This is a genomic window from Micromonospora phaseoli (assembly GCF_900109115.1).
Classification (GTDB): Bacteria; Actinomycetota; Actinomycetes; order Mycobacteriales; family Micromonosporaceae; genus Micromonospora; species Micromonospora phaseoli.
This window is the reverse complement of the sequence record NZ_FNYV01000007.1, coordinates 169874-226037: the sequence shown is the minus strand read 5'-3', so window position 1 is coordinate 226037 and position 56164 is coordinate 169874. Positions and strand designations below refer to the sequence as shown.

Annotated in this window: 50 protein-coding genes, 2 tRNA genes and 4 pseudogenes (1 of these 56 only partly in view); 19 read left to right on the top strand and 37 right to left on the bottom strand. The window is 71.1% G+C overall.

The genetic code is table 11. The annotated features are described in order from the left end of the window. On the bottom strand, window positions 1-571 hold the 5' portion of the coding sequence (locus BMY89_RS19260) for a helix-turn-helix domain-containing protein (RefSeq protein ID WP_092381396.1). 305 nt of this gene lie to the left of the window's left edge; only the first 571 of its 876 coding nucleotides appear in the window; the start codon lies at window positions 569-571; its stop codon lies beyond the left edge, outside the window. A 568-nt stretch (window positions 572-1139) separates the two neighbouring features. Here BMY89_RS19260 and BMY89_RS19255 point away from each other — a divergent pair. Both BMY89_RS19255 and BMY89_RS19250 read left to right on the top strand, forming a co-directional pair. Next, window positions 1140-1427, top strand: a complete 288-nt coding sequence (locus tag BMY89_RS19255; RefSeq protein ID WP_092381395.1) for a hypothetical protein — start codon at window positions 1140-1142, stop codon at window positions 1425-1427. A 193-nt stretch (window positions 1428-1620) separates the two neighbouring features. Then, on the top strand, window positions 1621-2073 hold the full coding sequence (locus tag BMY89_RS19250) for a hypothetical protein (RefSeq protein ID WP_372433327.1): 453 nt from the start codon (window positions 1621-1623) through the stop codon (window positions 2071-2073). 9 nt (window positions 2074-2082) lie between these two features. Here BMY89_RS19250 and BMY89_RS19245 read toward each other — a convergent pair whose 3' ends face one another. Together BMY89_RS19245 and BMY89_RS19240 are read right to left on the bottom strand one after the other, a co-directional pair. Beyond that, window positions 2083-2889, bottom strand: a complete 807-nt coding sequence (locus tag BMY89_RS19245; protein ID WP_092381394.1) for a PASTA domain-containing protein — start codon at window positions 2887-2889, stop codon at window positions 2083-2085. Window positions 2890-2988: 99 nt separating this feature from the next. Further along, window positions 2989-3603, bottom strand: a complete 615-nt coding sequence (locus tag BMY89_RS19240; RefSeq protein WP_170147723.1) for a PASTA domain-containing protein — start codon at window positions 3601-3603, stop codon at window positions 2989-2991. Between the two features lie 184 nt (window positions 3604-3787). Between BMY89_RS19240 and BMY89_RS19235 the strand changes: the two genes are divergently transcribed. Continuing rightward, a complete protein-coding gene (locus BMY89_RS19235; protein WP_092381393.1) occupies window positions 3788-5149 on the top strand; it encodes a hypothetical protein in 1362 nt (453 codons plus the stop codon). Between the two features lie 35 nt (window positions 5150-5184). Here the strand turns inward: BMY89_RS19235 and BMY89_RS19230 are convergent, their stop codons facing one another. Together BMY89_RS19230 and BMY89_RS19225 are read right to left on the bottom strand one after the other, a co-directional pair. After that, on the bottom strand, window positions 5185-6663 hold the full coding sequence (locus tag BMY89_RS19230; protein ID WP_092381392.1) for a glutamate-cysteine ligase family protein: 1479 nt from the start codon (window positions 6661-6663) through the stop codon (window positions 5185-5187). A gap of 372 nt (window positions 6664-7035) precedes the next feature. Continuing rightward, window positions 7036-7617: a YceI family protein gene (locus tag BMY89_RS19225; RefSeq protein WP_092381391.1), complete on the bottom strand. Its 582-nt coding sequence runs from the start codon at window positions 7615-7617 to the stop codon at window positions 7036-7038. Window positions 7618-7719: 102 nt separating this feature from the next. On the opposite strand from BMY89_RS19225, the pseudogene BMY89_RS19220 reads away from it, so the two are divergent. Beyond that, window positions 7720-8184 (top strand): annotated as a pseudogene (locus BMY89_RS19220) (MarR family winged helix-turn-helix transcriptional regulator); the annotation flags it as partial. Window positions 8185-8657: 473 nt separating this feature from the next. Here the strand turns inward: BMY89_RS19220 and BMY89_RS19215 are convergent. Next, a pseudogene (locus BMY89_RS19215) lies at window positions 8658-11102 on the bottom strand (ATP-binding protein); the annotation flags it as partial. A gap of 243 nt (window positions 11103-11345) precedes the next feature. On the opposite strand from BMY89_RS19215, the gene BMY89_RS19210 reads away from it, so the two are divergent. Further along, window positions 11346-12659 (top strand): hypothetical protein, encoded by a 1314-nt coding sequence (locus BMY89_RS19210; RefSeq protein ID WP_139217973.1) that lies wholly within the window; start codon window positions 11346-11348, stop codon window positions 12657-12659. A 10-nt stretch (window positions 12660-12669) separates the two neighbouring features. Here BMY89_RS19210 and BMY89_RS19205 read toward each other — a convergent pair whose 3' ends face one another. Continuing rightward, entirely contained in the window at window positions 12670-13824 is a 1155-nt protein-coding gene (locus BMY89_RS19205; protein ID WP_092381388.1) for an acyl-CoA dehydrogenase family protein, read from the bottom strand. 101 nt (window positions 13825-13925) lie between these two features. After that, a complete protein-coding gene (locus BMY89_RS19200) occupies window positions 13926-15458 on the bottom strand; it encodes an acyl-CoA carboxylase subunit beta (RefSeq protein WP_092381387.1) in 1533 nt (510 codons plus the stop codon). A gap of 222 nt (window positions 15459-15680) precedes the next feature. Between BMY89_RS19200 and BMY89_RS19195 the strand changes: the two genes are divergently transcribed. Then, window positions 15681-16037, top strand: coding sequence for a hypothetical protein (locus BMY89_RS19195; RefSeq protein ID WP_092381386.1), 357 nt, complete (start codon window positions 15681-15683; stop codon window positions 16035-16037). Between the two features lie 28 nt (window positions 16038-16065). Here the strand turns inward: BMY89_RS19195 and BMY89_RS19190 are convergent, their stop codons facing one another. From BMY89_RS19190 to BMY89_RS19175, 4 genes are all read right to left on the bottom strand, one after another. Further along, on the bottom strand, window positions 16066-16986 hold the full coding sequence (locus BMY89_RS19190; RefSeq protein ID WP_092381385.1) for a hydroxymethylglutaryl-CoA lyase: 921 nt from the start codon (window positions 16984-16986) through the stop codon (window positions 16066-16068). A gap of 143 nt (window positions 16987-17129) precedes the next feature. Beyond that, on the bottom strand, window positions 17130-18485 hold the full coding sequence (locus tag BMY89_RS19185; protein WP_092381384.1) for an acetyl-CoA carboxylase biotin carboxylase subunit: 1356 nt from the start codon (window positions 18483-18485) through the stop codon (window positions 17130-17132). A 164-nt stretch (window positions 18486-18649) separates the two neighbouring features. Then, a complete protein-coding gene (locus BMY89_RS19180; protein WP_092381383.1) occupies window positions 18650-19276 on the bottom strand; it encodes a TetR/AcrR family transcriptional regulator in 627 nt (208 codons plus the stop codon). Between the two features lie 148 nt (window positions 19277-19424). Continuing rightward, the gene (locus BMY89_RS19175; RefSeq protein ID WP_092381382.1) at window positions 19425-20603 is read right to left on the bottom strand and encodes an FAD-dependent oxidoreductase; all 1179 of its coding nucleotides are present in this window, start codon (window positions 20601-20603) and stop codon (window positions 19425-19427) included. A gap of 107 nt (window positions 20604-20710) precedes the next feature. Here BMY89_RS19175 and BMY89_RS19170 point away from each other — a divergent pair, with 107 nt between their 5' ends. Next, window positions 20711-21331: a TetR/AcrR family transcriptional regulator gene (locus BMY89_RS19170; protein ID WP_092381381.1), complete on the top strand. Its 621-nt coding sequence runs from the start codon at window positions 20711-20713 to the stop codon at window positions 21329-21331. A gap of 10 nt (window positions 21332-21341) precedes the next feature. Here the strand turns inward: BMY89_RS19170 and BMY89_RS19165 are convergent, their stop codons facing one another. Continuing rightward, on the bottom strand, window positions 21342-22232 hold the full coding sequence (locus tag BMY89_RS19165; RefSeq protein WP_092381544.1) for a sulfurtransferase: 891 nt from the start codon (window positions 22230-22232) through the stop codon (window positions 21342-21344). A 107-nt stretch (window positions 22233-22339) separates the two neighbouring features. Here BMY89_RS19165 and BMY89_RS19160 point away from each other — a divergent pair, with 107 nt between their 5' ends. Both BMY89_RS19160 and BMY89_RS19155 read left to right on the top strand, forming a co-directional pair. Continuing rightward, the gene (locus BMY89_RS19160; RefSeq protein WP_092381380.1) at window positions 22340-22855 is read left to right on the top strand and encodes a SigE family RNA polymerase sigma factor; all 516 of its coding nucleotides are present in this window, start codon (window positions 22340-22342) and stop codon (window positions 22853-22855) included. Then, window positions 22848-24104 carry a WD40/YVTN/BNR-like repeat-containing protein gene (locus tag BMY89_RS19155; RefSeq protein ID WP_092381379.1) on the top strand — a complete coding sequence of 419 codons (1257 nt, stop codon included), beginning with the start codon at window positions 22848-22850 and terminating at the stop codon, window positions 24102-24104. The genes BMY89_RS19160 and BMY89_RS19155 overlap by 8 nt, the downstream gene beginning before the upstream one ends. Before the next feature lie 72 nt (window positions 24105-24176). Here BMY89_RS19155 and BMY89_RS19150 read toward each other — a convergent pair whose 3' ends face one another. Further along, complete coding sequence (locus tag BMY89_RS19150) at window positions 24177-24956, bottom strand: SGNH/GDSL hydrolase family protein (RefSeq protein ID WP_092381378.1); 780 nt, start codon at window positions 24954-24956, stop codon at window positions 24177-24179. 152 nt (window positions 24957-25108) lie between these two features. Between BMY89_RS19150 and BMY89_RS19145 the strand changes: the two genes are divergently transcribed. Together BMY89_RS19145 and BMY89_RS19140 are read left to right on the top strand one after the other, a co-directional pair. Beyond that, window positions 25109-25765 (top strand): formylglycine-generating enzyme family protein, encoded by a 657-nt coding sequence (locus BMY89_RS19145; RefSeq protein WP_092381543.1) that lies wholly within the window; start codon window positions 25109-25111, stop codon window positions 25763-25765. Between the two features lie 73 nt (window positions 25766-25838). Next, entirely contained in the window at window positions 25839-27059 is a 1221-nt protein-coding gene (locus tag BMY89_RS19140; protein ID WP_139217972.1) for a hypothetical protein, read from the top strand. Window positions 27060-27114: 55 nt separating this feature from the next. Here the strand turns inward: BMY89_RS19140 and BMY89_RS19135 are convergent, their stop codons facing one another. Then, complete coding sequence (locus BMY89_RS19135; RefSeq protein WP_092381376.1) at window positions 27115-27465, bottom strand: hypothetical protein; 351 nt, start codon at window positions 27463-27465, stop codon at window positions 27115-27117. A 301-nt stretch (window positions 27466-27766) separates the two neighbouring features. On the opposite strand from BMY89_RS19135, the gene BMY89_RS19130 reads away from it, so the two are divergent. Further along, on the top strand, window positions 27767-28579 hold the full coding sequence (locus BMY89_RS19130) for a helix-turn-helix domain-containing protein (protein ID WP_092381375.1): 813 nt from the start codon (window positions 27767-27769) through the stop codon (window positions 28577-28579). Further along, window positions 28564-28752 carry a DUF397 domain-containing protein gene (locus tag BMY89_RS19125; protein ID WP_092381374.1) on the top strand — a complete coding sequence of 63 codons (189 nt, stop codon included), beginning with the start codon at window positions 28564-28566 and terminating at the stop codon, window positions 28750-28752. Before BMY89_RS19130 ends, BMY89_RS19125 begins: the two co-directional genes overlap by 16 nt. A gap of 21 nt (window positions 28753-28773) precedes the next feature. On the opposite strand, the gene BMY89_RS19120 is transcribed toward BMY89_RS19125, so the two are convergent. Together BMY89_RS19120 and BMY89_RS19115 are read right to left on the bottom strand one after the other, a co-directional pair. Further along, complete coding sequence (locus BMY89_RS19120) at window positions 28774-29670, bottom strand: alpha/beta fold hydrolase (RefSeq protein WP_092381373.1); 897 nt, start codon at window positions 29668-29670, stop codon at window positions 28774-28776. Between the two features lie 118 nt (window positions 29671-29788). After that, window positions 29789-30556, bottom strand: coding sequence for an HAD family hydrolase (locus BMY89_RS19115; protein WP_092381372.1), 768 nt, complete (start codon window positions 30554-30556; stop codon window positions 29789-29791). A gap of 145 nt (window positions 30557-30701) precedes the next feature. On the opposite strand from BMY89_RS19115, the gene BMY89_RS19110 reads away from it, so the two are divergent. The 4 genes from BMY89_RS19110 (at window position 30702) to BMY89_RS19095 (ending at window position 34109) form a co-directional block, all read left to right on the top strand. Then, window positions 30702-32462, top strand: coding sequence for a proline--tRNA ligase (locus BMY89_RS19110; RefSeq protein ID WP_092381371.1), 1761 nt, complete (start codon window positions 30702-30704; stop codon window positions 32460-32462). Window positions 32463-32520: 58 nt separating this feature from the next. Beyond that, window positions 32521-32934 (top strand): CBS domain-containing protein, encoded by a 414-nt coding sequence (locus tag BMY89_RS19105; protein ID WP_092381370.1) that lies wholly within the window; start codon window positions 32521-32523, stop codon window positions 32932-32934. Window positions 32935-33027: 93 nt separating this feature from the next. Then, entirely contained in the window at window positions 33028-33456 is a 429-nt protein-coding gene (locus BMY89_RS19100; RefSeq protein WP_092381369.1) for a SufE family protein, read from the top strand. A 20-nt stretch (window positions 33457-33476) separates the two neighbouring features. After that, the gene (locus BMY89_RS19095; RefSeq protein ID WP_092381368.1) at window positions 33477-34109 is read left to right on the top strand and encodes a DsbA family oxidoreductase; all 633 of its coding nucleotides are present in this window, start codon (window positions 33477-33479) and stop codon (window positions 34107-34109) included. Between the two features lie 62 nt (window positions 34110-34171). Here BMY89_RS19095 and BMY89_RS19090 read toward each other — a convergent pair whose 3' ends face one another. The 6 genes from BMY89_RS19090 to BMY89_RS19065 all read right to left on the bottom strand — a co-directional run bounded on the left by BMY89_RS19090 (window position 34172) and on the right by BMY89_RS19065 (window position 38297). Then, window positions 34172-34720, bottom strand: a complete 549-nt coding sequence (locus BMY89_RS19090) for a YbaK/EbsC family protein (protein ID WP_092381367.1) — start codon at window positions 34718-34720, stop codon at window positions 34172-34174. 90 nt (window positions 34721-34810) lie between these two features. Beyond that, on the bottom strand, window positions 34811-35005 hold the full coding sequence (locus tag BMY89_RS19085) for a hypothetical protein (protein ID WP_092381366.1): 195 nt from the start codon (window positions 35003-35005) through the stop codon (window positions 34811-34813). 37 nt (window positions 35006-35042) lie between these two features. After that, entirely contained in the window at window positions 35043-35822 is a 780-nt protein-coding gene (locus BMY89_RS19080; protein WP_092381365.1) for an SDR family oxidoreductase, read from the bottom strand. A gap of 69 nt (window positions 35823-35891) precedes the next feature. Then, a complete protein-coding gene (locus BMY89_RS19075; protein WP_092381364.1) occupies window positions 35892-36527 on the bottom strand; it encodes a GAP family protein in 636 nt (211 codons plus the stop codon). Window positions 36528-36610: 83 nt separating this feature from the next. Continuing rightward, window positions 36611-37981, bottom strand: a complete 1371-nt coding sequence (locus BMY89_RS19070; RefSeq protein ID WP_092381363.1) for an MFS transporter — start codon at window positions 37979-37981, stop codon at window positions 36611-36613. Window positions 37982-38036: 55 nt separating this feature from the next. Then, window positions 38037-38297 carry a hypothetical protein gene (locus tag BMY89_RS19065; RefSeq protein ID WP_092381362.1) on the bottom strand — a complete coding sequence of 87 codons (261 nt, stop codon included), beginning with the start codon at window positions 38295-38297 and terminating at the stop codon, window positions 38037-38039. 152 nt (window positions 38298-38449) lie between these two features. Here BMY89_RS19065 and BMY89_RS19060 point away from each other — a divergent pair, with 152 nt between their 5' ends. Then, on the top strand, window positions 38450-42913 hold the full coding sequence (locus BMY89_RS19060) for a cation-translocating P-type ATPase (protein ID WP_170147724.1): 4464 nt from the start codon (window positions 38450-38452) through the stop codon (window positions 42911-42913). 7 nt (window positions 42914-42920) lie between these two features. On the opposite strand, the gene BMY89_RS19055 is transcribed toward BMY89_RS19060, so the two are convergent. From BMY89_RS19055 to gyrB, 10 genes and pseudogenes are all read right to left on the bottom strand, one after another. After that, window positions 42921-43898, bottom strand: a complete 978-nt coding sequence (locus BMY89_RS19055) for an L-threonylcarbamoyladenylate synthase (RefSeq protein WP_092381542.1) — start codon at window positions 43896-43898, stop codon at window positions 42921-42923. Between the two features lie 148 nt (window positions 43899-44046). Continuing rightward, window positions 44047-44358, bottom strand: a complete 312-nt coding sequence (locus BMY89_RS19050) for a type II toxin-antitoxin system RelE family toxin (protein WP_092381360.1) — start codon at window positions 44356-44358, stop codon at window positions 44047-44049. Next, window positions 44358-44642, bottom strand: coding sequence for a type II toxin-antitoxin system Phd/YefM family antitoxin (locus BMY89_RS19045; protein ID WP_092381541.1), 285 nt, complete (start codon window positions 44640-44642; stop codon window positions 44358-44360). The genes BMY89_RS19050 and BMY89_RS19045 overlap by 1 nt, the downstream gene beginning before the upstream one ends. Before the next feature lie 196 nt (window positions 44643-44838). Further along, a tRNA-Ala gene (locus tag BMY89_RS19040) sits at window positions 44839-44911 on the bottom strand. Between the two features lie 34 nt (window positions 44912-44945). Further along, window positions 44946-45074, bottom strand: a complete 129-nt coding sequence (locus BMY89_RS31000) for a DLW-39 family protein (RefSeq protein WP_217705935.1) — start codon at window positions 45072-45074, stop codon at window positions 44946-44948. Window positions 45075-45118: 44 nt separating this feature from the next. Next, window positions 45119-45192, bottom strand: a tRNA-Ile gene (locus BMY89_RS19035). Between the two features lie 183 nt (window positions 45193-45375). Continuing rightward, window positions 45376-45936 (bottom strand): annotated as a pseudogene (locus tag BMY89_RS31555) (DUF3566 domain-containing protein); the annotation flags it as partial. A 174-nt stretch (window positions 45937-46110) separates the two neighbouring features. After that, a pseudogene (locus BMY89_RS31550) lies at window positions 46111-46311 on the bottom strand (DUF3566 domain-containing protein); the annotation flags it as partial. Window positions 46312-46315: 4 nt separating this feature from the next. Continuing rightward, the gene (gene gyrA / locus BMY89_RS19025; protein WP_092381358.1) at window positions 46316-48835 is read right to left on the bottom strand and encodes a DNA gyrase subunit A; all 2520 of its coding nucleotides are present in this window, start codon (window positions 48833-48835) and stop codon (window positions 46316-46318) included. 129 nt (window positions 48836-48964) lie between these two features. Then, window positions 48965-50911: a DNA topoisomerase (ATP-hydrolyzing) subunit B gene (gyrB, locus tag BMY89_RS19020; protein ID WP_092381357.1), complete on the bottom strand. Its 1947-nt coding sequence runs from the start codon at window positions 50909-50911 to the stop codon at window positions 48965-48967. Window positions 50912-51453: 542 nt separating this feature from the next. On the opposite strand from gyrB, the gene BMY89_RS19015 reads away from it, so the two are divergent. Then, window positions 51454-52035 carry a hypothetical protein gene (locus BMY89_RS19015; protein WP_092381356.1) on the top strand — a complete coding sequence of 194 codons (582 nt, stop codon included), beginning with the start codon at window positions 51454-51456 and terminating at the stop codon, window positions 52033-52035. Window positions 52036-52058: 23 nt separating this feature from the next. Here BMY89_RS19015 and BMY89_RS19010 read toward each other — a convergent pair whose 3' ends face one another. From BMY89_RS19010 to dnaN, 4 genes are read right to left on the bottom strand one after another with little or no spacing between them, the layout of a single operon-like run. Continuing rightward, window positions 52059-52667 carry a DciA family protein gene (locus BMY89_RS19010; RefSeq protein ID WP_092381355.1) on the bottom strand — a complete coding sequence of 203 codons (609 nt, stop codon included), beginning with the start codon at window positions 52665-52667 and terminating at the stop codon, window positions 52059-52061. After that, window positions 52657-53790, bottom strand: a complete 1134-nt coding sequence (gene recF, locus BMY89_RS19005; protein ID WP_092381354.1) for a DNA replication/repair protein RecF — start codon at window positions 53788-53790, stop codon at window positions 52657-52659. The genes BMY89_RS19010 and recF overlap by 11 nt, the downstream gene beginning before the upstream one ends. A 16-nt stretch (window positions 53791-53806) precedes the next feature. Beyond that, window positions 53807-54679, bottom strand: coding sequence for a phosphogluconate dehydrogenase (NAD(+)-dependent, decarboxylating) (gnd, locus tag BMY89_RS19000; RefSeq protein ID WP_092381540.1), 873 nt, complete (start codon window positions 54677-54679; stop codon window positions 53807-53809). 41 nt (window positions 54680-54720) lie between these two features. Beyond that, window positions 54721-55854: a DNA polymerase III subunit beta gene (gene dnaN, locus BMY89_RS18995; RefSeq protein WP_092381353.1), complete on the bottom strand. Its 1134-nt coding sequence runs from the start codon at window positions 55852-55854 to the stop codon at window positions 54721-54723. Window positions 55855-56164: the final 310 nt, after the last annotated feature.

The following is a 56164-nucleotide window of genomic DNA, read 5'->3' as shown; positions in this document are numbered from 1 at the left end:
ACCGTCTGAGCTGGTCACGCATGACCGTGTCCCCACCCACCGGACGGCTCAACACCGCCTCATCGAGCACCACCCACAGATCGACCGGATCATCCTGGGTCAACAACGACTGACGGCCGAGTCGGACACGCACTCTTTGCTGTACCTGATCGGGGTTGAAATCCGGACGGGCCGCTCGGATCATCGCGCTGGCGTAGTCCTCGGTCTCCAGCAGCCCGGGCACCACCTGCTGCTCGTACGCGCGAATCGAACTGGCCGCCGCCTCCAGGCCCACGTACGCCCCCACCAGCACCGTGCTGTAGGGGTGCCACCAGCCCTTCTGCCGCGCCTCACGGGCGATCTGCACCAGCTCGTCGCTCTCGGCGCCCACCACCCCGTAGATCCGCAGCATGTCCCGCACATCCCGGGGAGTCGCGGTGGTGTGGCCGGTCTCGATTCGCGAGATCTTGGACGCCGAACACTCCAGCTGCTCCGCCACCGCCTCTATGGTGATCCCGGCGGTCTCGCGCTGGCGGCGCAGTTCCGCGCCGAGCCGGCGCCGCCGGATGGTCGGGCTGCGCCGCTCACTCACGGTGTCACCTCTTCGCCTCGGTGCGCCGCTGTCGCCACCCGCCTGCGGCGCGACCCAACTCCGGCGGACGTTTCGCGGCATGGGGTGGAGCCGATCTCCGGCCGGCCGCGGCGGGCGAAGACCGGCCCTCAGTGTGCCGTCCGGGTGTGGCACGTTCAAGCGCCGTTTCGCGCGAGCCGCTCATGTATCGGCAAAAGTCGACGTGCAACTTGCATCGAGCACGACCCTGATGCACTCTGTCCGTATGGCCCGGGTCACGGAAAGTCTCCGACTCGTCTCCGCACGTGATCAAAACCGTGGAGGCGGAGGTGGTGAGCAGACCCGGTCGTCAGTCGTCGGCGCAGCCCCCCGAAGCGGAGGCCGCTCACCCACGCCCGACGGCGGCGATTCCAGCGACACCTCCTGAGCAGCCCCTACGGCCAGTGCGGATTCGCCACCAGCGGACCGGCACCGACCAGGCCAGCGCCACGAACCGGCCCACGAGACACGAACCTCGCCGCCGGAGCCCCCAAAACCCCCCGATCACCATTGCCGGCCTTCCCCGCCGGCCGACCTTCCAGGAGCCCATGTGCTTCCCCGCTCCGGTGACGTACTGCACGTGACACGCGCGGCGAGTGTCCAGTTCCTCAAACCCATCCTGTTCCGGGTGATCCGGGTGCTCGACCGGCCCACCTACGACGGCTGGCTCTGGCTCGAAGGCTACGAGTTGAACGCGGCGGGGGACGCGGTCAACCGGCGCTCGATCTTCGTTCAACGGGCCGGGCTGCAGCAGGTACAGGCCGCTCCGCAGCCCCGTCCGCACACCGTGCGCTCGGCCCGCCGGCCGACCACCCGGACTCCGGTGCGGGTGGGCTGAAATCACGAACCGTCGTCCGGGTCAACCCTTCTCAACCCTCACTTGCCGACCGACGGAGAGCGAGGTCCCACGTGGTGTGCAAGCACCGCGCGGTTCAGGTTGAAAAGGGTTCACCGGGCATGCCGGCACCATAGAATCGGTATGCCCACCCCGGCATTTCTCCACCCCGCGCGTCCCGGACCCCGAACCTGGGATGGCCATGGTCACTCTGTCCGCGCGGGAGTCCTATCGGTCCCGTATCACCTACGCCTTCGGACTTCTGGCGCTTCTCGGCGCCATCACCACCCTGGCGGTGCTGATCCGCGATCCCGCCTTGTCGTCCTCCCGGCTTGCCGAGCCGGTTCCGGCCCCGGAAATCACCGTGGTGGAGAGCGAACGCGTCGAACCGGACGGCCTACCCGGCACCTGGGACTACTTCACCCCCGGCGACCAGTTCGATCAGCCGGCCGACGAACCGGCGAGCAGGTACGGCGGCTCGGCTCACTCGGGCGAACCACCGCACCGGGAGCCGGAGACAGCCGCGCGGGCCAGCGGTGGAGACACGCGAGAGGAACTCATCCGGTCGCTTTTCTGGTCGGGCGTGTTCGGGTTGGCGATCTCCCTCGCCGGGCTGGGGCTGGTCGGCACCAGACGCCGCATGTGGTGAACGCGCCGGTCAGTCGTTGGGGCTCGCCGTGGTGGTCGGCTCGCTGGTCGGCTCGGCGGTCGTCACCGACGGGCTCGGACTGGCCGAGGCGATCACCAGCCTGATCTCGTCGCCCGCCTCGACCAACTCGCCCGCCTCGGGGTCGGTGGCGATGACGGTTCCCGGCGGCTGGTCCGACGGACGGTACTCCACCTGGTGGTCGAGGTCGAGCTGATCCAGCAGCGCCCGCGCCGCGGCCTCCGACAGTCCGACCAGCGGCGGCACCGGCAACTGGACCGGAGCGGCGCTCGTCGGTGACGGCGAAGGTGAAGGCGAAGGTGTGGTCGGCGACGGCGACGCGGAGGTCGCGGCCGGCGTCGTCGGCTGCGGTGACTCCGACGTCGACCCGCCCTCGTCCAGAGCCTGCCGGGCCAGCCAGATCCCGACACCCAGCAGACCAAGCAGGATCAGCACCACGATGCCCCAGAGGATGGGCAGCCACCATGGTCGATCGGCCTGCTCCTCGGGGTACCACTCGCCGCTGGTCTGCTCGGGGTCGGCACCCGGCCGGACGGACGGCACCTCCGCGCGCCCCGCCCACGCCGTCGGCCCGGATCGCTGCGTCGGCGGCAACGGGGCGGTCGCGTCCGCCGGCGCGGTCTCGTCCGGGGTACGGCCCAGCGGCGCGGTCTCGTCCGGGGTACGGCCCAGCGGCGCGGTCTCGTCCGGGGTACGGCCCAGCGGCGCGGTCTCGTCCGAGGTTCCGCCGGCCGGTGAGATCGGACGGGTCTGATCGTCGGGTTGTCGCTCGGCCGGTTCCTGGCGGTCGTCGCTCATCGCACGTCCTCTCCGCCGGCCGGGCGGGCATCGTGGCCCTCGACGGTCAACCTAGCGCTTCTGTCCACCATCGGCCGGCATCAGCGTGTCGGCTGCGCGTCACCGAGCAGAAGTGCTCTCGTCGCCACTCGGGGCCGTGCCGCACCAGATCTGGACGACGTCGTTCCACTTTCCGACGGTGTCGCCGGCCGGCTGCTGGGCGGTGACCACCCCGGAACGACCGGTGGGATAGCGAGGCGAGAAGCCATCCTCGACGAGTTCGTCCTTCGCGTCGTTGCACGACTCACCGACCAGGTCCGGCACCTCGCTCGGTGGCGCGGCGCCGGCCACGGTGATCACCACCGTGATGCCACGCCTCACCGGCGTACCCGGAGCCGGTTTGGTGCTCCGCACGCTGGAACTGCTCCCACTACCGAAGACGAACTGCCAGCCCAGCCCCAGGTCCCGTAGCTCCTCGCGGGCTTCCTCGAAGTCCATGCCGACCAACTCCGGCACGGTCAGCCCGGTCGGCCGCGACTGGCTGGGACTGCTGCTCGGCCTGGTCGGGGTCGGCCGGCCGGGCGGCGAAGATGTCTCGGCGACTGGGGTCCGGCTGCCGGTCGCAGCAGGTGGCGGGGTGGCGACCGATCCCTGCTGGTCGCCGGCGAGCACCCAGCCCCCGGCCGCACCGATGACCGCGAGCAGCACCGCAGCGACACCGCCACCGATGAGCATCGTGCTCCGATTAGGTGCCGCGTCGCCGCTTGCCGGCTGCCCGCCCCTGGTCCCGTCCGTCATCCCGCCCACCGCCTCATCACCGGCGACCCTAGCCGCCGGAGCCAAGCACTTTCCGTAACCGTCGACTGCCGATGCCACGCACGACTCGCCGCACCGACCACAGGACGTTACGCTGCCCGGCATGGCCAGACAGGGCTGGGGAGGATCGATCGCCACCGCGGCCGGTGTGGCAGCCGGCGCCGGGGCCGCCCAATTGGGCTTCGGGTACGGCCTGGGCATTCTCAACTGGGCACCGACCGAGACGACCGTCGGCACGGCGGCCTGGGTGGCCAGCCTGATCTGGGCCACCTGGATCGCCGCGACCTCGACCATCTTCGGTGCGGTCTGCGCCCAGCGACTACACGACCGCCGCCAGGCCGCGTCACCGTCCGACACCGCAGCGGCGGCCAGCGGGTCGGCGGCGTCCGGTGGCCCCGTTTCGCCCGTCGATGAAGCGCCGTCCACCACCACCACCAGGCAGGCCGGCGGCGGGCTGTGGGGAGTCGCGCTGGCCGTGGCCGCCGGCCTGGGCGCGCTGATCACGGTGTTGCTGGTCGCCGTTCCGGCGCGGGTCGCGGTGGTGCCGGACACTCCGTCCCCCCGGAACATGGCCGCCGGGTACGCGGCGGTCGGCGTACTGGTCGGGACGCTCGTGGCGGTCTGGGCGCTGCGCTGCCGCGCCGCGGCCACCAACGTCGTCGCCACCGCAGGCTGGCTCTGGCTGCTCGCGGTCATCGCGGTGGTCGACTCGGTGCTCGCCGGTCGCGGGCTGACCACCGCGCAGCTCGGCATCTGGCAACTCAGCTCGGACAGCGAACAGTTCTGGATCCGGGACTACTTCTACTGGCCCGGAGCGGTCCTGTCGCTCGGTTCGGCACTGGTGATCGGCGCGCTGGCCGCCCGCAGCGGCGTCCGCGCGACGGACCGGCGGGTCGGCGCCACCGCCTCGGGCGCCGCCGGACCGCTGCTGGTGGCCATCGCGTACTTCCTCGCCGTGCCGAGGCTCACCGCGATCAGTCCGGAACAGGTGTCCGCTCACCTCACCGCCCCGTACGCGGTGATCGTCGGAATCGGCGGCTCCGTCCTGGTGGCGGCGCTCGCCCAGCGATCGGCCCGGCTCGCGGAGAGCCGGTCGAGCAACCCCGGCCCCAGCACGGTGGTACCCCGACAGCGCGTCGGGGACGACGACCGACTCGCGCACGAATCGGAGCCGGACACCGACCGGCTCGACGGAACAGCAGCCGGCGAGTCGACGGTGGCCCGTAGCGGGACCACACCGCGATCCACCGCACCGCGATCCACCGCATCGAAGCAGGCAGCACCGAAGCAGGCAGCACCGGGCTCGGCCGCACCGGAGACCGCAGCGAAGCCGGAGGGATCGGCGGAAGGATCGACGGCCGCGGGAGAGGACGCCGGCACCTCGCTCTCGGTGGAGTCGTCCGGCGGCGACGAGACGCCGGAGGGCGGGAGCCGTCGCGTCCGGCAACAGCGGCGGGGCCGCTAGACCCACCCGCTGACCTGACCCGGGATCCTGGTACCTCAGTCGACCGGCCAGGTGTGTACCGGCTCGTTGGTGAACTGCAACTCGGCGTAGCGCTGCAACATGTGGTGCAGGGCAGCGCGCCGGTCCAGGCCCAGGTGCCGCTCGGCGGCCCACACCGTGGCGGTCTGCCACACCGCGCCGTTGCGTCCGGTGCGGCAGCGCTGCTCGATGATGCCGAGCAGGCGGTCGCGCTCGGCCGGGGCGACCCCGAAGCCGTCCAGACCGGCTGCGGCGAGCGGCAGCAGCACGTCGAGCACGAGGGTGGTCACCGGCACCTCACCGAGCCGTGGCCAGTGCAGGACGGCGTCCATGCCACGTCGGGCCGCCGCGTGGAAGTTCTCCTCGGCGGAGCTGAAGGTGAGTTGGCTCCAGACCGGCCGGTCGGCTTCGGCCAGGCCACGGACCAACCCGAAGTAGAAGGCGGCGTTGGCCAGCATGTCGACCACGGTGGGCCCGGCCGGGAGTACCCGGTTCTCGACCCGCAGGTGCGGACGGCCGTCCATGATGTCGTAGACCGGCCGGTTCCACCGGTACACGGTGCCGTTGTGCAGCCGCAACTCGGCCAGTTCGGGTACGCCGCCGGCGTGCAGGACCGCCACCGGGTCCTCGCTCTCGCAGATCGGCAGCAACGGCGGAAAGTAGCGGACGTTCTCCTCGAACAGGTCGAAGATCGAGGTGATCCAGCGTTCACCGAACCAGACCCGGGGGCGTACGCCCTGGGCTTTCAGCTCGTCCGGCCGGGTGTCGGTGGCCTGCTCGAACAGGGCGATCCGGGTCTCCGCCCAGAGTTGGCGGCCGTACAGGAAGGGCGAGTTCGCGCCCACCGCCACCTGCGCCGCGGCTATCGCCTGTGAGGCGTTCCAGTAGTCGGCGAAGCTGTCCGGCGCGACCTGCAGGTGGAACTGGAGGCTGGTGCAGGCCGCCTCCGGCGCGATCGAGTCGTTGTGGGTACGCAGCCGCTCGACGCCTCGGATGTCGAGCTCGATGTCCTCGCCTCGGGCTCCGACGATCTGATCGTTGAGCACCCGGTACCGCTCGTTGGTGGAGAGGTTGTCCGCGACCAGGTGGCGCTCGGTCAGCGTGGGCAGGATGCCGACCAGCACGATCCGGGTGTCCGACCCCGCCGCCCGGTCGTTGGCCCGGCTCAGGCTGGCATGCAGGTCGCGCTCGTAGTCGGCGAACCCGGCGCCGGAGATCAGGCGCGGGTTGGCGTTCAACTCCAGGTTGAACTGCCCCAGCTCGGTCTGGAACAGGGGATCGGCGATCGCGGCGAGGATCTCCTCGTTGCGCATCGCCGGCTCGGCGGCCGGGTCGACCAGGTTGAGTTCGATCTCGAGCCCGGTCATCGGCCGGTCGGCGTCGAAGCCGAAGTCGTCCAACATCAACGCGAACACGTCCAGGCAGCGGCGGACCTTCTGCCGGTACTGGATCCGATCCTCACGGGAGAAGGCGGCTCGATCGACATCCCTGCCCATGTGTTCCTCCCGGCGCGCGACGCCACGGAACGGTGCCGCTCCGCAGCGCATTGTGAACCATACTCGCTGGAAACGCCGAGCCCGGCCACCAGCGGAATCGATCCACCGCCGCAGTCGATCACGCCTTCGAGGTGGATCGACCTCGATGCGGCCGGGCCGGGCGTTCCCGCCGGAATTCCTACCCAGCCGGGACGGTGAGACTGCGCGCCAACCGGCGAACAAGTTGTGACAATTTGCACCAGCCAGGCGACCCGGTACGCGCAGGGCGACCGCCCGCCGGCAGACCTGCTCGCGTCCACGGCACGCAGGGCGGTGACAGCAGCCGACAGGCCCGCGCGGTGCGGGCGCGGGCCTGTCGGGGCGGTACGGGGTTCAGGCCTGGCGGATGGCCTCGCCCTCGATCTCAATCTTGATCTTCTTGCCGACCAGCACACCGCCGGACTCCAGGGCGACGTTCCAGGTCAGGCCGAACTCCTCACGGTCGATCTCGGCGCTCGCGGAGAAGCCGAAGATGTCCTGGCCGAAGGGGCTGCGGCCGACGCCCTCGAACTCGACCTTCAGCTCGACCGGACGAGTCACGTCCTTGATGGTCAACTCGCCGGCCAGGACGAACTCGTTGCCCTCGTGCGACTTCACGCCCGTGCTGCGGTACTCCAGCGTGGCGAACTTCTCGGCGTCGAGGAACTCCGGGCTGCGCAGGTGCGCATCGCGGTCGGCCTGGGCGGTGTTGATGCTGGCTGCCTGGATGGTGGCGGAGACCGAGGACTCCAGCGGCTCCTCGGCGATGGTGATGGTGGCGCTCGCGTCGGCGAACTCACCGCGCACCTTGCTTACCATCATGTGCCGGGCGACGAAGCCGACCCGCTTGTGCGCCGCATCCAGCAGGTAGGTGCCGGCCGCCGGGATGGTGAGGCCGTTCCACTCGCGGGTAACCGACTCGGTGCTGCTGGTCATGAGAGACTGCCTTCCGGGAGATTGTTTAGTAGCCCAACGGCTGCGTCAGCAACTATAGCCTCCGCAATATTCCTTGTGTCAAGTTACTGGTAGGATGGGCTGGTGAACCCGAACGTGTTCGACGACCCTCGGATCACGGCCGTGGGCCTGCTCTTCGAGGTACATGCCGGGCTGTCTGCCCGGTTCGCCAAACAGCTCGAAGAACACGGCCTGTCACCGGTCGAGTTCGAAGTGCTGACCCGGCTCTCCCGGTCCCCCGGCAACCAGCTGCGGATGACCGATCTCGCCGCCCAGACCTCGCTCTCCACCAGTGGCGTCACCCGAGTCGTGGATCGGATGGAACGCGACGGGTTGATCGCCCGACGCGCCTGCCCCTCCGACCGACGCAGCTCGTACGCGGTCGTGACGCCCGCCGGCCTACGCCGGCTCGACGAGAGCCTGCCCGGGCATCTCCAACTCATCGAGGACTGGTTCACCGGCCAACTCGATCCGCCGGCGCTGAACGCACTGCTCGACGGCCTTCGTCGGGTGCGGGACGCCGTCCATCCCTGCGCCACCGCCGGCAGCAACTCCGCCCCCGCCGAGGACGAGACCACGGGTCGGGGCGAGACTCCGACCGGGTGCGACGACCCGACCGAGAGCGGGCCGGCGTCCGAGCACGAGGCGACCGCCGCCAGGGTCGATCCCTGACGGGCGCCGCCCGTCATCGCCGGGCCCGGCCGTCGGCGCACGGACAGCCAGCCGAGCGTGTACGGGCGGCAAGCCGAGCGTGACGTCACCGGCAGAAAGACCGGCAGAACCAAGTGAACAATGGGCGATAGCCCGCCAAACCCGACAGATTCGTTGCCGGGCGCTGGCTAATCTCGCTGCAGCGGGGGTGCAGTGGGGGGCGCGGGCGATGAGCGAGGGGTGGCAACAGGGGGCTTCCTCGTCCGCGCAACCCCCGTCCCTGCCGCCGGTTGGCCGGGCGTCTCGCCCGGCCGGCCGTGCCTCACGGCTCCGTCCGTAGTGCGCCGGTTCCGGTTCACCGACAGGACGTAGAGCAACTCCTCCTCCTGTCGCAGCAGCCGGATTCCGCCGTTGCGGCAGGCCAGGTCCAGCCGGTCCAGGACGGTCGGGTCGGCGGTGCTGGCGGCCAGGCCCACCAGGGCCTCCACCACCGTTCGCCAATCCCGGCCGGTGCCGTCCGGCTCGGCCGCGGCGGCGAACCACTCCGCAGCGACCTCCCGGTCACCCCGGTGCAGCGCCAGATGACCCTCGATGAGCGCGCCGGCTCCGTCGAGCGGGCGCAGCTCGACGAGTACCCTGGTGGCCTCGGCCGCCCGGCCGTCCTGTGCCAGCGCCAGCCCCAGCGTGCCGAGCACCTGCCGCCGATGCCGCGGCGTGCCCAGGTCGGCGAGCGCCGTCAGCACCCGCCGCGCCTCGTCCACCGCGTCGGCGTACCGGCCTTCGAGGCGGAACACCTCCGCCACCGTGCCCCGCGCCAGCACCCGCAGTTGCTGCTCCGCGCACTGCCCGCCGAGGCGGTCCACAGCGGCCAACCGGCGCCGGGCGGCCGGCAGGTCAGCGAGTCTGATCTCGTGCCAGGCCAGGTGATGCTGCGCGACCGCCGTCTGCCGTACCAGGCCGTGCTCGCTCGCCAGGGCGAGCACCGCCTCCGCCTGCTCGCGCGCCGGCCCGGGTCGGTCCGTCGCGGCCAACAGGGCACCCAGCACGGTACGCGCCTCCAACTCGCCGGGAACGTCACCGAGCCGCCGGAACTCCGCCAGCGCCGTGCGGGCTGTCGGCACCTCGGCTGCGGCCGCGCCGTGTTCGGCGGCGAGCATGGCGACGCCGACCGAGGCCCACGCCCGCACCGCCGGATCGGCGTCGGCGGTACGCGGGTCGGCGAGCAGCCGCAGCAACCAGTGCCGACCCAGCACGTCCCGCCCGCGCAGCCGCCACCAGCGTGGCAGGCTCGCCGCCAGGCGCAGCGCGGTCAGTGGATCGTCGACCGCCGCGTACGCCAGCGCCGAGGTGATGTCGCCGGTGACCTCGTCCAGACGACGCGCGGCGGCGCTGGCACCAGCGCCGGTCAGGCCGGACGCGGTCCGCTCCACCATCCGGGTGACCACCCGGGCGTGCCGGCGGCGGATCACGGTCGACTCGCCGGTGCCCGACGCCTGCTCGACGGCGTAGTCCCGGACCGCGTCGACCAGCCGGAACCGGAACGAACCACCACCGCGTACGTTCAGCAGGCCCAGTTCGAGAAACCGGTTCAACAGTGCGACGGGGTCGACGGTGACGGCTGTGCCGGCGAGCATCTCCTCAGCCAGGTCGACCGACCACCGGTTGCCGAACGCGGCGAGCCGGCGCAGCGCCGCCCGCTCCTCGGCGGCGAGCAGACGGTAGCTGGTTGCCACCGCGTCACGCAGCGTCTCCGCCACCGCCGGCTGAGCGTCCTCGCCCCGCGCTCCCGCCTCCCAGCCGCTGCGAGTGGCGCCCGAGGTGTCCAGGTCCAGTACGCGGTCGCCGTACCGGTCGAGCAGTTCGGTGAGGTCGAGCAGTCGGCCGCGTGCCGCCATCAGCTCGATGGCCAGCGGCAGCCCGCCCAGCCGTCGGACCAGCGCCGCCAGCGCCGGCAACTCGTCATCCGACGGCGGTTCCCGCCGGACCTGGGCCAGCCGCGCGGTGAACAGCGCGACCGCCGGGTAACCGGCGAGCGTCGCGGGGTCGGTGTCGCCCGGCGGCGGTACCTCCAGCGGTGACACCGGGCGCACCCACTCACCGGGCAGCCCCACCGGGTGCCGGCCGGTGACGAGCACCCGCAGCGACGGCACCGCGTTGACGAGCCGCTGCAGCGTCCCGGCCACCGGGTCAGCCGCCCGTTCGGCGGCATCCACCAGCAGCAGGGCACGCCGGTCGCCGAGTCGGGCGGCCAGTTCGGTGACCCGGGCGGTACCGAAGACCGTCATCGAGGCGGCGAGCACGTCGGCGGCGTCCGAGCCGGCACCGATGAGCACCCCGGCGGCACCACCGGGGTGGGCGGGAGCGACAGCATGCACCGCCGCCAACGCCAGCGCCGTCTTACCGACACCGGCCAGCCCCACCAAACTCACCACCTGAGGGCCGCGCGGCTCGGTCAGGAGCGTGGCCAGCTCGGTGACGTCGCGCTCGCGGCCGATCAGTTCAGGCGGGGGCGGCAGCCGCGGTGGCGTGACGGCGTCGGGCTCTGGGGTCGCGGTGCCACCGCCACGGGCGGCGGCCAGGAACGCCCGGCGGGCCGCCCCGGTCAGTCCGAGCGCCTCGGCGAGCAACTCGACGGTGGTGCGCTGCGGCCGCGAGGAACGGCCGCGTTCCAGGTCGCGGACCGTACGTACGCCGACGCCGGCGCGGGCCGCCAGGTCGGCCTGGGTGGAGCCGGCTGCCAGGCGGTGGGCCCGCAACAGCTCCGGCAGGCCGGCGTGCGCGGGCGGACCGGAGGGACGATCATGACCCGACGTCATGGGCAGGGACATTACGGGCCAGGCCCGACATCGGACACGGGATCGTCGGCCACCCGACGACCCCGTGCCGAAACCTGACAGGACCGATCGGACTCGGGCGCTGGACGAACGGCCACTGACCTTTTCCGATCTCGTCCATATGGTCTGTCGTGGCCGCAGGTGAGGATCGGCCGCGAGCCCCACGGGTGCGGGTGTGCAGCACTTTCATTGATGAGTGATCGGGTCACGGTGAGAATGCAGACCATGTCGTACGACCGGGTGCCAGGCGCCCTCGGCGTCTGGCACGCCCGCTGGATGCTGGCCCGGCATCTCGTCGGCAACCAGGGCGGAGTGCCGGTCACACCCGAGACGAACCCGGAGCTGTACGCGCTCGTCAGGGAGACCGCACGGAGGCTGGGCACGCCGATGCCCAGCCGGGTGCTGTTCACCGCGGCGCCGACCGTCGACCTGTCGGTGACATACCGGCAGCGGCATCTGCTGATCGGGCTACCGCTGCTGGCCTGCCTCGCCGCCGGCGAGCTGCGGGCGCTGGTCGGTCATCGACTCGCGCTGCTCCGCTACCGCCACGCCGGCCTGGTCAACGGCCTACTCGACCTCTGGACCGATGCCGTCCAGGCGGAGTCGTACGAGCACGGGCGTGGTCTGCGACGAGCCACCGAGCTGCGGAACAGGCTCGCCGACTTCGCGGCCGAGGTGCAACGCGAGGCCGACGAGGCGGCCGTGCTCGCGGCCGGCGGCGTGGATCCCGCGGCCCGCGCGTTCGCACTGGCGAGCATCGTCTCCGACGAGTACGCCGAGTTTCTGGAGCACTCCGGGATTCCGGAACACCGTTGGTGGCGGCCCGTCGAGGTGGGAATCAGCGACATCGACGACGGCTGGTGTCACGCGCTGCGCCACGGCCTCGGCGAATCCGACTGGGACGCCGACGACGCTTTGGTGCTGGCCACCATCCACCCCCGGCTCTCCATCGCATTACGCGCCCTCGGCGACGCGCCGCTGCGAGCGACACCAGCCGCCGATCCGGTGCCGATCGCTCCGCTGTCGGAGAGGGAGCGTCGCCGCCTGGTCCGCCAGCTGATGGGGATCCCCTACCCGCGCCACATCCGCTGGTTCAGCTTTGCCGACTCACCGCGCAGCTGGTGGCGGCAGCGCGCGGTAAAGGACGCCGATTCCGTGCGCGACGATGTCACCTTGGTGCTGGGTCGGGACGCCGTCGATGACCTGGAGGTATTCGAGGTAATCCGCACCCGCCCCAGGGAGGTGCTGGCCGCGGCCATGGGCGTGCCGGTGAGCGAGTTGTCCGACGACCCCCGCGACTACCAGACCAAGGAACCGCCCGGCGCGCTGGTGTGGCTGGTGGAGGAGAACCTGCTGCGGCGCGGTTGGCGGTTGGCGCACCCGGCAGTCCGGGGCGTCCTGATCGACCCGGACGGCGAACGTGTCGACGCCCGCGCTGTGCTCGTCCAGGCCGATCAGGAGATGGCGGGCTCGGCGGTGCCGGCCGGGGCGGCAGAAACCCTGCGCTCCTGGCTGGCCCCGACCGCCACGAACGGCTGAGGCGGAGTACTCACATACCCAGGTCGCGAGCGATGATCATGCGCTGCACCTCGGAGGTGCCCTCGCCGATCTCCAGGATCTTGGAGTCCCGCCAGAAGCGGGCCACCGGGTACTCGTTCATGAAGCCGTAACCGCCGTGGATCTGGGTCGCCTCGCGGGCGTTGTCCACGGCGATCGTGCTGGCGTGCAGCTTGGCGATCGCCGCCTGCCGCTTGAACGGCTCGCCGGCCAGCATCCTGGCCGCGGCGTCGTAGTAGGCCAGCCGCGCCGTGTACGCCTTCAGCTCCATATCGGCGATCTTGAACTGGATCGCCTGGTAGTTGCCGATCGGCTGGCCGAAGGCGTGGCGCTCCTTCGCGTACTTGATCGACTCGTCGATGCAGCCCTGAGCGAGGCCCACGGCCAGGGCGGCGATGGCGATCCGACCCTCGTCGAGGATGCGCAGGAACTGGGCGAAGCCCCGACCGCGCTCGCCGAGCAGGTTCTCCGCCGGCACCCGGCAGTCGTCGAAGGTCAGCTCATGGGTGTCCGAGGCGGTCCAGCCGACCTTGGAGTAGCCCGGCGCGACGGTGAATCCGGGCGTACCGCTCGGCACGATGATGGTGGACAGCTCCTTGGCACCGTCCGGCCGGATGCCGGTCACCGCGGTGACGGTGACCAGGGTGGTGATGTCGGTGCCCGAGTTCGTGATGAACGCCTTCGAACCGTTGATCACCCACTCGCCCGCCGTCTCGTCCAGCACGGCCCGGGTCTCGGTGCCGGCCGCGTCCGAACCGAAGCCCGGCTCGGTGAGCCCGAACCCGGCCAGCGCCTCGCCGCTGAGCAGCTTCGGCAGCCACCGGGCCCGCTGCTCGTCGGTGCCGAACCGGTAGATCGGCATCGCCCCCAGGGAGACCGCCGCCTCCAGGGTGATCGCCACACTGGAGTCGACCCGGGCCAGCTCCTCCAGGGCCAGACAGAGGGCGAAGTAGTCACCGCCCATGCCGCCGTACTCCTCGGCGAAGGGCAGGCCGAACAGCCCCATCTTGCCCATCTGCCGGATGATCTCGTACGGGAAGGTGTGCTGCTCGTAGTGCTCGGCGATGACCGGCGCGACCACCTCGCGGGCGAAGTCCCGCACGCTGTCCCGCAGCGCCTCGTGCTCCTCGGTGAGCCGGAAGTCCATCGGGTTCCTCCTGGGTGGGCGGCCCGTCGGTCGCTCGTGACGCCGGGGCGGGATCGTGCTGGCTGTGGTGGTTCGGTGCTGGCGGGTGCCGGGTCGACGGCTCAGACGGGGGTGACGCCGTGCCGGCGACGGGAGAATTGCCGCTGTTTGCCGCGCGCGGCGGTGAACCGGCGGACCAGTTCGGTCCGCAGCTCGTGCGGCTCGACGATCGCGTCGATCACCAGTTCGCTGGCGAGCCGGACGATGTCGATGTCGCGTTCGTACTCCGCCCGCTTCGCCGCGACGAACTCGGCCCGCTGAGCCTCGTCCTCGATCGCGGCGATCTTGTTCGCGTACACCGCGTTGACCGCGGCCTCCGCGCCCATCACCGCGATCTTCGCGGTGGGCAGGGCAATGGTGGCGTCCGGCTCGAACCCCGGCCCGGCCATCGCGTAGAGCCCCGCACCGTACGCCTTACGGACCACCACGCAGATCTTGGGTACGGTCGCCTCGGAGATCGCGGTGATCATCTTCGCGCCGTGCCGGATGATGCCCTGCTTCTCCACCGCGCTGCCGACCATGAACCCGGGCACGTCGGACAGGAACAGCAGCGGCACGTTGAACGCGTCGCAGAGCTGCACGAACCGGGTCGCCTTGTCGGCCGAGTCGACGAAGAGCACGCCCCCCTTGAACATCGAGTTGTTGCCGACCACGCCGACGACCTCGCCGTTCAGCCGGCCGAAGCCGATGGTCAGCTCCTTGGCCCAGAGCGCCTGGATCTCGAAGAAGGAGCCCTCGTCGAGCAGACCCTTGACGTACCGCCGCATGTCGAACGCCTGCCGCTCGCTCGCCGGCACCAGCGCGGCGAGGTCCACGGTGGCCGGCGCGCTGGCGGCGGGCGCGGTCGGTGGCTGCTGGGTCCAGTTCGCCGGCAGGTACGACAGGTAGCGCTTCACCACGTCGAGCGCGTCGGCCTCGGTCTTGCAGAGGAAGTGCCCGACACCCGACTCGGTGCAGTGGACCTTCGCCCCGCCCATCGCCTCCAGGGTGGTCTTCTCGCCGGTGACCATCTCGACCATCCGGTCGGAGCCGAGGTACATGCTGGCGTTGCCGTCGACCATGGCCACCACGTCACAGAACGCGGGAATGTACGCGCCGCCGGCCGCGCTCGGCCCGAACAGCGCGCAGACCTGCGGAATCGAGCCGGAGGCACGCACCTGGTTCCAGAAGATCTTTCCGGCGCCGCGCCGCCCCGGGAACAGCTCGACCTGGTCGGTGATCCGGGCACCGGCCGAATCGACCAGGTAGACCATCGGCACTCCGGTGTCGTACGCCCGCTCGATGATCCGGATGATCTTTTCGACGGTGCGCGCGCCCCAGCTGCCGGCCTTGACGGTCGAGTCGTTGGCCATCAGGCAGACCTGACGGCCGTCGACGGTGGCGGTGCCGGTGACCACGCCGTCGGCGGGCAATCCCTCGGCGAGGGCGTTGGCGTAGAGCCCGTCCTCCACGAAGCTGCCCTCGTCGACCAGCAGCGCGACCCGCTCCCGGGCGAACAGCTTGCCCTTGGCCGCGTTCGCCGCGTGGTACTTGTCCGCACCGCCGGCCCGGGCGCGCTTGCGCAGCTGCTCCAGTGCCTCACCGTCGAACGTCACGCCGCCCCCTCACCACCTGAGCCGGCCGCCTGCTGGTGAACGGACCGGCCTGAACGATCGTTAGGCTAACGCATTGGCGAGCCCGTCCGCGAGCCCGTCGCCCGAAGCGCCGGTAGCGCGCGTAACTCCGCCCTTCGGTTCGGGCCATCGGAGGTGATAATTCGAATCGGGAACACGTGCGTGCCCATCGGCGGCGGGCGTGGCCCGATTGGAGGCGCAGACATGACCATTGCCGAGGACGACTCCGCCCCGCCCGCTGCGGCCGTTGCGGTGCGTACCGGAATTTCCGTCGTTCTCACGGTCGTCGCCGGCGTGACCCTGCCGCTGGTAGCCCTCGGGCTCGTGTGGTTCTCCTCGCAGGCGACCAGCCCTCGCTACTGGGACGCCGGCTTCGGTCGCTATATCCCCGACACCAGGGTGTGGTGGTGGTCCACCGCGGCCTCGTGCCTGCTCACTCTCGGGTTCCTCGTCCTGTCCTTCAGACGACGCAGGGCATCCGGACGGTGGTGGATCTGGCCGCTGTCGGCGACCGTCTTCATGATCATCGCGTGGGAGGCCGGTGATCGAATGGTGGTATGACGGCCAGCCTGACCACCGCCCGAGCCGGTCAGGTCGGCAGCGGCGTCCGGCGGGTACGGGGGCCCGCGCGAAGGACGCCGGAGGGCAGGCGCTTGCCGAGCAGTTCCTCGGCCAACTCGGCGACCTCGATCAGGGCGTCCAGGTCGATGCCGGTGTCGATGCCCATGTCGTGCAGCATGTGCACGGCCTCCTCGGTGGCCAGGTTGCCGCTGGCACCGGGCGCGTAGGGGCAGCCGCCGAGACCGCCGACGCTCGCGTCGAACTCGGTCACCCCCAACTCCAACGCGGTCAGCAGATTGGCCAGCGCGGTGCCCCGGGTGTTGTGGAAGTGCAGCAGCACCGGAATGTCCGCGTTGCGGTCGCGTACGGCGGTGAGCAGGTCACGGACCCGTCGGGGCGTACCCATGCCGGTGGTGTCGCCGAACGCGACGCGGTCGGCGCCGTCGCGGACCACCCGGTCCACGATGGCGGCGACCCGGCCCGGATCGATGTCACCCTCGTAGGGGCAGCCGAAGCTGGTCGCGATGATCACCTCGGCGCGGGCGCCGGCGCCGTGCAGCAGGTCGATCAGCTCGGCAATGCCGTCCAGCGACTCGTCGGTGGAGCGGTTGACGTTGCGCCGGTTGTGCGTGTCGCTGGCCGAGACGACCACCTCGATCTCGGTGAAGCCGGCCGCGAGGGCGCGCTGCGCGCCACGCGTGTTCGGCACCAGCGCCGAGTAACGCACCCCGTCGACCCGCTCCGCCCGCTGCCACACCTCGTCGGCGTCCGCCATCTGCGCAATGGCCTTGGGGTGCACGAACGACACGGCCTCGATCCGCCGCACGCCGGTGCGCGAGAGCGCGTCGAGCAGCCGCACCTTGGCATCCGTCGGGATCGGCTCCTCGTTCTGCAGCCCGTCGCGCGGCCCGACCTCTCGGATGGACACGTACTCCGGCATCTCCGCCATGCGGCCACCTCGCTGTGACACGTCCCTGTCGCTGACACCCCCAGCATGTCACGCCCACCCCCACCAGCGTTGATCAAGAGGTTTGCGTCGGGAACCGGGGCGGCCGCCGACGCAAACCTCTTGATCAACCGGGCGCGCGGGGTTCAGCGCATGCGGGAGACGATGGCGGTGTCGTAGTCGCCGGAGGTGAACTCCTCGTTCTCCAGCAACTCGGCGAAGAAGGGCAGGTTGTTCTTGGGGCCGGTCAGCTCGAAACGGGCCACCGCCGACCTGGCGCGGGTGATGGCCTCGGCGCGGGTCGGGGCGCTGACGATGAGTTTGGCCATCAGGCTGTCGTAGAACGGGGTGACGGTATTCCCCTCGACGTAGCCGGAGTCGACGCGTACGCCCTCGCCGGTCGGCTCGACCCAGGTCCTGATCGCGCCTGGGCCGGGCAGGAACCGCTTCGGGTCCTCGGCGTTGATCCGCAGCTCGATGGCGTGACCGCGCGGGGTCAGCGCGTCCGGGTCGAAGCCAGGGGCCAGGCCGGCGGCGACCCGGAGCTGCTCCTCGACCAGGTCGAGGCCGTAGACCAGCTCGGTCACCGGATGCTCCACCTGGAGCCGGGTGTTCATCTCCAGGAAGAAGAACTCCTCGGTGCCGGAGCCGCCCCGCTCGCCCGGTACCAGCAGACACTCGACCGTACCCGCGTTGCGGTAGTGCACCGCCTCGCCGGCGCGTACCGCGGCGGCCAGCAGGCGCGACCGCAGTTCCGGCGAGACGGCCGGCGAGGGTGACTCCTCCACCAACTTCTGGTTGCGCCGCTGCACCGAGCACTCCCGCTCGCCGAGGGCCACCACCCGGCCGTCGGCCAGGCCGAGGATCTGCACCTCGACGTGCCGCACCCGGGGAAAGTACCGCTCGATCAGCACCGAACCGTCACCGAACATCCGCTCGGCGAACGCACGCACCTTGTCGTACTCGGTGCGCAGCGCAGCCTCGTCGGTGGCCACGCCCATGCCCATGCCGCCGCCACCAGCGGCAGCCTTCACCATCACCGGGTAGCCGATCTCGGCCGCCGCGACGACCGCCGCCGCCAGGTCCGCCGCCGGCTCGGTGGTCCCGGCCGCCACCGGCACGCCGGCCGCAGCCATCAGGTTCCGCGCGTTGATCTTGTCACCCATGGCGGTGATCGCGTCCGCGCCGGGTCCGACCCAGATCAGGCCGCTGGCCTCGACGGTACGGGCGAAGTCGGCGTTCTCCGAGAGGAAGCCGTAGCCGGGGTGGATCGCCTGCGCGCCGGTCGACTTGGCGGCGGCGAGGATCGCCTCGGTGTTGCGGTAGCTCTGCGCCGGGTTGGCCGGGCCGATACAGACGGCCTCGTCGGCCTCGGCCACGAACGGCAGATCCGCGTCGGCTTCCGAGTGCACCGCGATCGCACGTACGCCCAGCCGCTTGGCGGTACGAATGATGCGGCGGGCGATCTCGCCCCGGTTGGCGACCAGCAGCGACTCGATCATGGTTCCTCCGAGCGTCCAGATGGTGGGATCGCGTGCTAGCGAACCACGCCACCCAGGATGCAAGGAAGGGCCCCCTGTTAACGCCTCGCGTATAGCAGGGGCCCCCTATTAACGGGCAGCGCGGATACGTGGGCGGTAACAGGCAGCGCGGAACGCGGGGAGCGTCAGGCGGGCTCGGTGGGGGCGAGCAGCGCGGCCAGGGTGGCGGCCCGCAGCAGTTCGGCCCGACGTCGACGATCGACCTCACCGCCGAGGAACGGAGTGGAGTTCATCAGGCCGAACGCGGCGTGCGCCAGCACCCGCGCCTCCCCGTCGGGCAGCCCGGGGTGCAGGGCGGTCAACACGGTGACCCACTCCTCGACGTACATCCGCTGGAGCCGGCGGATGCGCCGCCGGGGCTCCTCCGGGAGCCGGTCCAGCTCGTGCAGGTGCAGCGCGATGACGGCCGGGTTCGCCAGCGCGAACTCGACGTGGAAGTCGATCAGCGACTCCAGCACGGCACGCGGGTCGCCGGGGTGCGCGACGGACCGCTGCCGACCGCCCTCCAGCAGCCCCTCACTGACCGGCACCAGGGCCGCGACCAGCATCGCTTCCTTGCCGGCGAAGTGGTGGTAGAGCGCCGGGCCGGTCACCCCGGCAGCCGCGCCGATGTCGTCCATCGACACGCCGTGGTAGCCGCGGGAGGCGAACAGCCCCACCGCGATCTCCAGGATCTCGTCCTTGCGGGATCGGCGCCGTCCCGCCCCCGTGGCCCCGCTGTTCGCGCCTCGGGCCTGCTGCTCCAGCGTCACCGGGCAAGCCTAGACCCGACCGACCACAGCGTGCCGCCCTGGTTACCCGCCAGTCCGATTGCCGGGAACACCGCCTCCGGAGGCGGCCGGCCCGCGCTCCGCCGGCCTCCCCCGCAGGGCGGTCAGCCGAACCGACGCCAACCGTCCGTCAGCCGCCGGACCGCCGCTGGTCGAGGCCGGACCGCCGCTGGTTGAGGCCGGACAGCCGCAGTGCGATCCGCTGCCGGACCGGTGGCAGCACCGAGACCAGGCGCAGCAGCGCGTCCCGGGCCGGGCGCACCGAGGGTGGCGCGGTGGCGAGCCGGGTCAGCCGGTCGGCGAAGCCGGCCACCTCGTGGGCGAGCGGGCGGCGGCGGGCAGCGTACTCGTCGAGCCGGGTCTCGGGGGAGCCGGCCAGCACGTCGGCCAGGGTCTGCCCGAGGTCGACGGCGTCGCAGATGCCGAGGTTCATGCCCTGACCTCCGGCGGGGCTGTGCACGTGTCCGGCGTCGCCGGCCAGCAGCACCGGCCCGGCGCGGAACGTGCCGGCGACCCGGCGGTGCAGCCGGAACCGCGAGGACCAGAGCACCTCCCGCACCTGGTCCGGCCGCTGCCGGAGACCTCGCTCGTCGAGCAGCCGTTGCAGGTACGCCGCGTTCGGCTCGGCGGGTGGGTCGGTGACCGTGGCGACCAGGCGGACCCGCCCGTCGGGCAGGGGTGCCCAGACCAGCGGGCCACCCCGGGCGAGAAAGATCGACGCTCCGTCGCGGGGCAGGGCGCTGTCGACGCGTACGTCGGCCAGGACGAAGGACTCCTCGGAGCCCGCCGGGCCGGTGAACGGGATGCCGGCCAGCTCACGGACGGTGCTGTTGATGCCGTCGGCGCCGACGACCCACCGGGCGCGGACGGTGGTGCCGCCGAAGTCCGCCACCGTGCCGTCGCCGCCGTGGTGCAGCCCGGTCAGCCGGTACGGGCGCAGCACCCGCACCCCCGCCTCGGCCAGTCGCTCGGTGAGCACCTCTTCGGTCACCGACTGGGAGACCATCAACGCGTACCGGTGGCGGGTGGGCAGCCGGTCGAAGGGCACGGTGACCAGCGTCCGGTCCCGGTCGCGGACGGCGAACCGCGCCGAGCGCAGCCCGCGCGCCACCAGCGGCGCGCCGGCTCCGACCTGGTCGAGCACCTCCAGCGTGTACGCGTGCACGACCGCCGCCCGCGAGGTCACCGCCGGTGTTTCCCGCTGGTCGACCAGGGTCACCTCGACACCTCGACGGGCCAGGGTGAGCGCGGCGGTCAGCCCGGTCGGGCCGGCGCCGACTACCAGGACATCCGTTCGTTCGGGCAGCATGACGACCTCCCTGCGAGGGTTGCCAACGCTTGTTGGCCAACGCTTGTTGGCAACGTTAGGTCACCCCGCGCTGGCAAGTCAACACTCGTTGGCATACGGTCGGTCACATGACGGAAGGCGTACCCCAGCAGGAGCGGGAAGCGGCGGTGGAGCCGGCAGCCGGCGGCGGACGCGGGCGCAGCTCGGAGGCGACCCGGGCGGCCATCCTGCGGGCCGCCCGGGTCCGCTTCGCCGCCGACGGCTACGACCGGGCGACGATCCGGGCCATCGCCGCTGACGCGCGGATCGACCCGTCGATGGTGATGCGCTACTACGGCAGCAAGGAGGGGCTGTTCGCGGCGGCAGCCGAATTCGACCTGCGGCTGCCCGACCTGAGCGACGTGCCGACCGACCGCCTCGGCGAGGCGCTGGTCAGCTACTTCTTCACCCGGTGGGAGGGAGACGCCACGCTGCCGGCCCTGCTGCGCACGGCGAGCACCAACCCGAGCGGAGCTGAGCGGGTACGCGCGATCTTCGCCACCCAGCTCGGCACGGCCGTGGCCCGGATGATCGCCGACCCCACCGAGGCTCCCCGCCGGGCCGGCCTGGTCGCCAGCCAACTGCTCGGTGTGGCCCTGACCCGCTACGTGCTGCGGCTCCCTCCGATGGTGGACATCTCCCCGGCCGAGCTGATCGCCTGGCTGAGCCCCACCATCCAGCGCTACCTGCGCGCCCCAATCCCCGGGTGAACCCGATCCATCAACTCGGGTCGGGGCCCTGCACGACGGGCGCGCGGACCAGGTTGCCCCACTCGGTCCAGGACCCGTCGTAGTTGCGCACCTGCGGGTACCCCAGCAGGTGCCGCAGCACGAACCAGGTGTGGCTGGACCGCTCGCCGATCCGGCAGTACGCGATCACGTCGTCGTCCGCACTCAACCCGAGCTGGTCGGCGTAGATGGTGCGCAGCTCCTCGGCCGACTTGAACGTGCCGTCGTCGTTGGCGGCGGATTTCCACGGCTTGTTGACCGCGCCGGGAATGTGCCCACCGCGCAGCGCGCCCTCCTGCGGATAGTCCGGCATGTGCAGCATCTCGCCGGTGTACTCGCCCGGCGAACGCACGTCCACCAGCGGTCGGCCGGCGGCGATGTGCGCCGAAACCTCCTCGCGGAACGCCCGCACCGGCGCGTCGTCGCGCTGCGGCACCGGGTACTGGGCCCGAGGCCGGGCCGGCTTGTCGCGGGTCAACTCCCGCCCCTCGGCGATCCACTTCTGCCGGCCGCCGTCGAGCAGCCGCACGTCGCGGTGGCCGAAGAGAGTGAAGACCCAGAGGGCGTACGCGGCCCACCAGTTGAAGTTGTCGCCGTAGAAGACGATCGTGTCGTCGCGGCCGATGCCCTTGGCGGCACAGAGTTCGGCGAACCGTTCGGCGTCCAGGTAGTCCCGGGTCACCTGGTCGTTCAGCTCCAGATGCCAGTCGACCTTGACGGCACCGGGGATGTGGCCGCTGTCGTAGAGCAACACGTCCTCGTCGGACTCGACGACCACCAGCCCACTGTCGCCCAGGTGTTCAGCCAGCCAGTCGGTGGTGACCAGCCGCTGCGGGTCCGCGTACGACTGGAGTCGGGGATCGGGATCGTTTGGCACAGACATGATGCCCAAGGTACGCGCGATCCCCGGCCATCCATTGAGAATCGGGTGCAGCGGAAGCGGCACGTGACGCGTGACAGTGGCGAGACCCACCGACACCGAGGACTGCCATGACCGCACGGCCGCCAGGGGCCGCCCCACCGCCGGTGGACTTCGGCGAGTTCTACCAGGCGCACTTCCACCGCGTGGCGGTGCAGCTCTACGCGTACCTCGGTGACCACGCCGAGGCGCAGGACCTCACCCAGGAGGCGTTCTGCCGGACGCTGGAGCGCTGGGATCGGATCAGCGGATACGACGACCCGTCCGCCTTCGTCCGCCGGGTGGCCTGGAACCTGGCCACCAGTCGGCTGCGTCGGGTCCGCACCGCAGTCCGCCACCTCGCCCGGCAGCGGGAGGAGCACATGCCCGGCCCGAGCCCCGACCGCGTCGTGCTGCTGGCGGCACTCGCCACTCTGCCGACCGCCCAGCGCCAGGCCATCGTCCTGCACCACCTGGCCCAGCTCACCGTCGCGGAGATCGCCGACCAGCTCGGCGCACCGGAGGGGACCGTGAAGTCCTGGCTGTCGCGAGGTCGGGCGGCTCTGGCCCGTCACCTCACCGAGCGGCAGGAGGCCGGCCGTGCGTGAGATCAACCTGGACAAGCTGTTCGCCGAGTTCGAGGCGACCGCCGCGCCCACCTTCCGCCCACCCGGGGTGGCGGCGGCCCGACGCCGGGTGCACGATCGACGGCGTCGTCGCCGTGGCCTGCTCGCCGGCCTGGTCGCGCTGATACTGGCCGGCCCGGGAGCGTATGCCGTCGCCGACCGGGAGCGGGATGGTGATCCGCCCACTCCCACCCCGTCCCCCACACCTGACGGACGGCCGATCGAGCGGAAGGTGAACCCGGTGGGGGTCGCCGGAAGGCTGGACACGCTGCGGTTCGTCGACGCCCGGCACGGATGGGCGCTCTTCGACACCTGCGCTCCGACCGACGACCTCGGCCGGACCGACTGCCGGCGTGACCTCGCCCGTACCGCCGACGGGGGCGAGACCTGGCAGCGCACGCCGCTGCCGGACGCGGTGAACCGCCCGCTGCTGAGCGGACCGGTTCACCTGCTGCCGGTCGACGGCCGGACACTGACCGTGCGCGCAGGCGAGGGATACCTGGTCACCACCGACGGTGGCGCCTCCTTCACCGAGCACCCGCTGGGGTCTCCGCCGGAGGCCACCCGGCTCGGCGTGGCCAGCCGCAGCGGCTACCTGCTGCGGTGCCCGGACGGCAACGGCGTGTACGACCTCCCGTGCTCCCGCTACCGGCTTGCCCGGGTCGGCGCGGCGGCCACCCTGACCCAACCCCCACTGATCATGAACGGGGACGCCGCCCGGCAACTCGTCGAGGGCGGCGACGGCCGGCTCTGGGTGACCGTCCAGGAAGGCGACCGGTTGAGCGTGGTGGTCAGCAGCGACTCGGCATCCACCTGGCAGAAGCTGCCGGTCGTGCGGGGCGCCGCGCGCCTGCTGGTCTCCCCGGACGGCCAACACCTCTGGCTGGTCGGCATGGGCGACACGGAGTACAGCGTGTCGACGACGAAGCGCGTCTGGCAGTTGGTCGACGACTCGTGGCGGGAGCGGGTCGAGCTACCGCCCGACACGAACTCGGTGGCCGCGATCAACGGTGGCCTGCTGGCGGTGACCAGCGCATACGGCAACATCGGCTACTGGACGGGCGAGCGTTACATCGACGCACCCGAGCCCCGCAAGCGGTTCGGTAACGGCGAGGACTCACCCTCGGTGCAGATACTCCCCGACGACACCATCGTCATCACCACCCCGACCACCACCATCCTCGGCCCCGGCACCGCCCAGAACCGCACCTGGACCCGCCTCCTCCACTGACCGCCCCTTGGCTCACATTGATCAAGAAGTTCTGGTCGGGTTCGCCGGGCGAACCTGACCAGAACTTCTTGATCAACGCGGTGGGGAGGGTGGGAGCGGGGTGAGGGTGGGGCGCTTGGCGGTGCGGGTGTCGCCGGATGAGCGGCCGGTGAGGCGGCGCTTGATCCAGGGGGCCAGGTGTTGGCCGGCCCAGCGCAGGTCGGCCGTGCGCGCCGACAGCCACGCGGTGGGCTCCGGGTTCGGCGGCACCAGCAGCCACTCCTCGTCGCAGCCGACGCCGAGCGCGCTGAGCACCTGGCCGGCGACGCGGCGGTGCCCGGCCGGCGAGAGATGCAGCCGGTCGGTGCTCCACAGCATCGGGTTGAGGTACGTGTCGTCGGCGTACAGGTCGACCATGATCGCGCCGTGCCGCTCGGCGGTCTCTCCGACGGCGCGGTTGAGCAGGGCGACCCGGGGAGCGATCAGCCGCTGACCGGGCAGCCGTGCCATCAGGTCGGCGAACCGGAACAGCACCACGTCGGCGCCGCACCCGCGCAGCCGGCCGATCACCTTGTCATAGCGGCTGACCAGGGCCTCCGGGTCGAAGCTGCGGCGCAGCACGTCGTTACCGCCCGCCGCGAAACTGATCAGGTCGGGCTTCATCGCCAGCGCGGCCGGCACCTGCTCGGCCAGCACGCTCGGAAAGGTCCGGCCCCGGATGGCCAGGTTGGCGTACGCGAAGTCGGGGCCCACCTCGGCGGCCAGCCTGGTGGCGACCAGATCCGCCCAGCCCCGGAAACTGCCGTCCGGATAGGCGTCGTCCAGGCCCTCAGTGAAGCTGTCCCCGACCGCGACGAAACTGCGCCAGCGCACTGCGACTCCTTCGGAGTAAGGAGGGGCACCTTGTTAACGCCTGCGGTAGTAGCGGGGCCCCCTCTTAACACCCGGAAGTCTGGCACCGCGCCCGCTCACCGGTCTGCCCCGCAGCCGGGAACGTGTCGGAGGTCATCCACACTGCCAGTGTGATGATCTCAATTCCGCCGGGACGGGTGACGCTGTCGGATCGGCGTACCCAGCGTCGGTGGTCGGTCGAGGTCGAGGCGTACCAGATCGCCGCCTTTGCGGTGACCCAGGCGGAGTACGCGCTGGTCACCGACGCGCGACCCAGCGCGGCGCGCGGTGATCGACTGCCGGTCGAGAGCGTCTCCTGGTGGGACGCGATCCGCTTCTGCAACGCCCGCTCGCAGTTGGAAGGGCTACGGCCTGCCTACCGGCTCGACGCGAAAGACATCGAGAACGGCGAGGCCGTCCGGTGGGACGACGCCGCCGACGGGTACCGGCTGCCCACCGAGGCCGAATGGGAGTACGCCTGCCGGGCCGGCACCACCGGACCGCGATACGGGCCGCTCGACGAGATCGCCTGGTACCGCGACAACTCCGGCGGACGCCCGCACGAGGTGGGCGGACGACAGCCGAACGCCTGGGGCCTGTACGACATGTTGGGCAACGTGTGGGACTGGTGCTGGGACGTCTACGACGCGGAGGTCTACGGCAGCTACCGGGTGCTGCGTGGCGGCGGCTGGTTCGACGAGCACTGGAGTTGCCGCGCCTCGGTACGCCGCCGCAGCCACCCGACGTTCGCCGTCGACGACGTGGGTTTCCGGCTGGCCCGCTCCGGGTGAGCGGGACAACGCAGCGGGCCCGTCACGAGTAGTGTCCTGAACCACACACCCCGCTGACCCGAAGGATTCTGCTGTGGCCATTGGTCGTCGCTGGCTGTCGCGGGCAGCCGTTGCCGCACTGCTTCTCGCCGGGATCGCTGTCCCCTCCGCTCCAGCCTCGGCGGTGGATCCGGATCCGGCGTTCACCTTCGAGCTGACCGGCACGACGGTTCCGGTGGGGATCAGGAAGAAAACGGCTCACCTGAAGGTGACAAACCTGGCCGACCAGACCCCGACCGAGGTCCTGTTCCGGGTCCGGCCCATCGAACCACCGGACTGGTCCGACAAGGCCTCCCTCGACTGGGAGGAACGGGGTGCCTCCGGCGACTGTGACGGCGACAGCGGAAGCTGGTACTGCAGCATCACGAAGGACTGGCGGTCGGAGTTGCTGCCGGCACCCGGCGGAACGGCGGACATTCCAGTCGCCATCAACGTCCGGGGGACGCCGGAGCCCTTCGAAGGCAGGGTCGTGATCGAGGTCGGCCTGACCTGGGGTGACCGCACGACGGAAGTCACCGAGAGAAAAGAGTTCACGCTCGCCTTCGTCGACGACACCGCAGCCGACCTGTCGGTGGTGGCGCCGGACGTGAAGCAGTCTGTGCGCACCGGTGCGAGCGGCCAGCTCGAATCCACCGGAACGTTGAACCCGGGTGAGACGGGCGCGGTGCGGTACCGGATCGTCAACCAGGGCCGCAAGGCGGTCAGCGGTGTCACCGCCACTGTGCGGCTGCCCGAGGGCGTGACGTTCACCCGGCCCCCACAGGAGTGCGCGATCGACGACGACGGACGGTCGGCGGTCTGCACCTACGACTCACTCGCGCTCGTACCGGCCGACCAGGACACCGACCCGAACGACAGCATCCACTCGGCCGTCGAGCTGCACAACCTGGTGACGGTGCCGGCCGACATCAAGGCACCGGTCACCCTGACCGGCGGAATGGTGCAGGTCGAGGGCCTGACCAGCGACGTCGACGCCCGCTCCGGTCCGCAGCGGACGGTGCTGCCGGCGAACGCCGTAGCCGTACCGGCAGCCGACGTCGACGCCAGCGACAACCAGGACGGATTCGCCGTCGTGGTCGCCGTAACCGCAGACGACGGAGACGGCGGCGGGGGTGGTTTGCCGGTCACCGGGCCGCAGGCCGGGCCGCTCGCCGGAGCCGGTCTCGCCATCGTCGCGGCGGGCATCGTGCTGCTGCTCGCCCGACGCCGCCGATCGGTCGCGTTCGTCTCCGGTGACGACACAACCGCTTCCTGAGCTGTCCTTCCCGCACAGCCTGATCCGCTCCGGGCGGCCCCGAGCCCGCTCCGGGTCAGGCTGTGCGGCAGCGGCCGGTGCACGCCGGCGGCAGGGCGAGCGCCGGGCGACGGTACGGACCCCACGCCACGAACCGCTGGAACAGCTCGCGTGGGGTTGGGCCGCCCTCCGGGTCCAGCCGGAACAGGTCGTGGGTCGCCTCGTAGTACAGCCCGGACAGGTAGACAGCCAGGTCCAGCCGGCGGTTGTCGTACTCGACGCGGAGCAGCAGCCGCGCCTCGGCGCATGGCCAGGTCAGCCCGCAGGCGCGGCACAACCACAGTGGGCGTAGCGGCAGATGCTGCGGGCCGTCCAGCGGGTGACGCCGGGGCCGCTCGGCCGCCGGTCCGCGACGCGGCACCGGCATTCCGACCGCCCGACCATGAGACGGTACGACCGGCGGCACGGCCGCATCAGGACGCGGTACGGGTGGCTGGTTCGGGTCGGGCATCTCCACCTCCTGCGGCGAAAGGGAGGGGCCGCCCCCCAGGGGGAGTGCGGGACGGCCCCGGCGCAGCCCCACCCCGTCCCCGATGGATGGGAGCAGGACCGCCAGGTGACAGTTTGGTGACCGCACGACTACTGTCGGAAGGCATTCATGCTGGTCGTGGCGATGCCGATCGGGGCCGGGAAGCCATCCGAGCAGCCGAGGAGATCGTGGAGGCGTTGTGGAATCCGAGCCGACCGCCGAGCTGATCCGGGCGCAGCTGCGCCGACTGCGACTGGCCGCCGAGCTGACCCAGGAAGATTTCGGCAAGCAGGTGCACTTCTCCGGCTCGCAGATCTCCGCGATCGAGCTGGGGCAGCGCCCGTACGATCGGCTCTTCCTCAAGCGGGCCGACGAGGTGCTCAACAGCGACGGCCTCCTGCTCGGGCTGCTGCGCATCGCCGAACTGCACGGCCAGCCGCACTTCCTACGGCCCTGGCTGGACGCCGAACGCGTCGCTCAACAGCTGCGCTGCTACCACCCGACGCTGGTCCCCGGGCTGCTCCAGACCGAGCACTACGCCCGCGCAATGATCCGCGCCGACGACATGTTCAGCGACGACGAGGTGGAGCGGCGGCTGGCGGTGCGGATGGACCGGCAGGCGATCCTGACCCGGCCGAACAACCCGCCGATCCTGATCGCGGTGATCGAGGAGGCCACGCTACGTCGGGCCGACGAGAGCTTCCGGGGCATCATGACGCAGCAGATCGGGCACCTGCTCGACTGCGTGAAGCGCGGCGGTGTGCTGATCCACATCATCCCGGTCGAGGCCAGCGTCCATGTCGGACTCGACGGCCCACTCACCCTGGCTCGGGGGGCCGAGGGCGACTGGGTCGGTTACCTGGAGAACCAGGTCGGCGGCGCGACCATCGACAGGGCCGACGAAATCGCTACGCTGCTATCGAGATGGGAGGGCATCCGCAGCGTGGCCCTCCCCAAGGGACAGTCCGAGCTGCTGATGAAGGAAGTGATGGAGTCATGGTCCACGATCTGACCGGCGCGACCTGGCGCAAGTCCACCCGCAGCGGCACCAGCGAATGCGTCGAGGTGGCCGACAACCTGCCCGGTGTGGTCGGCGTACGCAACAGCAAGGACGCCACCGGCCCGGCGCTCGCCTTCGCCCCGCCCGCCTGGCGCTCCTTCGTCGAACACGCCAAGCGCCGCTGACCCGGGCGCGCATACCCGGGGTCAGCGCGACGCCACCGTCAGCACCGCGTCGACGAACTCCTGCGGGGCCTCCTGCGGCAGGTTGTGCCCCACCCCGCCGCTGACCGTGCGGTGCTCGTACGGGCCGGTGAACTGCTTGGCGTAGACCGCGGGCTCCAGGTGCGGCGCCCCGTTGGCGTCCCCTTCGAGGCTGATCGTCGGCACCGTGATGGTCGGCTTGTCGGCCAGCTTGTCCTCCAGGTCCGCAAAAGCCGGCTCGCCGTCGGCGAGGCCCAGCCGCCACCGGTAGTTGTGGATCACGATGTCGACGTGATCCGGGTTGTCGAACGCGGCGGCGCTGCGATCGAAGGTGGCGTCGTCGAAATCCCACTTCGGCGAGGCCGTCCGCCAGATCAGCTTGGCGAAGTCGTACGTGTTCCTCGCGTAGCCTTCCCGGCCGCGATCGGTGGCGAAGTAGAACTGGTACCACCAGGCGTGCTCGGCCACGGGGGGCAGCGGTATCCCGCCGGACGCCTGGCCGTCGATCAGGTAGCCGCTCACCGCGACCAGGCCCCGGCAGCGCTCCGGCCAGAGCGCGGCCACGATGTCCGCCGTCCTGGCTCCCCAGTCGAACCCGGCCAGCGTCGCCTGCTCGATCCCGAGAGCGTCCAGGAACGCGATGGCGTCGACCGCCAGGGCAGCCGGTTGACCGTTGCGCACCGCGTCGGCGGATCGGAACCGGGTGCTCCCGTACCCCCGGGCGTACGGGACCAGCACCCGGTGCCCGGCCGCCGTCAGCAGCGGTGTCGCGGCGGCGAAGCTGTGGATGTCGTACGGCCAACCGTGCAGCAGCAGCACGACCGGACCGTCCGGTGGACCGGTGTCGACGTATCCGACGTCGAGGACACCGGCGTCGATCTGCCGCACGTCATCGAACAACGGTCTGCTCCTTGCGCTCGGCGGGTGGTTCCCCCGGACCGTAGGGCGTCGCGATGCGCACCGGCAGCGGTTCCGCCAAGGACGAGTTGCCCGGGCGTCAGCTGCTTAGGATGCGCCGTCAACCTGCCCGGTCCGCCACCTGGCTGCGGCGGAGCAGGTCGAGCAGCCCATGCCCGTCCTCGATCCGGGCATCCGGCGACACCTCGGGGTGCTCCGGTTCCCGGTCGGTGCGGGGCGAGCGCATCAGGATGGCCGCCCCGGTGCCGGCCCGCCGGGCACAGGCGACGTCCCGGTGCAGGCTGTCCCCGACGAACCAGCACTCCCCGATCGGTACGCCGATCGCCTCGGCGGCCAGCTGCGCAAAGCGCGGATTGGGTTTACGCAGCCCCGTCTCGTCGCTGTAGAACTCGGCCTCGAAGAGCCCGGAGAGCCCGGCGGCGGCGAGGAAGTCACGATGGGCAGCACCGCAAAAGGTGTTGCTGACCACCGCCATCGGCACTCCCGCGTCGGCGGCTACCCGGAGGGCCTCGGGGATGCCGGGGCGCACCTCCCATTCGATGCGCCACGTCCAGGCGTACGCCAGGGGAGTCGCCTCCCGCTCGACGGCGGCCCGCGCCGCCTCGGGCCAGCCATGGGTGACGAAGTCGGCCCACACCCGGTTGTGCGGCAGCTCGATCGGCTCCGCCGAGGCGCTGATCTCGTCCCGCCACAGCGAGTACGCCCGCGCGCCCTCGATCAGATCGGCGGTGATCCGCTCCTCGGACACCTCCCCACCGACCACCTCAGCGACCCGCCGCACCATCTCCGGAGTCGCCGCCCCGCCCGCCGGCGCATCCGCCAGCACCCCGCCAAAATCCAGCAACAGTCCACCAGCCGCCCGCATCATGCGCCCATCCTCGCGTAATCCCGCTCCGGGTGCGGTGTTAAGAGGTGCGGTGTTAAGAGGGGGCCCCTGCTCTACCGGAGGCGTTAACAAGGGCCCCTTCCTTTTTCGTTCGCCTACCGGCAATCGTCGGTCGTACGCTGCGCCAATGCTGCTGCGGATGTCGACATCGCTGATCCGGACGCTGCGCGAGGACCCGGCCGACGCGGAGGTGCCGAGCCATCGGCTGCTGCTGCGCGCCGGCTACATCCGCCGGGCCGCGCCGGGCGGCTACACCTGGCTGCCGCTGGGCAGGCTGGTGCTGGACCGGATCAGCGAGATCATCCGGGCCGAGATGACCGCGATCGGCGACCAGGAGGTGCACTTCCCGGCGCTGCTGCCGGCCGAGCCGTACCGCACCAGTGGCCGGTGGACGGAGTACGGCGATGACATCTTCACCCTGGCCGATCGGCGGGGGGCCGAGCATCTGCTCGCGCCCACCCACGAGGAGTTGGCCGCGCTGCTGGTGAAGGATCTGTTCACCTCGTACCGCGATTTTCCGGTGACGTTGTTCCAGATCCAGACCAAGTTCCGCGACGAGGCCCGGCCCCGCGCCGGGCTGCTGCGCGGACGCGAGTTCCTGATGAAGGACGCGTACTCCTTCGACCTGGACGAGGCGGGCCTGCGGGCGGCGTACGAACGGCACCGGGACGGCTACCGGCGGATCTTCGACCGGCTGGGCCTGGACTACACCGTGGTGCACGCGATGTCAGGAGCGATGGGCGGTTCGGCGTCGGAGGAGTTCCTGGCCACCACACCGGTCGGTGAGGACACCTACGTGGGGTGCACCGACTGCGACTACGCCGCCAACACCGAGGCGGTCACCACGCCCGCCCCGGCGGCCGGCGACCCGCAGGCCCGACCGGCGACCGAGGTGCACGACACCCCCGAGACGCCGACCATCGCCAGCCTGGTCGCGCTCGCCAACGCCCGCCGGCTCGCCGGCCGGGACGACTGGACGGCCGCCGACACCCTGAAGAACGTGGTGCTGACCGTTCGCCGGCCCGCCGCCGAGACGGCCGAGTTGCTGGTGATCGGGGTACCCGGCGATCGGGAGGTGGACCTGAAGCGGTTGGCCGCCGCGCTGGCGCCGGCCACCGTGGACGTCTTCGACGCCTGGCACGAACACCCCGAACTGGTCCGCGGGTACCTCGGGCCGCAGGTCTTCGACAAGCTCGGCGTGCGCTATCTGGTCGACCCCCGGGTCGTGCCGGGTACCGCCTGGCTGACCGGCGCGAACGAGCCGGGCCGGCACGCCACCAACGTGGTGTGCGGCCGGGACTTCACTCCCGGCGGCACGGTCGAGGCCGCCGAGGTGCGGCCCGGTGATCCCTGTCCGGCCTGCGTCACCGGCCGGCTGACCATGCGCCGAGGCATCGAGATCGGACACATATTTCAGCTTGGCCGCCGCTACACCGACGCCTTCGCCGTCGACGTGCTCGGCCCACAGGGCAAGCCGGTCCGTCCGACCATGGGCTGCTACGGCATCGGGGTCTCCCGGGCGGTGGCGGCGATCGCCGAACAGCACCACGACGAGCAGGGACTGGTATGGCCGGCCTCGGTCGCCCCGGCCGACGTGCACCTGGTGGCCGCCGGCAAGGGTCCGCAGGTGGACGTGGCGCTCGACCTCGGTACCCGGCTGGCCGCCGCCGGCCTGCGGGTGCTGGTCGACGACCGCGCCGGGGTGTCCGCCGGGGTGAAGTTCACCGACGCCGAGCTGATCGGCATCCCACGCACCGTCGTCATCGGACGCCGACTGGCGCAGGGGTACGTCGAGCTGCGTGACCGGGCGAGCGCCGAGCGCACCGATCTCCCGTTGGAGGACCTGGCGGAGCGTCTAATGAGTGAGGTAGGCAGAAACGTGGTGTAGCCGTCACGTGACGGGGTACCGCAGTTCGATCAGCTGAATGTTGTCTGGAGGTTCTCTGATGACCGGTTACCGGGTCGCCGACGTGATGACCAGGCAGGTGATCTACCTGTCGGCGGAGACCACCCTCGATGAGGCGGCCAGGGTGATGAAGGAGGCCGACATCGGCGACGTCGTCGTCACCGATGGCGCCAACCTGGCCGGCATCCTGACCGACCGGGACATCGTGGTACGCGCGGTGGCCGAGAACGCCGCCGCGAACACCACCACCATCGCCTCGATCGTCACTCGGGAGGTCGTGATGATCGAGCAGTTCTGCACCGCCTCGGAGGCCGCGTCGCTGATGCGCGAGCGGGGCATCCGCCGGGTGCTGGTCTGCGACAGCGAGCGCAAGCTGGTCGGCATCGTCTCCCTGGGCGACCTCGCGATGCAGCTCGATCCCACCTCCGCCCTCAGCGAGATCAGTGAACAGTAAGGAAGGGCCCCTTGTTAACGCCTCAGGTAGAGCAGGGGTCCCCTGTTAACACTCCGGGGAGGCGGCAAGGAGCGGCGCCGGTAGCCTGGCGGAATGCCCGAGATGCCGAGCAAGCTGGCCGAGATCGTCGAGGAGTTCGCCGCCGCGCCACGTGAGGTGGTGGTGGAGATGCTGCTGGAGTTCTCCGACGCCGTGCCACCGCTGCCCGCCGGGCATCCGGGTCACGAGGGCATGGAGCAGGTCGTCGAGTGCCAGACGCCGTTCTTCCTACGTGCCGAGGTGACCCCACAGGGCACCGTACGCACCCTGTTCGACTGCCCGCCGGAGGCGCCCACCACCCGTGCGTTCGCCGGCATCCTCGCCGAGGGGCTGGCCGACGCCAGCGCGGAGCAGGTGCTCGCCGTGCCGGACGACCTGTACCAGCGGATGGGTCTGGCCCAGGCGATCAGCCCCCTGCGGGTACGCGGTGGCACCGCCATCCTCGCCCGGCTCAAGCGGCAGGTCCGGGAACAGATCGGCTGACCAGCGGGTTGGTACCGGTCATGGAGATCGACATCTACGCCGACGTGGTCTGCCCCTGGTGCTGGATCGGCCGGCGGCGGTTGGAGCAGGCCCTGGCGTCGTACGACGGCAAGGTCACGGTCCGTCACCGCCCCTTCCAGCTCGACCCGTCGCCGGTGACCTCGCCGCGCCTGACCCTCGATGCGCTGGCCGGGAAGTTCGGCGGACCGGAGCGGGCCAAGCAGATGGCCGCCCAGGTCACCGACGTCGGCGCGAGTGTCGGTCTGGAGCTCAACTACGAGCGGGCGATCTCGGCCAACACCTTCGACGCGCACCGGTTGATCGAGTGGGCCGAGCAGCGGGGTCGTGGTGCCGAGATGGTCGAGGCCCTGCACCGGGCCCACTTCACCGACGGCGTCGACATCGGGTCCCGGGCGGCGCTCGCCGAGACGGCCGCCGGAGTTGGACTCGACGGCGACGACGCCCGACGCTTTCTCGACTCGAACGAGGGGGTGGCCGAGCTGAACTCCGAACTGGCCGCCGCCCGGGAACTCGGCGTGACCAGCGTGCCCACCTTCGTGCTCGCCGGAAAGTACGCGGTCACCGGAGCCCAGGAGCCGGCCACTCTGCTCGCCGCCCTCGCCGAGGTCGAGCAGCGCGAGGCCGCCGACTGAGCCGGCACACCTATCGACGCCGTTGATGTTTCACGTGCAACAGCATCGACATTCGTCGACGCTCAGGCCGGCCTGGCCAGGTCCTCCACCACGCGGGCGTTGGGCAACACGGCCAGCGCCGGGCCCGGCAGCGCGATCTTGCTGTGCCGTACGCCCGACCCGACGACCACGTACGGCGTCGCCGCCACCCGCGCGTCGACCAGGATCGGCCACTGCAACGGCAGCCCGATCGGGGTGATCCCGCCGTACTCCATGCCGGTCAACTCGACCGCGTCGGCCATCGGGGCGAAGCTGGCCTTGCGCACGTCCAGCGCCCGCCGGGCCATCCCGTTGACGTCGGCGCGGGTGGTGGCGAGCACCAGGCAGGCTGCGTACCGGATCACCCCGTCACGCTTGCCGGCGACCACCACGCAGTTGGCCGACTCCTCCAGCCGCACCTCGTACGCGGCGCAGAAGGCCGCGGTGTCGGCGAGATCGGCGTCGATCGGCGCGACCAGCACCGCGTCGACGTCCACCGGGGCATCGGCGGGCCACTGGGCCAGCGCGGCGGCGACCGGCGGTGCCAGCAGGTCGGTGCGGGTGCGGGCCGGCTCGGTCTTCAACGTTCCCATCACGCCTGAGATCGTCGCATCCGAGCCAGCCGGCCGGACAACCAGCCGGCCGGACAACCAGCCGGCCGGACAGGGGCCAGCCGCCGCAGGTCAGTCGTTGGTCAGGAAGCCGTGCCTCTCCAGCATGGCCCGGTCCCGGGACACCGCCATCTCCTCCGCCCGTTCGGCCTGGACCCGACGCATCTCGACATCCTCCAGCGCATGCCGGACGGCGAGCCGGATCACCCCGTAGAGGAAGACGAACCCGCAGACGTACAGGAGGCTGGTGACCACGAAGGTGAGCATGAGCCGAAGGTAGGGCGAACGTGAACGGGAGCAGGTGTCATCTTGCGACCGTTCGCCCGTACGTGTCGGTGAGGTAGTCGACCCAGGTACGCCGCCCGGTCGGACGGGCTTCGGTGACCAGTCCACCGGAGCGCAGCTCCCGGCCGAGCCGACCGGGGAACCGGATCGGCAGCAGCGGGCGTCGGGATCGGCGGGCCTGCCGCCAGGTACGCACCGCGTCGTCGAAGCGCAGCACCTCGGGTCCGCCGAACTCCACGATGCCGCCCTGCGCTCCGGAGCGGAGCAGCTCGATCAGCTCTCCGGCCACCTCGCCCGGGTCCACCGGCTGGGCCAGCACCGCCCGGTCGCCGATCACCGGCCCGAGCTTGCTGGACATCCGCAGCAGTTCGTCGAGGAACTGCGGGAACTGGGTGGCCCGCAACACCGTCCACGGCACCTCGCCGGCGGCCACCACCTGCTCGGCGGCCAGCTTGTGGCGGTAGTACGAGTAGGGCACCCGGTCCACGCCCACGATCGAGACGTACACCAGGTGCTGCACCCCGGCCGTCGCCGCCGCGCCGACCAGTCGGCGGGTGCCGAGCACGTCGACCTGATGGGTTCGACGGGTCGGCGACGACGCCAGGTGCAGCACCGCGTCGACCCCGGACACGGCCTCGTCGACGCCCGCACCGGTGGCCAGGTCCGCCACCACCCACCGCACCCCGGATCCGGTACGCGCCCGCCGGCTGGTGGCCCGCACCTCGAACCCCTCGGCGACCAGTCGGGGCAGCACCGCCCCGCCCAGCGTGCCCCCTGCTCCAGTGACCAGTACGCGCATCTCGACCTCCCTCGTCAGTTGCCCGGACGACGGATCCTGGCGCCCAGGACGTGACAGTCGTGAGCCCGATCACCGAGCCAGGTCGAGGGCCGTGATCAGTACGAAGAAGACGATGACCGCCTCGCTGACCAGCCAGGAATGGCTGTCCGCCCAGTCCCGGATCCGGGGCAGCACCGCCGCCGCCCGGCGTCCGAGCAGCAGCAGGGCCAGCAGCGGAAGGGCGAGCAGGGTCAGGGTCAGCAGCACGAACGGCAGCAGGTGCCACCAGGCCAGGTCGTGCCGAGCGGCACTGGCACCGACGGTGGCCATGGTCAGGTCGTTGGAGGGCATGGCCACGAAGAGCGTCAGGCCGACCTTGAGCGCGTACCCGGGGCTGGCGTGCTGGAGCCGACCCATCCAGCGAGGTGGTCCGGAGTGCCGGCGCAGGTAGACCACCACCGCCAGCACGACCAGCAGGACCAGGACGAACCAGTCGATGGCCCGCTCAACGCCGCCGTCCCGGCCACCACCCCCAAGACTGATCTTGAATAGGCGGACCGCCAGCCAGGCCAGTGTCGTACCGCCGCCGACCACGATCGCCGCGCCTGCCAGGTAGCCCAGCGAGGCGGCCCGTGGCCGGTCGGACGAGGCGAAGAAGACCGCCGCCACCAGCTGGGTCCCGGCGACCATCACCACGGCCAACGGCAGCAGCGTCAGAAAACTCATCGCCCGCCCATCCTCGCGGCTATCCCCGGCGAACGCGGTTGTTTCGGCACATCAGCGACGCTCGCGGGGCACCACCCGGCACATCAGCGACGCTCGCCGGGCACCACCCGGCCGGCCAGCAGCGCACCGACCAACGCGAGCCCGGCGGCCACCACGAGGGTCACCGCGTAGCTGACCCGGCCGGGCGCGGCCCCGACGGCGAGCACCGCACCGGTCAACGCCAGCACGGTCGCCGCCGCCAGCGAGTCGGACAGCTGCAGGGACGAACTGTTGCGCCCCTGCTCACCGGGGACGGACAGCTCCAGGGTGAGCGCCGACAGCGACGGGTAGAGCAGGCCCATGCCGAGCCCGGCCACCGCCCAGCCGAGCACACCCGCCCAGACCGGCACCGCCGGGACCACGGATGTCCCCACCACCGCGGTCCCCACCGTGATGCAGGCGAGGCCGGCTCTCGGCAGGGTGCCCTGCGACGGTGGCGTCCGGATCCGTCCCTGCGCCCACGAGCCGAGCGACCAGGCGAGCGCGCCGGTGGTCAGCACCAGACCCGCCGCCGTCGGCGAGAACCCGCGTTCCCGGGACAGCATCAGTGGAATCACCACCTCCGCGCCGACGAACGCGCCCGACGCCAGCCCGCGCAGCCCGACCACGGTCGGCAGGCCCCGAGCTGCTCGCAGGAACCCGGTGGGCAGCAGCCGCGCCGCACAGACCAACAACCCGACCAGGGCGAGCCCGACCGGCAACACGGCGGCGAGACCGCGCTGCTGACCCCCGATGTGCAACAGTGCGGCGCTCACCCCCGCCCCGCACGCCCAGCCGATCCGGGCACCCGCACCGGCCGGCGAGACGGCCGCACCCGGCGCGCGGACCACGCGCAGCCCGGGATGGACCAGCAACACCGCCGGCACCGCCACCACCGGCACCGCCAGGAAGACCCACCGCCAGCCGAAGTGCTCCACGACCAGTCCGGCAACCACCGGTCCGACCAGTGACGGGACGACCCACGCGGCGGCGAACGCGGCGAATATCCGCCGGTGCAGCCGCTCCGGGTACGCCTGCGCGACGATCACGTACAGCGCCACCGACAGCAGGCCAGAGCCGAATCCCTGCACGATCCGGCCCACCACGAGCATCCCCATGGCGGTGGCCGCACCGGCGAGCAGCAGACCGACGACGAACCCGGCCAGGCCGGACCACATGGGCGCCCGGGGGCCCCGGAGGTCACACCAGATGCCGGAGAGCACCATCGCCACCACCCCGGCGGCGAACGGGCCGCCGAAGGCGATCCCGTAGAGCGCCAGCCCGTCCAGCGCGCGGGCGACGGTCGGCATGGCGGTGCCGACCGCCAGTGCCTCGAACGCCAGCATCGAGACCAGCGCGACACTGCCCACCGTCATCGCCCGCAGTCGGGGGGCGAAGAGCGAATCGGCTCGCGCCGAGTGCGGGGCGATCACCATGGGGCAAGCCTCGAACCTCAACCCGTCTTCAGGTCAAGGGTGACCCCGCTTACCCTCAGGCGGTCTCCAGTGCCTCCCCTACTCCTTTGGCCAGGCCCGACAAATGCTGGTCGGCCAGCAGATGCCCGGCCGTGATCACCAGTGCCAACGGCCACTCGATCACCTGAAGCGCGGTGAGCACCCCGATCCCCGCGTAGTAGGCGATCTTGTCAGGCGGCGGCACCGCCACCTGGCCGAGCAAGGGGACGTCCACCCGTCGGGTGAACGCCCGCAGCGTCTCGTGCGTCCCACTGAGCTCTCGTGTGAATGCACTCATCTCGCCTCCCCGTGACGACGGCGGCCACCCCCGGGATTCCACCGGCGACGCCGTCCATGCCCGCCCCACCAGGAAACTTCCCCCTCCCGGCAGGGCATAAGGGACGTCCGGCTGGGAAGCCATGCCGCCGGGCACGAACGGTAGGAGGCAAGATGCGGCTTGGCGCCGTCCCCGTACCACCCGTGGTGGACGACGCCTCCCGCAGCGTGGCTGCCGCCGCCACCCGGCTGGCCCGCGCGGTCGGGCTGACCAGCCGGCGGATCTGGTCCCGCCCCGGGCGGCACCACATCGAGGTGCACGGCGTCTGCCAGGACGGCGGCGACACGCTGGCCAGCCAGGTCGAGACGGCGCTGGAGCGGATGCCCGGGGTGCTCTGGGCCCGGGTCAACGCACCCTCCGGCCGGGTGGTCGTCGCGGTCGACACGCCAGGACCGAAGGTACGGGAACTCGTCGCCACCATCTCCCGGGTGGAGCGCAGCTGCCCACACGAGCCGGACCCGGAGATCCCACCGCCACATCCGCCCGAGGAGGGCCCCCGCACCCCGCGTACCCTCGGCGCGCTCGCCTCCGACGCGCTCGGGCTGACCATCTCCGCGGCCACCCGGATCCTGCCCGTCACTCCGATCCCCGGCGAGGTCGCCGGCCTGCTCACCGCCATCGACCTGCATCCGAAGCTGCACGCCCTCGCCGGGCTTGGCCTGCGCCGCGACCCTCGCGCCGACCTCCTCTTCCCGCTCACCGAGGCGGTCGTGCAGGGCCTCACCGGCGGCTGGACCGGCATAGTTCTCGACGGAGCGCAGCGGATCGTGCAGTGGGGTGAGGGGCTGGCCCAGTTGCGGGCCTGGGAGAAGGCCGAGCCCCGGCTCACCGGAAAACCGGACCGCGCCGTCGCCCGCACGCCCGCCTACGAGCGCCCCTGCCCGAAGCCGGACGGCCCCGTCGAGCGGTACATCAACCGGATGCTCGGCGGCGGCGCGGCGGCCTTCGCCGCGGCGACGCCCGTGGTCGGTGCGAAGCGGGCCGCCGCCCTGGGCCTGTCCGCGCTACCCAAGGCACCGGGCAGCGGACGCGAGGGGTACGCCGCCCAACTCGGTCGAATCCTCGCCAGACGCGGCGTCATCGCGATGGACCGCAGCGTGCTACGTGAACTCGACCGGATCGACACGCTGATCCTGGATGCCCGGGTGCTCGGCTCGGACCGGGGCGTACTGGTCGACCTGGCCCCCCTGCCCGGCGCCGACACCTCCCAGGTGGCAGCGCGAGCGTTCACCCTCTTCGAGCCCACCGCCCCGACCGACGTACGCCAGCTCGACGGCTGGCGGCTCGGCCCGCTGGACCGGCTCGACGTGCGCAACCCCGGCGACAGCGACGACAGCCGGCGGTTGCGCGAGCACGGTGGCAACCTGCTCGGCCTCGCCCAGGGCGACGCCCTCACCGCCGTACTGCGGGTCGAGCCGGAACCCGCGCCCGGCGTCGAAGTCCTGCCGGCCGTTGCCCGGCACGCCGGCCTGCGACTCGTCGTGGCCGGCGGCGACGCTGAACGGCATGCCTCCGCCGACGCGCTGGTGCCCGGCGGCGACCGGCTGGCCGAGTCGGTACGCACGCTGCAACGCGAGGGCGCGGTGGTGATGCTCGTCTCCGGCGACCGGACGGCGCTCGCCGCGGCGGACTGTGGCCTCGGCCTCGCCGAACCCGACGAGCCGCCGCCCTGGGGGGCGCACCTGCTGGTCGGCACGGATCTGAAGTCCGTCGCCTTGATCATCGACGCGGCCGGGGTGGCCCGCCGGATGACCGCGCAGAACCTGCGCATCGGGCTGGCGGGCACCGGCCTCGGTGCGCTCGGCGCCTTCACCGCCGACCCCGCCCTGCTGCCCGGACGCACGCTCGCCTCGGTCAACGGCGCGGCGGCGCTGGCCTTCGCGCACGGTGTGTGGCGGGCCGGCAGACTCTCCGAACGGACCGAGTCGCCCCCGCCCGCGATCACCGCCTGGCACCTGATGCCGGTATCCACCGTCCTCGAACAGCTCGGCACCGGCCGCGACGGTTTGACCGACACCACGGCCGAGCGGCGGCGGACCGGCGGCCACGGCGAGACGTCCGGCCCGGGCGGGTTGCTGCGGGCCTTCGTCGACGAGTTGGCCAACCCGCTCACGCCGGTGCTCGCCGCCGGCGCGGTACTCTCCGCCAGCTTCGGCTCACTCGTCGACGCCGCCCTGGTCGGTGGAGTCGTCGGCGGGTCCGCGCTGGTCGGCGCGGTGCACCAACGCAACACCGAGAAGTCGTTGGCGCAGTTGCTGTCCCGCTCCGCCGTCACCGCCCGGGTCCGCCGGAACGGTGCCGAACGGGTGGTACCCGCAGCCGACCTCGTCCCCGGTGACGTGATCGTGCTCGAATCCGGCGACGCGATACCGGCCGACTGCCGGGTGCTGGAATTCGTCGGGCTGGAGGCCGACGAGTCCTCCCTGACGGGCGAGTCACTGCCGGTCGCCAAGTCCGATCAGCCGGTGGTCGCCGCCGCCGTCGCCGAACGCTCGTCGATGCTCTACGAGGGAACCACGATCGCTGCCGGGCGGGGCGTTGCCGTGGTCGTGGCCACCGGCGCCGATACCGAGGCCGGGCGCAGCCTCGCCCTGGCCAGGCAGGCACCACCCGCCAGCGGGGTCGAGGCCCGGCTGGGCCGGTTGACCCGGGCCGCGGTGCCGATGGCCGCCGCTTCGGCGGTGGCGGTGGTCGGTGCCGGGCTGCTGCGCGGCGTACCGCTGGCGCAGACCGCGGCGACCGCGGCGAACCTGGCCGTCGCCTCGGTGCCCGAGGGCCTGCCCTTCCTGGTCAGCGCCGCCCAACTGGCCGCCGCCCGGCGACTCGCCGAGCACGGCGCACTGGTCCGCAACCCGCGCACCATCGAGGCACTGGGCCGGGTCGACGTCCTCTGCTTCGACAAGACCGGCACCCTCACCGAGGGGCACCTGCTGCTGGCCGGGGTGGGCGACGCCGATGGATACGCCCCGGTGGAGCAGCTCGACGACCGGCTGCGACGCGCCCTGGCGGCGGCGCTGCGCGCCACCCCGGCGGCGGACGACCCGGAGGCGCTGTCGATGCAGACCGACCGGGCAGTGCTGCGGGGTGCCCGGGCCGCCGGGCTCGACGAGCAGCAGGGTGCGCCGGGTTGGCGGGCCGCCGGTGGGCTGCCGTTCGAGCCGTCCCGTGGCTACCACGCCACCGTCGGCGAGACCCAGGGTCGCCTGCTGCTCAGCGTGAAGGGCGCACCCGAAACCGTGCTGCCCCGCTGCTCGGCCCGCCGTACCGCCGGTCGCGACGAGCCGCTCGACGACACCGGCCGCGCCGAACTCCAAGCGCTGCTCGCCGAACGTGCCGGAGCGGGACACCGGATCCTCGCGGTCGCCGAGTGCACCGTGGGAGACCCCGACGTCACCGACGACGTGGTACGCGGCCTCGTCTTCACCGGCTACCTGGCCCTCGCCGACGGGGTACGCGCCAGCGCCGCTCCGGCGGTGCGCCGGATCCGCCAGGCCGGCGTGCACACCATCATGATCACAGGCGACCACCCGGCGACGGCCGAGGCGATCGCCGCCACCATCAGCGACCACGACGCGCAGCGGGTGGTCACCGCCATCGAACTCGACAAACTCGACGACGATGCCCTCGCCGAGCGGCTGGCCGCCACCGACGTGGTGGCCCGCTGCACCCCGGCGCACAAGGTCCGCATCATCCAGGCGTTGCAGAAGTGCGGGCGGACCGTCGCGATGACCGGCGACGGCGCCAACGACGCGCCCGCCATCCGGCTGGCCGACGTGGGTATCGCCCTCGGTCAACGGGGCACCCCGGCGGCCCGGGCCGCCGCCGATCTGGTGGTCACCGACGACCGGCTGGAGACCATCATCGCCACCCTGGTCGAGGGCCGGGCGATGTGGTCCTCGGTACGCCACGCGTTGAGCATCCTGGTCGGCGGCAATCTCGGCGAGATCGCATTCAGTGTGCTGACCGCCGCAGCCACCGGCAAGGCCGCACTCAACGGGCGTCAACTGCTGCTGGTCAACCTGCTCACCGACATGGCACCCGCACTGGCCATCGCGGTCCGGCCGCCCGGCGGCGACCACGCCGACGCCCTGCTCCGCGAGGGGCCGGACAGCTCCCTCGGCCAGACCATGACCCGGGAGATCGGGCTGCGCGCCGCCGCCACCACGCTGGGCGCGACCGTCGGCTGGACGCTGGCCCGCTACACCGGCCGCCGCCGGCGCGCCGGCACCGTCGCCCTGGTCTCCCTGGTCGGTACGCAGCTAGGTCAGACGGTGCTGGCGGGCGGCACCAGCCCGACCGTGCTCGCCTCGACCGCCGCGTCGTTCGGCGTGCTGGCGATCGTGGTGCAGACGCCCGGGGTGAGCCACTTCTTCGGCTGCACCCCCCTCGGGCCGGTCGGCTGGAGCATCGCCACCGGTTCAGCGCTCGGCGCCACCCTGGCCAACGGCGCACTCACCCAACTGGTCGCCCGCTTCCCTCAGGTCGGCAACCCGGAGCAAAAAGAGCCGAAACCGGAGGCACCCAGCGATGACTCCCATCCCGCGGTGACCACCTTCCGTGACGGCTACCTTCCGTAGCGGGGAGTCAGCCGGTAGGTTGCCAGGTCGCGGCGGCCCGCCGGAGCCGATCGTTGACGGCCCGGCCGAGGCCGGTCTCCGGCACCGGCTCCGCGACTATCTCGGCCACCACGGCGGCGTCCAGCCGGTGCAGCGCGTCGAAGAGCCGGGCGGCAGCCTCGGTCAGGTCACCGGTCGCGGAGAGCACCTCCACCGCAGCCCAACCGGGCGCCGGCCGATCCCGAAAGGCCAGATAGCCACGCCGTACCCCGCCCGGCGCGGGTTCGGCCGCTGACCTCCCGTCGCCGGTCGGCAGCAACCGCAACGGCGTACGCGGGGCGTAGTGCGCGGCCAGCGTGCCCGGTGCCACCGGCTGCCCCGAACTACCCGGGCGTACCGTCACCGGGCCGGTGACCTTCGCCAACTCCTCGACCGGCAGCGCACCGAGCCGCAACACCACCGGATGCTCACCTCGGGCGTCCACGATCGTCGACTCGATCCCACACCGGGTCGGCCCGCCGTCGAGCACCAGGTCCACGGCCGCGCCCAGGCCGCGTACCACGTGCTCGGCTCGGGTCGGGCTGAGCTGGCCGAACCGGTTGGCACTCGGCGCGGCCACCGGCACCCCTGCCGCGGCGATCAGCCGCCGGGCGTGCTCGTCGTCCGGTACCCGGACCGCCATGCTGGCCAGCCCGGAGGTGACGATCGGCGGAATCCCGGCCGGCCGGTCCACGATCAGCGTCAGCGGCCCCGGCCAGAACCGGGACGCCAGCGCCGCCACCGCCGGCGGTACCGGGCCCACCAGCGGCTCCAGATCCGCCGCGTCGGCGAGGTGGGTGATCAGCGGATCGAAGCTCGGCCGCGCCTTGGCCTCGAAGATCCGGGCCGCCGCCCGCGCATCCAACGCGTTCGCGCCCAGGCCGTAGACAGTCTCGGTGCGAAAAGCCACCAACCCGCCGGTACGCAGCACGGAGGCCGCCTCGGCCAGGTCGCCGTCGGCGGGCAGGACGCGGACAGATCCGGTGTTCACCCCACCGACGCTAGCCTGCGGCCGATCGACTGCCCGGCGCGCCCCGGTCCGGCGACCTTACTGTCGGCGGCGAGACGCTTGTCAGCGAGGTCCATCAAACTGAGGCGGGACTCCAGAGGTAGCCCTAGAAGCGGTAGGCGTCGCGCCGGTGGCGGATCGAGTGGATCTCCACGACGCGTTTGGCCTCATTGATTCGGTAGATGATCCGGTACGTGCCGCGGCGGGCGGAGTGGAAGCCGTCGAAAGGTTCGTCGAGGGGTTTGCCAGCCCGATAGGGGTTGACCGCGATCGCATGCTGGATGGTTTCCGTCGCCGCGACCGCGACCTCCAGCGGCAGGTCCTCGTGCAGGTTGCGGCGGGCCTGCCGGGAGAACATCACCGTGTACGGGCTGGTCGCCTCGTGTGCGTCGTCCGGTTGCCCGCCTTGCGGAGGCATCAGGCCGCCCTACCGCGACGCCGTTCCAGCTCGGCGCGAACCTCGTCCATCGAGAACGTATCGCCAGCTGCGAAGTCCTCCCGCGACTGGCGCAGATCCGCGAGGGACTCGTCGTCGGAGAGCAGGTCGAGCGTCTCCCGCATCGACTCGTACTCGGCGACGGAGATCAGCATCACGTCGGCACGGCCGTTGCGGGTGATCGTGAAGTGGTCGTGCTCCCGAGCGACCCGGTCAGCAAGCTCGGCGATCCGGGCCTTGGCTTCGGTGATCGGAATGGTCTCCATGGCGACCATTCTAGCGACTGGTCAGAATTCCGACCACACTCATCGCTCCGCCGAAGACGGCGAGCCCGGTGCGGCGACGCTGCGGAACTGAACCCGTTCGCTGAACTGTCCGGGGTCGCGGAGTCCATCAGAGATACGAGCACGGCGAGATACCGACGGTGTCCTACGGCTTCGCCGTCTGGGTATCCGTCTGAGGTGGAGCCCAGGGGACTCGAACCCCTAACCCCTGCCTTGCAAAGGCAGTGCTCTGCCAGTTGAGCTAGGGCCCCGCGGGCGGCAGTCCACCCATTGCGAAGCAGACGGTCAGCGCAGATCCGGCGAGGTGGTCGCCTCGTGCCAGAGGGCGCGCTCGTCGTTCGCTTCCTTGATCTTCTTGGCCACCACGGCGGCCACACCGACGACGCCGGCCAGGATCAACAGCTTCTTGAACATCGGTGCTGCCCCTTACGCTCGACGTGTCGTCGGACCATGTGCGGTGGGGCTAGCTGGAATCGAACCAGCGACCTCAGAGTTATCAGCTCTGCGCTCTAACCGACTGAGCTATAGCCCCGCGTAGCGACGAGCAAGGTTAACCCATCCGCCCAGTCGCCCCCAAATCGGGGGAGGGGCGTCGCGCGCAGGCCGTCGCCCCTTCAACCTACCGGAGGACCGACGGTGCGCACCTCCGATAAACACCGACACGATCACGCTCGGCCGGCCCATGGAAGCGGGCCGGCCGAGCGTGATCGTCGAGTCAGTCGCGCTCGGCGAGGGTCAGCTCGATGCCGCCCACCAGGTCGGCGCAGACGTTGTACACGAACGCCCCGAGCGTGGCGAGAGCGGTGAACAGCACGACGTTGACCAGACCGATCAGCGCCGATGAGAAAATCACACCACGCGCGGTGATCTGGAAGCCGCTGGTGCTCTGCCCGCCGCCCGCGTTGACCAGGTCACCCAGGCTGTCGTTCACGCTGGCAAACACGCCCATCGCGTCCAACGCCAGGTAGAGCACCGACGTCGCGACGACGATGACGATGAACAGCACCACCGACACGGCGAACGCGAACTTCATCACGGACCACGGGTCGATCCGCTTGAGGTTCAGCCGGGCCCGTCGCGGTCCCCGTGAGGCGGCCGAGCTGACCGAGGTACGCGCGGCACGCACGGCCTCACCCACCCGAGCGGCGCCGACCGCCGCCGTACCGACCCCCGGAGGCAGCCCGCCGCCATTCGCCGGGCGACCGAACCCGAGCGGGCGGGTGGCATCCGGCCTCGCGCCGGCCCCGGTCACCCGTGGCTGGGTACCGGTCGTTCCGGTGCCGGTGCTCGGCAGCAGGCCGGTGACAGCGGCTGAGGACTGGCCGGGACGGACACCGGTCGGCTGGGGGGCCGGCGGCTTGCCGGCGGTGGCGTCCGGCGTGGCGTTCGGGGTGGCGTTCGGGGTGCCGGTTTCCTCGGCGGCGGTCTTCTCCTCCCCGGCAGCCTCGGCCTCCTGAGCCTCTGTCGGCTTGTCAGGCGGTGGGGTCATGCCGGGAGCCCGAGTGAATTTCGGGGCAGGCGCGTCGGCGGGGACGGTGGCCCGGCCCACGGCCGCGCGGCCGGTCGATGGCGTGCCGCTCTTCGCGGCCTCCTCGTCGACCGGGTTGGCCGAGGTCCCCGCGTTCCCCGACTTCGCCTGTGTCTCCGTCATTCAACTAGTCCTGTTCGTCAGGCTCGTCGGCATTGCGAGCAATCGCCACGATAGTCACGCCATCCGGGAGGTCCATCAGCTTGACCCCCATTGTGTTCCGGTCACGCGTGCGGCGTACAGGCTTCACCGGAGTCCGGATGACGCCACCGTTGCTGGTGATGGCAAACAGCTCATCGTCCGGGTCGATCACCACCGCACCCACCAGACCACCTCGCCGCTCGGTGATCTTCGCAGTCAGTACACCCTTACCTCCCCGGCCCTGGACCGGGTATTCCTCGATCGGGGTGCGTTTCGCGTATCCCCCGTTCGTGGCCACCAGGACGTCCAATCCCTCGCGGACGACCTCCATGGCCAGCAGTACGTCCTCCTCGCCGAAGCGCATGCCGATCACGCCCGAGGTCGCCCGGCCCATCGGCCGCAGCGCCTCGTCGGTGGCGTTGAACCGGATCGCCTGGGCGTTCTTGGAGACCAGCAGCAGGTCGTCGCTGGGGCCGGCGAGCGCAGCACCGACCAGCTCGTCCTCATCGCGAAGGTTGATCGCGATGATGCCGCCGGATCGGTTGGAGTCGAACTCCTCAAGCCGCGTCTTCTTCACCAGGCCGTTCTTCGTCGCCAGGACCAGGTAGGGCGCCACCTGGTAATTCGGGATCTGAATGATCTGTGCGATCTGCTCGTCCGGTTGGAAGGCAAGCAGATTGGCCACGTGTTGGCCCTTGGCCACCCTACTGGCCTCCGGAAGCTCGTACGCCTTGGCCCGGTACACCCGCCCCTTGTTGGTGAAGAACAGCATCCAGTCGTGCGTCGAGCAGACGAAGAAGTGACTGACGATGTCGTCCTGCCGCAGCGTGGCGCCGCTGACACCCTTACCGCCGCGCCGCTGCGATCGGTAGAGGTCGACCTTCGTACGCTTCGCGTACCCGGTGCGGGTGATCGTGACGACCACGTCCTCCCGGGCGATGAGGTCCTCCATCGAGACCTCACCGTCGAACGGAATGATCTTAGTACGCCGCTCGTCGCCCCACTTGGCCACGATCTCGCCGAGCTCCTCCGAGACGATCCTGCGCTGCCGCTCCGGCTTGGCGAGGATGTCCTTCAGGTCCGCGATCTCCACCTCCAGCTTGGCCAGGTCGTCGAGGATCCGCTGCCGCTCCAGCGCGGCGAGCCGACGCAGCTGCATGTCCAGGATCGCGGTGGCCTGGATCTCGTCGATGTCCAGCAGCCGGATCAGGCCCTGGCGCGCGTCCTCGACGGTGGGCGAACGCCGAATCAGGGCGATCACCTCGTCCAGCGCGTCCAGCGCCTTGGACAGTCCGCGCAGGATGTGCGCCCGCTCCTCCGCCTTACGCAGCCGGAACGCCGTACGCCGCCGGATCACCTCGATCTGGTGCTCGACGTAGTAGCGGATGAACTGCGCCAGGTTCAACGTGCGCGGCACTCCGTCGACCAGGGCCAGCATGTTGGCACCGAAGGTCTCCTGGAGCTGGGTGTGCTTGTAGAGGTTGTTCAGCACCACCTTCGCGACCGCGTCGCGCTTGAGCACCAGCACGATCCGCATGCCGGTACGCCCGGAGGACTCGTCGCGGATGTCGGCGATGCCGGCGAGCTTGCCCTCCTTGATCAGCTCGGCGATCCGCTCGGCCAGGTTGTCCGGGTTCACCTGGTAGGGCAGCTCGCTGACCACCAGCGCCGGCCGGCCCCGCTTGTCCTCCTCGACCTCGACCACGGCACGCATCCGGATCGAGCCCCGCCCGGTGCGGTAGGCGTCCTGGATGGCCTGCTGACCCACGATCAGGCCGTAGGTGGGGAAGTCGGGGCCCTTGACGATCTCCAGCAGCGCCTCCAGCGTGCTGGCCTCGTCGGCCTCCGGGTGCTCCAGGCACCACTGCACCGCCGCCCCGATCTCCCGCAGGTTGTGCGGCGGGATCTTGGTGGCCATGCCGACCGCGATGCCCTCGGAGCCGTTGATCAGCAGGTTCGGGATCCGCGACGGCAGGATGGTGGGCTCCTTGGCCCGCCCGTCGTAGTTGTCCTGCAGGTCGACGGTGTCCTCGTCGATGTCCCGCAGCATCTCCATCGCCAGCGGGTCGAGCTTGCATTCCGTGTATCTCATGGCCGCAGCCGGATCATTACCGGGCGAACCGAAGTTGCCGTTGCCGTCGACCAGCGGGTAGCGCAGCGACCAGGGCTGGGCCATCCGGACCAGTGCGTCGTAGATGGCCGAGTCGCCGTGCGGGTGGAACTGGCCCATCACGTCGCCGACGACGCGGGAGCACTTCACGTAGCCGCGGTCCGGCCGGTAGCCCGAGTCGAACATCGCGTAAAGGATCTTGCGGTGGACCGGCTTGAGCCCGTCCCGGACGTCCGGCAGCGCGCGCCCGACGATGACGCTCATCGCGTAGTCGAGGTAGGAGCGCTGCATCTCCACCTCGAGCCCGACCGGCTCGATCCGATCGTGCGAGACGACGGCGGCCAGCGCCTCGGGGACCTCGGGCTCGTTAGGTGTGGACTCGGGGGAATCGGTCACTGTTAACCCTTATCAGACTGAGAGTCGTTTTTGCGCTGTGGATAACACCTGTGGATACCGACCAAGCTGTGGATAACTCTGTGGACCGGCGTACCGGGCCGGAGTGGCCTCCGACCCGGTACGGGTCCGTCAGATGTCCAGGAAGCGGACGTCCTTGGCATTGCGCTGGATGAACGAGCGGCGGGCCTCGACGTCCTCACCCATCAGCACGCTGAACAACTCGTCGGCGGTTGCCGCGTCGTCCAGGGTCACCTGGCGAAGCGTTCGGGTGGCTGGGTTCATCGTGGTCTCCCACAGCTCCGGGTAGTTCATCTCGCCGAGACCCTTGAACCGCTGGATGTCGTCCGGCCTGGCGTTCGGCTTCTTCTGCTGCCGCAGCGCGATCAGCCCGTCGCGCTCCCGGTCGGAGTACGCGTACTGGGCGTCGTCGCCCTTCTTGTTCCACTTGATCTTGTAAAGCGGCGGGGCTGCCAGGTAGACGTGCCCCAACTCGACCAGGGGGCGCATGAAGCGAAACAGCAGGGTGAGCAGCAGCGTCTGGATGTGCTGGCCGTCGACGTCGGCGTCGGCCATCAGCACCACCTTGTGGTAGCGCAGCTTCTCCATGTCGAAGTCGTCGTGGATGCCGGTGCCCAGCGCGGTGATCAGCGCCTGTACCTCGTTGTTCTTCAGCACCCGGTCGATCCGGGCCTTCTCCACGTTCAGGATCTTGCCGCGGATCGGCAGGATCGCCTGGGTACGCGGATCCCGCCCCTGCTTGGCCGAGCCGCCCGCCGAGTCACCCTCGACGATGAACACCTCGGACTCGCGCGGATCGGTGGACTGGCAGTCGGCCAGCTTGCCCGGCATCGAGCCGGACTCCAGCAGCGACTTGCGCCGGGCCAGCTTGCGCGCCTGCTGGGCGGCGATCCGGGCACGCGCGGCCTGGGACGCCTTAGTGATGATGATCTTCGCCTCGGCCGGGTTGCGGTCCATCCAGTCGATCAGCCACTCGTTGCAGACCCGCTGCACGAAGCTCTTCACCGGCGTGTTGCCCAACTTGGTCTTGGTCTGACCCTCGAACTGCGGGTTCGTCAGCTTGACCGAGATGATCGAGGCAAGGCCCTCGCGGATGTCCTCACCGGAGAGCTTCTCGTCGCCCTTGAGGAACTTCTTGTCGGCGCCGTACCGGTTGACCACGCTGGTCAGCGCGGCCCGGAAGCCCTCCTCGTGGGTGCCACCCTCGTGGGTGTTGATCGTGTTGGCGAAGGTGTAGACCGACTCGCCGTACGACTCGTTCCACTGCATGGCGACCTCGACCGACATGCCCTCCTCCTCGGCGCCGAACTCGACCACCGTCTTGTGGATCGGGTTCTTGGAGGCGTTGAGGTGCCGGACGAAGTCGGCGATGCCGCCGGAGTAGCAGAAGGTGACCTCGCGCGGCTTGCCCTCCTCGTCCTCCGGGACCCGCTCGTCGAGCAGGTGGATGGTGAGGCCGCGGTTGAGGAAGGCGTACTCCTGGATGCGCCGGTAGATGGTCTGGAAGTCGAAGTCGACGGTCTCGAAGACGTCCGGGTCGGGCCAGAAGGCGACCGCCGAGCCGGTCCGGTCCGTCGACTCGCCCTTCTCCAGCGGGGTCGGCTTGGAGTTGTGGTACTGCTGCCGCCAGACGAAGCCGTCCTTGTGGATCTCCACGTCCATCTTCGTGGAGAGGGCGTTCACCACGCTGACGCCGACGCCGTGCAGGCCGCCGGAGACCGCGTACGCCTTGCCGTCGAACTTGCCCCCCGCGTGCAGCACGGTCAGCGCCACCTCGACGCCCGGCTTCTTGAGCTTGGGATGCAGATCGACCGGGAAGCCCCGGCCGTTGTCGGTGACCCGGATGCCGCCGTCGGCGAGCAGCACCACGTCGATCGTGTCGCAGTGGCCGGCCAGCGCCTCGTCCACCGCGTTGTCGACGACCTCCCACACCAGGTGGTGCAGGCCCCGCTCGCCGGTCGACCCGATGTACATACCGGGCCGCTTGCGGACCGCCTCCAGCCCTTCGAGGACGGTGATCGATTCTGCGCCGTACTGCTGATTGTCCTGCGCTGCCACCCTCGGCCACTTTCTCGCGCCGACCGCGCCGCAAGGCGCGTTCGGGCGCGGGTTCGGCGGGACAGGACGCGACGTCGGCACGCGGACCGGCACCGGGGACAATTCCGGGGTACGGGTCGAGCGCGCCGGTCGCCGCGGTTGCCCGCGAATCGCGATCGGCTCGACCCGAGTCGGACAATGGTCGTGGGCCCGCACCGGGCCCGCGACCCCGCCACTCCGCACCGGGTCTTCGTCTCACACCAATCTTACTGTGCGCGGGCGATAGAACCACCACTCGGCACCCCTTCGCGGCGGCTCAGATCTACGTAGCGGGCCGAATCGCGCTGTCCGCTACTCCCCCCACACGACATGGCATGATCATCGGATCCGCCGCATGACAGCGTTGCCGACCGGAGGTCCGGAACCGGGTGGTACCGGCCACCACCGCATGGCGCGTACCGTTCCGCAAGGACCGGATTGGCCTGCCGGCCTTGATCTTTCACGGTGGGAACCGGACGATCGACCCGATCCACCCGCCCGTGCTCGTTGAGAGGTGACACCAGATGGGGCTGGACAACGTCGCGGTCCAGTGGCCGCGGACCGGCCGCTTCTACGACCCGGTCGCACCGGCCGAGTTCGTCGACTTCGGCGACATCGTCGACGTGCCGGGAATCTCGGCCCCGACCGCCGCGCTCGCCGAACTGATCGCGAAGACAGGCACGATCCGGGCCACCGTCTACACCGAGATCGTGGATCTGATCCTCGGACTCGACGGTGTGCTCTACGCCACTGACGCCGCCGCCGAGGACGAGGATCCGGTGATCGATCCCGACGGGTGCGGCTGGATCGCGGCCGGCGTCGAACGGTTCGTCGCCGCGCACCGGCCGCACGGCGAGGCCGTCACGTTCGAGTCCGTCGGTGCGGTGCTGCGTTCGCTGCTGGCCGACGGCCGGCTGGCCGAGCAGCAGCTGCGCTGGCTGGACAGCCGGCTCGACGCGCTTCGCGACGACAGCGGCGCCGCGCCGCAGTGGAACTTCACCTGCGCGGAGCTGAGCGTGCTGGCCGCCTTCTACCGGCGCTGCGCCGACCATGGCTTCGCCGTCTACGCCGAGTCTGCGGCCCCTCGCCGCGCCGCCCAGGTGTAGCCGCCGTACCCGGCCCGGCCGGGTCAGCCGTAGGTGTCGCGGGGGCCGCGGCCACGTACCCGGCGAGGGCCCCGCGACCAGGACGGCGCGGCCGGGCCGTGGATGTGCAGCCTGCGGACCACGTTGTGGCCGACCTCCCGGCCGATCTGCTGCAACAGCGAGGAGGCGAGCAACCGCAGCTGCGTCGCCCAGGCGGTGGAGCGTGCCTCGACGGTCAGCTCGCCGTTCTCCAGCTTCACCGGGCGGCTGTGCTGGGCCACCTCTTCGCCGACCACCCGCTCCCAGGCGCCGAAGACCGTTGCCTCGGCGGCCGGCTGCTGCCAGCCCCGGGCCTTCACCAGCCGGTCCAGCACCGCGCCCAGTGGCTGCGGGTCGCGCGGGTCCGGACCTGGCCCCGAGTACCCGCGCAGCCGGCGCTCGCCGCCGGTCCCACCGGTCGCGCCGCGGGAACGGGTCCGCCCGGCCGCCTCTCGCCGGGACTTCGCCGCGTCCAGCACCGCACGCGCCAACTGCGGTCCGGCCACCCCCTCCGGGTCGCCGCCGGTTGTCGTGCGCTCGGTGCCATCGCTGCCGGCTTCTCCACCCGCCCCCGCCCGGGGTCGTTGATCCGGATGCTGTGGCTCATTCGGCACGACGCACCGTCCCCTCCGCAACCTCGTACCGGGCGCCGCGCAGGGCGGCCGGCACGTCATCGGCGACCGCGCAGGTCACCAGCAGCTGGCTGGCCCCGCCGACCAGGTCGGCCAGCCGGTCGCGCCGGCCGGCATCCAGTTCGGCGAAGACGTCGTCGAGCACCAGCACCGGTTCGATGCCGTCGCTGCGGAGCAGGTCGTACCCGGCCAGTCGGAGGGCCAGCGCGTACGACCACGACTCACCGTGGCTGGCGTAACCCTTGGCGGGCAGTGGCCCCAGGCTGAGAGTGAGGTCGTCGCGGTGCGGGCCGACCAGCGTGGTGCCCCGCTCGATCTCGGCGGAACGGGACTCCTCCAGCGCGGTGGCGAGCACCGCCGCGAGTGCCTCCCGGTCGGTGGTCGGCTCGGCCAGCTCCACCGACGGCCGGTACGCGATCCCCGCCGCACCCCGCCCGGCGGCCACCGCGTCGTACGCCTTGGCGACGTGTGGGGTCAGCGCGGCGACCAGCTCCAGCCGGCCGGCGAGCAGTTCGGCGCCGTGTCGGGCCAGGTGGGTGTCCCAGACGGCCAGGGTGGTCAGGTCGCCGCCCCGCGAGCCGCCGGTCTTGCGGGCCAGGTACGCGGTACGCAGCAGCGCGTTGCGCTGTTTGACCACCCGTTCGTAGTCGGCGCGCACGCCGGCGTACCGGGGTTGGCGCAGCACCAGCAGGTCGTCGAGGTAACGGCGGCGCTCGGCCGGGTCGCCCCGGACCAGTTCGAGATCCTCCGGGGCGAAGAGCACCAGGCGTAGGGCGCCCAGCACGTCGCGGGCCCGGCGGGCCGGGGAGCGGCCGAGTCGGGCCCGGTTGGCCTTGCCCGGGACGATCTCCAGCTCGATCAGGAGTTCCCGACCGTCGTGCACGACCGCGCAGCGGATCACTGCGGCGGCGGCGCCCAACCGCACCAGCGGGGCGTCGGTGGCGACCCGGTGCGAGTCCAGCGTCGCCACGTAGCCCAGCGCCTCGACCAGGTTGGTCTTGCCGACGCCGTTGGCGCCGATCAAGACGTTCGGCCCCGCTTCGAGATCGACGCCGACCCGCTCGTACGAGCGGAAGTCGATCAGTTCGAGCCGGCGGACGTACACGGGGCCGCGGTGCCGGTCAGCGCTTGCGTACGGCGTGCCCGCCGAACTGCTGGCGCAGTGCGGAGACGGCCTTCAGCGCCGGCGAGTCGTCCTGCCGGGAGCCGAACCGGGCGAACAGCGAGGCCGTGATGACGTTGAGCGGCACAGCGAGTCGGACCGCCTCGTCCACCGTCCACCGCCCCTCGCCGGTGTCCTCGGTGTAGTCGCTGAGCTGGTTCAGCTCCGGATCCTCGTCGAGCGCCCGGTCGAGCAGGTCCAGCAGCCAGGAGCGGACCACGGTGCCCTCGCGCCAGGACTTGATCACGCCTGGCACGTTCGTCACCAGCTCCGAGGCGGCCATCAGCTCGTAGCCCTCGGCGTAGGCGTGCATCAGCCCGTACTCGATGCCGTTGTGCACCATCTTGGCGTAGTGGCCGGCCCCGACCGGGCCGGCGTGCACGAAGCCGAACTCGCCGTCGGGCTTGAGCGCGTCGAAGATCGGCATGAGCCGTTCGACGTGCTCCTGGGCGCCGCCGACCATCAGGCCGTAGCCGTTCTGCCGCCCCCACACCCCGCCGGACACGCCCACGTCGATGTAGCCGATGCCGCGTTCGTGGAGCCGCTCGGCCCGTACGGCGTCTTCGCTGAAGCGTGAGTTGCCACCGTCGATGATGAGGTCTCCCTCGTCGAGCACGGCGGCCAGTTCGTCGATGGTGGCGTCGGTGACGGCGGCGGGCACCATGACCCAGACCGCCCGCGGCGCGTCCAGCTTCTCGGCCAGCTCAGCCAGGCCGGCGACGTCGCTCAGCTCCGCGTTGTGGTCCAGACCGACCACCTCGTGGCCGGCGGTGCGCAACCGCTCGCGCATGTTGCCGCCCATCCGGCCGAGCCCTACCAGGCCGAGCTGCATCTTGGTGGCCACCTTTCGTGGGTACGGGTCTGCTCTGCCGATCAGCGGGACACGCGGATCGGCATGATGAGGTACCGGTACCCACCGATGAGCTCGCCATCCTCCCCGGCCGGGGAAATCACCGCGGGTTTGAAGGCGTCGACGAAGTGCAGCACCGCGAACTGGGTGCCGAGGTTGGCCAGCCCGTCGATGAGGTACTGCGGGTTGAAGCCGATGGTGAGCGGCTCACCGCTGAAGGTCGCCTCCATGGCCTCGCTGGCCCGGGCCTCCTCGGTGCCTCCGGCCTCGACCACCAGGCCGTCGGCGCTGAAGCTGAGCAGCACCGGGGTGGCCCGCTCGGCGACCAGGGCGACCCGCTTGACGACCTCGATGAGGGTGCTGACGGGCACCCGGGCCTCGGCGTTGTGGGTGGCCGGGAAGAGTGAACGCACCGGCGGGTAGTTGGCGCCGTCGAGCAGTCGGCTCGTGGTGCGGCGGGTGCCACCGGAGAAACCGATCATGCCTTCGCCGGCGGAGCCCTGGGAGAGCGCCAGAACGACCTGGCCGCCGAGCGGGCCGAGGGTCTTGGCGGTGTCGTTGAGCGTCCGTGCCGGCACCAGCGCGTTGAGGCTGATCTCCGGGTCGTCCGGGTTCCACTCCATCTCACGCAGCGCCAGCCGGTAGCGGTCGGTGGCGAGCATGGCCAGGCTGCTGCCGGAGAGTTCGACGCGTACGCCGGTCATCATCGGCAGCGTCTCGTCCCGGCTGGCGGCGATCGCGACCTGGGCCACCGCGGCGGCGAAGGCGGCCGCGTCGATCGTGCCGGCGCTGGCGGGCATCTCGGGCAGCGTGGGGTAGTCCTCCACCGGCATCGTGGGCAGGGTGAACCGTGCGCTGCCGCAGACCAGTTCGAGGTGTGCCCCCACGGCGGCGATGTCCACCGGCTTGGCGGGCAGCGCCTTGGTGATCTCGGCGAGCAGCCGCCCGGAGACCAGCGCGGCGCCGTCGGCGTCGCCCTGTACTTCGACGGTGACCTGGCTGGAGACCTCGTAGTCGAAGCCGGAGACCTGCAGGCTGCCGTCGGTGACGCGAAGCATCACGCCGGCCAGCACCGGTACGGACGGCCGGTTGGGCAGACTCTTCGCGGTCCAGGCCACGGCCTCGGCGAGCGCGTCGCGCTCCACTCGGAATTTCATCAATGCCTCCGCGTCGACGTCGTCAACTCTCTCATGCCGGACGCTGCCCACCGACCCGCCTTGCGTGCCGGTGCCCATCGAACCTTAGGGCGCGATGGTATCGGCTGTGTGCCCGACCCCGTGGATCGTGTCGCTGCGCAGGGGTCTGCCCGGCAGCAGTCGGCCGATCCACAGAAAGCCCAACGGTGATGATTGGTTTTTCGTTCTTTTAGAAGAGATAACCCATCGTCTTCATCGCACCTGTGCAAACTGTGGAGAACCTGAGTCTGAGCAGGTCAGGGCGTTATCCACCGGTGGGTTGGCTGTGGAG

Bases quoted from the DNA above. Each gene is read 5' to 3' on its own strand.
- BMY89_RS19250 (WP_372433327.1), top strand. From the start codon at position 1,621: ATGGCCATGGTCACTCTGTCCGCGCGGGAGTCCTATCGGTCCCGTATC.
- BMY89_RS19245 (WP_092381394.1), bottom strand. From the start codon at position 2,889: ATGAGCGACGACCGCCAGGAACCGGCCGAGCGACAACCCGACGATCAG.
- BMY89_RS19240 (WP_170147723.1), bottom strand. From the start codon at position 3,603: ATGCTCATCGGTGGCGGTGTCGCTGCGGTGCTGCTCGCGGTCATCGGT.
- BMY89_RS19235 (WP_092381393.1), top strand. From the start codon at position 3,788: ATGGCCAGACAGGGCTGGGGAGGATCGATCGCCACCGCGGCCGGTGTG.
- BMY89_RS19230 (WP_092381392.1), bottom strand. From the start codon at position 6,663: ATGGGCAGGGATGTCGATCGAGCCGCCTTCTCCCGTGAGGATCGGATC.
- BMY89_RS19225 (WP_092381391.1), bottom strand. From the start codon at position 7,617: ATGACCAGCAGCACCGAGTCGGTTACCCGCGAGTGGAACGGCCTCACC.
- BMY89_RS19210 (WP_139217973.1), top strand. From the start codon at position 11,346: ATGTCGTACGACCGGGTGCCAGGCGCCCTCGGCGTCTGGCACGCCCGC.
- BMY89_RS19205 (WP_092381388.1), bottom strand. From the start codon at position 13,824: ATGGACTTCCGGCTCACCGAGGAGCACGAGGCGCTGCGGGACAGCGTG.
- BMY89_RS19195 (WP_092381386.1), top strand. From the start codon at position 15,681: ATGACCATTGCCGAGGACGACTCCGCCCCGCCCGCTGCGGCCGTTGCG.
- BMY89_RS19190 (WP_092381385.1), bottom strand. From the start codon at position 16,986: ATGGCGGAGATGCCGGAGTACGTGTCCATCCGAGAGGTCGGGCCGCGC.
- BMY89_RS19185 (WP_092381384.1), bottom strand. From the start codon at position 18,485: ATGATCGAGTCGCTGCTGGTCGCCAACCGGGGCGAGATCGCCCGCCGC.
- BMY89_RS19175 (WP_092381382.1), bottom strand. From the start codon at position 20,603: ATGCTGCCCGAACGAACGGATGTCCTGGTAGTCGGCGCCGGCCCGACC.
- BMY89_RS19170 (WP_092381381.1), top strand. From the start codon at position 20,711: ATGACGGAAGGCGTACCCCAGCAGGAGCGGGAAGCGGCGGTGGAGCCG.
- BMY89_RS19165 (WP_092381544.1), bottom strand. From the start codon at position 22,232: ATGTCTGTGCCAAACGATCCCGATCCCCGACTCCAGTCGTACGCGGAC.
- BMY89_RS19160 (WP_092381380.1), top strand. From the start codon at position 22,340: ATGACCGCACGGCCGCCAGGGGCCGCCCCACCGCCGGTGGACTTCGGC.
- BMY89_RS19145 (WP_092381543.1), top strand. From the start codon at position 25,109: ATGATCTCAATTCCGCCGGGACGGGTGACGCTGTCGGATCGGCGTACC.
- BMY89_RS19135 (WP_092381376.1), bottom strand. From the start codon at position 27,465: ATGCCGGTGCCGCGTCGCGGACCGGCGGCCGAGCGGCCCCGGCGTCAC.
- BMY89_RS19125 (WP_092381374.1), top strand. From the start codon at position 28,564: ATGGTCCACGATCTGACCGGCGCGACCTGGCGCAAGTCCACCCGCAGC.
- BMY89_RS19115 (WP_092381372.1), bottom strand. From the start codon at position 30,556: ATGATGCGGGCGGCTGGTGGACTGTTGCTGGATTTTGGCGGGGTGCTG.
- BMY89_RS19110 (WP_092381371.1), top strand. From the start codon at position 30,702: ATGCTGCTGCGGATGTCGACATCGCTGATCCGGACGCTGCGCGAGGAC.
- BMY89_RS19105 (WP_092381370.1), top strand. From the start codon at position 32,521: ATGACCGGTTACCGGGTCGCCGACGTGATGACCAGGCAGGTGATCTAC.
- BMY89_RS19100 (WP_092381369.1), top strand. From the start codon at position 33,028: ATGCCCGAGATGCCGAGCAAGCTGGCCGAGATCGTCGAGGAGTTCGCC.
- BMY89_RS19095 (WP_092381368.1), top strand. From the start codon at position 33,477: ATGGAGATCGACATCTACGCCGACGTGGTCTGCCCCTGGTGCTGGATC.
- BMY89_RS19090 (WP_092381367.1), bottom strand. From the start codon at position 34,720: ATGGGAACGTTGAAGACCGAGCCGGCCCGCACCCGCACCGACCTGCTG.
- BMY89_RS19085 (WP_092381366.1), bottom strand. From the start codon at position 35,005: ATGCTCACCTTCGTGGTCACCAGCCTCCTGTACGTCTGCGGGTTCGTC.
- BMY89_RS19080 (WP_092381365.1), bottom strand. From the start codon at position 35,822: ATGCGCGTACTGGTCACTGGAGCAGGGGGCACGCTGGGCGGGGCGGTG.
- BMY89_RS19075 (WP_092381364.1), bottom strand. From the start codon at position 36,527: ATGAGTTTTCTGACGCTGCTGCCGTTGGCCGTGGTGATGGTCGCCGGG.
- BMY89_RS19070 (WP_092381363.1), bottom strand. From the start codon at position 37,981: ATGGTGATCGCCCCGCACTCGGCGCGAGCCGATTCGCTCTTCGCCCCC.
- BMY89_RS19065 (WP_092381362.1), bottom strand. From the start codon at position 38,297: ATGAGTGCATTCACACGAGAGCTCAGTGGGACGCACGAGACGCTGCGG.
- BMY89_RS19060 (WP_170147724.1), top strand. From the start codon at position 38,450: ATGCGGCTTGGCGCCGTCCCCGTACCACCCGTGGTGGACGACGCCTCC.
- BMY89_RS19050 (WP_092381360.1), bottom strand. From the start codon at position 44,358: ATGCCTCCGCAAGGCGGGCAACCGGACGACGCACACGAGGCGACCAGC.
- BMY89_RS19045 (WP_092381541.1), bottom strand. From the start codon at position 44,642: ATGGAGACCATTCCGATCACCGAAGCCAAGGCCCGGATCGCCGAGCTT.
- BMY89_RS31000 (WP_217705935.1), bottom strand. From the start codon at position 45,074: ATGTTCAAGAAGCTGTTGATCCTGGCCGGCGTCGTCGGTGTGGCCGCC.
- BMY89_RS19015 (WP_092381356.1), top strand. From the start codon at position 51,454: ATGGGGCTGGACAACGTCGCGGTCCAGTGGCCGCGGACCGGCCGCTTC.
- gnd (WP_092381540.1), bottom strand. From the start codon at position 54,679: ATGCAGCTCGGCCTGGTAGGGCTCGGCCGGATGGGCGGCAACATGCGC.
- dnaN (WP_092381353.1), bottom strand. From the start codon at position 55,854: ATGAAATTCCGAGTGGAGCGCGACGCGCTCGCCGAGGCCGTGGCCTGG.